This window comes from Vagococcus sp. 211, assembly GCF_056322705.1.
On record NZ_CM150475.1, the window covers coordinates 980,413 to 1,038,083 of the forward strand.

General features: G+C 37.2%; 53 protein-coding genes and 1 riboswitch (2 of these 54 only partly in view). Of the genes, 42 read left to right on the forward strand and 11 right to left on the reverse strand.

The window, feature by feature from the left end; genetic code table 11:
• From ACVWM0_RS04885 to ACVWM0_RS04900, 4 genes are all read left to right on the forward strand, one after another.
• A protein-coding gene (locus ACVWM0_RS04885) for a peptidoglycan amidohydrolase family protein (protein WP_476473501.1) crosses the window boundary here: on the forward strand, nt 1-53 show its 3' end. The gene continues 610 nt to the left of window position 1, outside the view; only the last 53 of its 663 coding nucleotides appear in the window; the start codon falls outside the window, past its left edge; the stop codon is at nt 51-53.
• Nucleotides 54-746: 693 nt separating this feature from the next.
• Nucleotides 747-1,016 carry a 30S ribosomal protein S14 gene (rpsN, locus tag ACVWM0_RS04890; protein WP_476473502.1) on the forward strand — a complete coding sequence of 90 codons (270 nt, stop codon included), beginning with the start codon at nt 747-749 and terminating at the stop codon, nt 1,014-1,016.
• Between the two features lie 19 nt (nt 1,017-1,035).
• On the forward strand, nt 1,036-1,158 hold the full coding sequence (locus tag ACVWM0_RS04895) for a putative metal homeostasis protein (protein WP_476473503.1): 123 nt from the start codon (nt 1,036-1,038) through the stop codon (nt 1,156-1,158).
• A gap of 19 nt (nt 1,159-1,177) precedes the next feature.
• Nucleotides 1,178-2,713 (forward strand): metal ABC transporter solute-binding protein, Zn/Mn family, encoded by a 1,536-nt coding sequence (locus ACVWM0_RS04900; RefSeq protein WP_476473504.1) that lies wholly within the window; start codon nt 1,178-1,180, stop codon nt 2,711-2,713.
• A 53-nt stretch (nt 2,714-2,766) separates the two neighbouring features.
• Here the strand turns inward: ACVWM0_RS04900 and ACVWM0_RS04905 are convergent, their stop codons facing one another.
• The gene (locus tag ACVWM0_RS04905) at nt 2,767-3,216 is read right to left on the reverse strand and encodes a hypothetical protein (RefSeq protein WP_476473505.1); all 450 of its coding nucleotides are present in this window, start codon (nt 3,214-3,216) and stop codon (nt 2,767-2,769) included.
• 129 nt (nt 3,217-3,345) lie between these two features.
• Between ACVWM0_RS04905 and ACVWM0_RS04910 the strand changes: the two genes are divergently transcribed.
• Nucleotides 3,346-3,555, forward strand: a complete 210-nt coding sequence (locus ACVWM0_RS04910) for a hypothetical protein (RefSeq protein ID WP_476473506.1) — start codon at nt 3,346-3,348, stop codon at nt 3,553-3,555.
• Nucleotides 3,556-3,569: 14 nt separating this feature from the next.
• Here the strand turns inward: ACVWM0_RS04910 and ACVWM0_RS04915 are convergent, their stop codons facing one another.
• Complete coding sequence (locus ACVWM0_RS04915; RefSeq protein ID WP_476473507.1) at nt 3,570-3,923, reverse strand: YxeA family protein; 354 nt, start codon at nt 3,921-3,923, stop codon at nt 3,570-3,572.
• Nucleotides 3,924-4,183: 260 nt separating this feature from the next.
• Here ACVWM0_RS04915 and ACVWM0_RS04920 point away from each other — a divergent pair, with 260 nt between their 5' ends.
• Together ACVWM0_RS04920 and nagE are read left to right on the forward strand one after the other, a co-directional pair.
• Nucleotides 4,184-5,044, forward strand: a complete 861-nt coding sequence (locus ACVWM0_RS04920; RefSeq protein ID WP_476473508.1) for a PRD domain-containing protein — start codon at nt 4,184-4,186, stop codon at nt 5,042-5,044.
• Nucleotides 5,041-6,981: an N-acetylglucosamine-specific PTS transporter subunit IIBC gene (nagE, locus tag ACVWM0_RS04925; RefSeq protein WP_476473509.1), complete on the forward strand. Its 1,941-nt coding sequence runs from the start codon at nt 5,041-5,043 to the stop codon at nt 6,979-6,981. The genes ACVWM0_RS04920 and nagE overlap by 4 nt, the downstream gene beginning before the upstream one ends.
• Before the next feature lie 50 nt (nt 6,982-7,031).
• On the opposite strand, the gene ACVWM0_RS04930 is transcribed toward nagE, so the two are convergent.
• The 3 genes from ACVWM0_RS04930 to ACVWM0_RS04940 form a co-directional block, all read right to left on the reverse strand.
• Nucleotides 7,032-7,895, reverse strand: a complete 864-nt coding sequence (locus tag ACVWM0_RS04930) for a VOC family protein (protein WP_476473510.1) — start codon at nt 7,893-7,895, stop codon at nt 7,032-7,034.
• A 94-nt stretch (nt 7,896-7,989) separates the two neighbouring features.
• On the reverse strand, nt 7,990-8,607 hold the full coding sequence (locus ACVWM0_RS04935; protein ID WP_476473511.1) for a hypothetical protein: 618 nt from the start codon (nt 8,605-8,607) through the stop codon (nt 7,990-7,992).
• Between the two features lie 64 nt (nt 8,608-8,671).
• Entirely contained in the window at nt 8,672-9,874 is a 1,203-nt protein-coding gene (locus ACVWM0_RS04940; protein WP_476473512.1) for an FtsW/RodA/SpoVE family cell cycle protein, read from the reverse strand.
• 225 nt (nt 9,875-10,099) lie between these two features.
• On the opposite strand from ACVWM0_RS04940, the gene ACVWM0_RS04945 reads away from it, so the two are divergent.
• Nucleotides 10,100-11,257: an MFS transporter gene (locus ACVWM0_RS04945; protein WP_476473513.1), complete on the forward strand. Its 1,158-nt coding sequence runs from the start codon at nt 10,100-10,102 to the stop codon at nt 11,255-11,257.
• Between the two features lie 20 nt (nt 11,258-11,277).
• Here ACVWM0_RS04945 and ACVWM0_RS04950 read toward each other — a convergent pair whose 3' ends face one another.
• From ACVWM0_RS04950 to ACVWM0_RS04965, 4 genes are read right to left on the reverse strand one after another with little or no spacing between them, the layout of a single operon-like run.
• Nucleotides 11,278-12,006, reverse strand: a complete 729-nt coding sequence (locus ACVWM0_RS04950; protein WP_476473514.1) for a TatD family hydrolase — start codon at nt 12,004-12,006, stop codon at nt 11,278-11,280.
• Between the two features lie 3 nt (nt 12,007-12,009).
• Nucleotides 12,010-12,741: an ABC transporter ATP-binding protein gene (locus ACVWM0_RS04955; protein ID WP_476473515.1), complete on the reverse strand. Its 732-nt coding sequence runs from the start codon at nt 12,739-12,741 to the stop codon at nt 12,010-12,012.
• 1 nt (nt 12,742) lies between these two features.
• Nucleotides 12,743-13,750, reverse strand: coding sequence for an ABC transporter substrate-binding protein (locus ACVWM0_RS04960; protein ID WP_476473516.1), 1,008 nt, complete (start codon nt 13,748-13,750; stop codon nt 12,743-12,745).
• Nucleotides 13,737-14,495, reverse strand: a complete 759-nt coding sequence (locus ACVWM0_RS04965) for an ABC transporter permease (RefSeq protein WP_476473517.1) — start codon at nt 14,493-14,495, stop codon at nt 13,737-13,739. Before ACVWM0_RS04965 ends, ACVWM0_RS04960 begins: the two co-directional genes overlap by 14 nt.
• Before the next feature lie 56 nt (nt 14,496-14,551).
• Nucleotides 14,552-14,656, reverse strand: a riboswitch (TPP riboswitch).
• Between the two features lie 73 nt (nt 14,657-14,729).
• On the opposite strand from ACVWM0_RS04965, the gene ACVWM0_RS04970 reads away from it, so the two are divergent.
• The 27 genes from ACVWM0_RS04970 to ACVWM0_RS05100 all read left to right on the forward strand — a co-directional run bounded on the left by ACVWM0_RS04970 (nt 14,730) and on the right by ACVWM0_RS05100 (nt 45,653).
• On the forward strand, nt 14,730-17,060 hold the full coding sequence (locus tag ACVWM0_RS04970; protein WP_476473518.1) for a helix-turn-helix domain-containing protein: 2,331 nt from the start codon (nt 14,730-14,732) through the stop codon (nt 17,058-17,060).
• Nucleotides 17,061-17,203: 143 nt separating this feature from the next.
• Nucleotides 17,204-18,169, forward strand: coding sequence for an asparaginase (locus ACVWM0_RS04975; protein ID WP_476473519.1), 966 nt, complete (start codon nt 17,204-17,206; stop codon nt 18,167-18,169).
• Between the two features lie 20 nt (nt 18,170-18,189).
• Nucleotides 18,190-19,557 carry an aspartate ammonia-lyase gene (locus ACVWM0_RS04980; protein ID WP_476473520.1) on the forward strand — a complete coding sequence of 456 codons (1,368 nt, stop codon included), beginning with the start codon at nt 18,190-18,192 and terminating at the stop codon, nt 19,555-19,557.
• A gap of 15 nt (nt 19,558-19,572) precedes the next feature.
• Nucleotides 19,573-20,751, forward strand: coding sequence for an NAD(P)-dependent malic enzyme (locus ACVWM0_RS04985; RefSeq protein ID WP_476473521.1), 1,179 nt, complete (start codon nt 19,573-19,575; stop codon nt 20,749-20,751).
• An 18-nt stretch (nt 20,752-20,769) separates the two neighbouring features.
• A complete protein-coding gene (gene fumC, locus ACVWM0_RS04990; protein WP_476473522.1) occupies nt 20,770-22,128 on the forward strand; it encodes a class II fumarate hydratase in 1,359 nt (452 codons plus the stop codon).
• Nucleotides 22,129-22,374: 246 nt separating this feature from the next.
• Nucleotides 22,375-23,340: a sensor histidine kinase gene (locus tag ACVWM0_RS04995; protein WP_476473523.1), complete on the forward strand. Its 966-nt coding sequence runs from the start codon at nt 22,375-22,377 to the stop codon at nt 23,338-23,340.
• Between the two features lie 135 nt (nt 23,341-23,475).
• Nucleotides 23,476-24,543, forward strand: coding sequence for a dual-specificity RNA methyltransferase RlmN (rlmN, locus tag ACVWM0_RS05000; protein WP_476473524.1), 1,068 nt, complete (start codon nt 23,476-23,478; stop codon nt 24,541-24,543).
• 110 nt (nt 24,544-24,653) lie between these two features.
• Complete coding sequence (locus ACVWM0_RS05005; protein WP_476473525.1) at nt 24,654-25,370, forward strand: gamma-glutamyl-gamma-aminobutyrate hydrolase family protein; 717 nt, start codon at nt 24,654-24,656, stop codon at nt 25,368-25,370.
• A gap of 214 nt (nt 25,371-25,584) precedes the next feature.
• Complete coding sequence (locus ACVWM0_RS05010) at nt 25,585-26,940, forward strand: MFS transporter (protein WP_476473526.1); 1,356 nt, start codon at nt 25,585-25,587, stop codon at nt 26,938-26,940.
• Nucleotides 26,941-27,068: 128 nt separating this feature from the next.
• Complete coding sequence (gene gcvT, locus ACVWM0_RS05015; RefSeq protein ID WP_476473527.1) at nt 27,069-28,148, forward strand: glycine cleavage system aminomethyltransferase GcvT; 1,080 nt, start codon at nt 27,069-27,071, stop codon at nt 28,146-28,148.
• A 21-nt stretch (nt 28,149-28,169) separates the two neighbouring features.
• Nucleotides 28,170-28,550 (forward strand): glycine cleavage system protein GcvH, encoded by a 381-nt coding sequence (gcvH, locus tag ACVWM0_RS05020; RefSeq protein ID WP_476473528.1) that lies wholly within the window; start codon nt 28,170-28,172, stop codon nt 28,548-28,550.
• A 3-nt stretch (nt 28,551-28,553) separates the two neighbouring features.
• Nucleotides 28,554-29,867: an aminomethyl-transferring glycine dehydrogenase subunit GcvPA gene (gene gcvPA, locus ACVWM0_RS05025; RefSeq protein ID WP_476473529.1), complete on the forward strand. Its 1,314-nt coding sequence runs from the start codon at nt 28,554-28,556 to the stop codon at nt 29,865-29,867.
• A complete protein-coding gene (gene gcvPB, locus ACVWM0_RS05030; protein WP_476473530.1) occupies nt 29,864-31,294 on the forward strand; it encodes an aminomethyl-transferring glycine dehydrogenase subunit GcvPB in 1,431 nt (476 codons plus the stop codon). Before gcvPA ends, gcvPB begins: the two co-directional genes overlap by 4 nt.
• 172 nt (nt 31,295-31,466) lie before the next feature.
• Nucleotides 31,467-32,138 carry a DUF969 domain-containing protein gene (locus tag ACVWM0_RS05035; protein WP_476473531.1) on the forward strand — a complete coding sequence of 224 codons (672 nt, stop codon included), beginning with the start codon at nt 31,467-31,469 and terminating at the stop codon, nt 32,136-32,138.
• A gap of 14 nt (nt 32,139-32,152) precedes the next feature.
• Complete coding sequence (locus ACVWM0_RS05040; RefSeq protein ID WP_476473532.1) at nt 32,153-33,076, forward strand: DUF979 domain-containing protein; 924 nt, start codon at nt 32,153-32,155, stop codon at nt 33,074-33,076.
• A gap of 27 nt (nt 33,077-33,103) precedes the next feature.
• The gene (gene pcp / locus ACVWM0_RS05045; protein WP_476473533.1) at nt 33,104-33,751 is read left to right on the forward strand and encodes a pyroglutamyl-peptidase I; all 648 of its coding nucleotides are present in this window, start codon (nt 33,104-33,106) and stop codon (nt 33,749-33,751) included.
• 238 nt (nt 33,752-33,989) lie between these two features.
• Entirely contained in the window at nt 33,990-34,877 is an 888-nt protein-coding gene (gene aroE, locus ACVWM0_RS05050) for a shikimate dehydrogenase (protein ID WP_476473534.1), read from the forward strand.
• A 4-nt stretch (nt 34,878-34,881) separates the two neighbouring features.
• A complete protein-coding gene (gene aroF, locus ACVWM0_RS05055) occupies nt 34,882-35,922 on the forward strand; it encodes a 3-deoxy-7-phosphoheptulonate synthase (RefSeq protein WP_476473535.1) in 1,041 nt (346 codons plus the stop codon).
• 5 nt (nt 35,923-35,927) lie between these two features.
• Nucleotides 35,928-37,004 (forward strand): 3-dehydroquinate synthase, encoded by a 1,077-nt coding sequence (gene aroB / locus ACVWM0_RS05060; RefSeq protein ID WP_476473536.1) that lies wholly within the window; start codon nt 35,928-35,930, stop codon nt 37,002-37,004.
• On the forward strand, nt 37,001-38,167 hold the full coding sequence (gene aroC, locus ACVWM0_RS05065) for a chorismate synthase (protein WP_476473537.1): 1,167 nt from the start codon (nt 37,001-37,003) through the stop codon (nt 38,165-38,167). The genes aroB and aroC overlap by 4 nt, the downstream gene beginning before the upstream one ends.
• A gap of 11 nt (nt 38,168-38,178) precedes the next feature.
• Nucleotides 38,179-39,468, forward strand: a complete 1,290-nt coding sequence (gene aroA, locus ACVWM0_RS05070) for a 3-phosphoshikimate 1-carboxyvinyltransferase (RefSeq protein WP_476473538.1) — start codon at nt 38,179-38,181, stop codon at nt 39,466-39,468.
• Nucleotides 39,469-39,471: 3 nt separating this feature from the next.
• Entirely contained in the window at nt 39,472-39,969 is a 498-nt protein-coding gene (locus tag ACVWM0_RS05075) for a shikimate kinase (protein WP_476473539.1), read from the forward strand.
• A 99-nt stretch (nt 39,970-40,068) separates the two neighbouring features.
• Entirely contained in the window at nt 40,069-41,091 is a 1,023-nt protein-coding gene (locus ACVWM0_RS05080) for an LCP family protein (RefSeq protein ID WP_476473540.1), read from the forward strand.
• An 88-nt stretch (nt 41,092-41,179) separates the two neighbouring features.
• Entirely contained in the window at nt 41,180-42,031 is an 852-nt protein-coding gene (locus ACVWM0_RS05085; protein ID WP_476473665.1) for a DegV family protein, read from the forward strand.
• Between the two features lie 149 nt (nt 42,032-42,180).
• Complete coding sequence (alr, locus tag ACVWM0_RS05090) at nt 42,181-43,311, forward strand: alanine racemase (protein ID WP_476473541.1); 1,131 nt, start codon at nt 42,181-42,183, stop codon at nt 43,309-43,311.
• Complete coding sequence (locus ACVWM0_RS05095) at nt 43,308-44,249, forward strand: AEC family transporter (protein ID WP_476473542.1); 942 nt, start codon at nt 43,308-43,310, stop codon at nt 44,247-44,249. The genes alr and ACVWM0_RS05095 overlap by 4 nt, the downstream gene beginning before the upstream one ends.
• A 57-nt stretch (nt 44,250-44,306) precedes the next feature.
• Nucleotides 44,307-45,653, forward strand: a complete 1,347-nt coding sequence (locus ACVWM0_RS05100; protein ID WP_476473543.1) for a DEAD/DEAH box helicase — start codon at nt 44,307-44,309, stop codon at nt 45,651-45,653.
• A gap of 64 nt (nt 45,654-45,717) precedes the next feature.
• On the opposite strand, the gene ACVWM0_RS05105 is transcribed toward ACVWM0_RS05100, so the two are convergent.
• Nucleotides 45,718-46,941: a GNAT family N-acetyltransferase gene (locus ACVWM0_RS05105; RefSeq protein ID WP_476473544.1), complete on the reverse strand. Its 1,224-nt coding sequence runs from the start codon at nt 46,939-46,941 to the stop codon at nt 45,718-45,720.
• A 125-nt stretch (nt 46,942-47,066) separates the two neighbouring features.
• Here ACVWM0_RS05105 and lepA point away from each other — a divergent pair, with 125 nt between their 5' ends.
• On the forward strand, nt 47,067-48,905 hold the full coding sequence (lepA, locus tag ACVWM0_RS05110; protein ID WP_476473545.1) for a translation elongation factor 4: 1,839 nt from the start codon (nt 47,067-47,069) through the stop codon (nt 48,903-48,905).
• A 348-nt stretch (nt 48,906-49,253) separates the two neighbouring features.
• Here lepA and ACVWM0_RS05115 read toward each other — a convergent pair whose 3' ends face one another.
• Complete coding sequence (locus ACVWM0_RS05115) at nt 49,254-50,894, reverse strand: helix-turn-helix domain-containing protein (RefSeq protein ID WP_476473546.1); 1,641 nt, start codon at nt 50,892-50,894, stop codon at nt 49,254-49,256.
• Nucleotides 50,895-51,018: 124 nt separating this feature from the next.
• Between ACVWM0_RS05115 and argF the strand changes: the two genes are divergently transcribed.
• The 6 genes from argF to arcC form a co-directional block, all read left to right on the forward strand.
• Nucleotides 51,019-51,957: an ornithine carbamoyltransferase gene (argF, locus tag ACVWM0_RS05120; RefSeq protein WP_476473547.1), complete on the forward strand. Its 939-nt coding sequence runs from the start codon at nt 51,019-51,021 to the stop codon at nt 51,955-51,957.
• A 59-nt stretch (nt 51,958-52,016) separates the two neighbouring features.
• Nucleotides 52,017-53,525 carry a YfcC family protein gene (locus ACVWM0_RS05125; protein WP_476473548.1) on the forward strand — a complete coding sequence of 503 codons (1,509 nt, stop codon included), beginning with the start codon at nt 52,017-52,019 and terminating at the stop codon, nt 53,523-53,525.
• Between the two features lie 21 nt (nt 53,526-53,546).
• Entirely contained in the window at nt 53,547-54,416 is an 870-nt protein-coding gene (locus ACVWM0_RS05130; protein WP_476473549.1) for a dimethylarginine dimethylaminohydrolase family protein, read from the forward strand.
• Nucleotides 54,413-55,420, forward strand: coding sequence for an NAD(P)-dependent oxidoreductase (locus tag ACVWM0_RS05135; protein WP_476473550.1), 1,008 nt, complete (start codon nt 54,413-54,415; stop codon nt 55,418-55,420). Before ACVWM0_RS05130 ends, ACVWM0_RS05135 begins: the two co-directional genes overlap by 4 nt.
• Before the next feature lie 69 nt (nt 55,421-55,489).
• Complete coding sequence (locus tag ACVWM0_RS05140) at nt 55,490-56,899, forward strand: YfcC family protein (protein WP_476473551.1); 1,410 nt, start codon at nt 55,490-55,492, stop codon at nt 56,897-56,899.
• A gap of 35 nt (nt 56,900-56,934) precedes the next feature.
• Nucleotides 56,935-57,671 carry the 5' portion of a carbamate kinase gene (gene arcC, locus ACVWM0_RS05145; RefSeq protein ID WP_476473666.1) on the forward strand. Its footprint extends 208 nt past the window's final position, so only the first 737 of its 945 coding nucleotides appear in the window; its start codon is at nt 56,935-56,937; the stop codon falls past the right edge of the window.

Genomic DNA, 57,671 nt, shown 5'->3' on the forward strand with positions numbered 1-57,671 from the left:
TAGGTAAATCAAATGGAAAAACTAAAACTGGATCTTGGGGACCTTGTTATTAAATATGAAAGCCTATCTCGTTAAATTGAGATAGGCTTTTTTGTTTATGTAGGTGTCTGTTCTTTTATTATATTGTTAGGGACAAGTTTTATTGGTATCATAGAATAATGATATAAGATTTGATTTAGTTGAATAGCTTACTAAGACTAAGTAAATTGAAATGTGTTATTTTATTCTTTATCCGAACTTTATAAAAAGTGTTTTTTGTGGTTTGGTACGCAAAAAAGCTCAATTAATATAACAAAAGTTGAATAATAAAAGAAATATAAAATAGTGTTTTAACGTTGATTTAAAGGCGTTTGGTTACGTTGTGAAGAATGATAAAAATAACAAAATTGGTAAGTGCATTGCATGGTAAAGCAGCTAGAATTAAAGAAATCCGTTGTTAATAATTCGTTATTAATGAATAAAGGACCCTTGGATTCCAAGGGTTCTTTTTTTATGTTCTGTTATTCAATTGATGCTTATTACGTCAAGTAATTAAATAGAGAGTCAGATGTATATAATGATAGCCTATTAAGAACAAAAAAAGTTCTTAATAGGCTATTTTTTTAGTGAAATAAGATTAGATTAAACAAATATGAATAAAATTTCATGTTATTTTTTATTGACAAGCCTTTTTTTGAATGGTAAATTAACTATGCTAAAACATAAAGCGTAACAATTACGATTTAGAAAATGGAAGGATGTTGGATATGGCGACAAAAGCCAAAATAGCTAAAGCAAAAAAACAAGAAGTTTTAATTGAGCAATATAGAGAAACAAGAGAGGAACTTAAAAAAAGGAAAGATTATGCTGCGTTAGCTAAGCTACCTAAGAATTCAAACCCTATTAGATATAGAAAGAGAGATGAAACAGATGGACGTCCAAGAGGTTACATGGGTAAATTCGGATTGTCTAGAGTGACCTTTAGAGAGCTTGCTCACCAAGGTCTAATCCCTGGTGTAAAAAAAGCAAGTTGGTAAAAATGATTGGAGGATAACAATGGAAAAACAAGATATATCAAGTGCTAGACGCCGGTTATTGAGTCCAAACATTAAGACTCGAAAAAGAGCTCTCGCTTTAATTAAAAAAAAGAAACAGGAAAATAAGTTAAAAAATAGATAATTAGAAGGAGTCCATTAAAATGACACGGAAAATCAAAGTAATAATAGCAAGCATGTTAGCTACTGGTTTATTTATAGGATGCAGTAAAGGCATAGAAGAAAAGAGTCATCAAAAGAAAGGAGACTTAGACATTGTAACAACCTTTTATCCTGTCTATGAATTCACTAAACAGATTGTAGGACAAGAAGGAAATGTCTCTCTGTTAGTTCCGGCTGGATCGGAACCTCATGATTATGAACCTTCCGCGAAGGACATGGCTCATATCCAAGATGCGGATGTTTTTGTTTATCACGATGAAAATATGGAAATGTGGGTGCCAAAAGCACAGAAAAGTTGGAAAGAAGGAAGTCCTAATGTGATACAAGGGACTAAGAATATGATACTCCTCCCAGGTGATGATAGCCATGACCATGACCATGATCACGATCATGAGAAGGAGGAACATCATCACGAATTAGATCCCCACACTTGGTTGGCTCCATCCCTTGCAATCAAAGAGGTAGAATCAATTAGGGATCAATTGATTCAAGAGTATCCTGAAAAAAAACAGGCATTCAATTCTAATGCACAAGCCTATTTAACAGAATTGAAACAATTAGATAAGCGCTACAAGGATCGTTTAGGTCAGGCCAAAGAAAGGACTTTTGTAACACAACACGCAGCATTTGGCTATCTAGCATTAGAATACAACTTAGTACAAGAACCAATTGCTGGACTATCCCCAGAGAAAGAACCAACTGCAGCTAAGTTGGCAGAATTAAAAGATTTTATTGAGGAACATGACATAAGCCACATTTACTTTGAAGAGAATGTGAATGCTAAGATTGCTAAAACATTAGCAGATGAAACGAAAGTAGCATTAGCGGTATTGAACCCTTTAGAAAGTTTATCACAGGAAAAGATAGAAAACGGGGAAAACTATGTATCTGTTATGGAGGATAATTTAGTATCCTTAGAAAAAACAACACAAAGAGAAAGTAGGAAAAAAGAAAACAAGGCAACAGAAACATTACATAAGACTGTCTCAAATGGGTATTTTGAGGATAATGAGGTAAAGGATCGCTCACTGGATGATTATGAAGGTAACTGGCAATCTGTCTATCCGTTATTGCAAAAAGGTGCGTTAGATCAAGTGTTTGAGTATAAAGCAAAAATGACTAAAGACATGACTGCTGAGGAATATAAGGATTACTATACCAAAGGTTATCAAACAGACGTTGATAAGGTAGTAATATCAGGGGATACAATGGATTTTATTGTCAATGGTGAACATCATTCTTACACTTACACCTATAAAGGACATGAAATTCTTACATACAAGAAAGGGAATAGAGGCGTTCGATTTATTTTTGAGACGGATGATGAGGAAGCTGGACGATTCAAATATGTGCAATTTAGTGACCATGGCATCGCTCCAAAGAAAGCAGAGCATTTCCATATCTATTTTGGTGGAGAAAGCCAAGAAGCATTGTTTAAAGAAGTCACCCATTGGCCAACGTATTACCCAGAAGAATTGAGTCAACATGACGTCGCGCAAGAAATGATCGCTCATTAGGCAAAAAAATAAGCCACAGGGTCTTCTTTATAAGAAAGACCTGTGGCTTTGCGTTAGTCTAATTGATTAAATTTGGACTCAATAATAGCTGAAAATAGGCCAACAAGTAAGGCGCTGGCAATAATAGAGAAGGGGCTAAATCCCCATTCTGAAATAGCATTTAATAGGCCAGACTCGTATTTATAATTGTAAATATAACCGTAGACAATGGGAAACATCAGTGCGATGACGGTTACTAAAGTGTGAGATACAAACACAATAATGACAGGCCAGTTATGGTGACGTCGTATCAAAGATAAAATCAGTGTTGAAATAAAAAAGGTAATAATGACAGGGAAAAAATAGCCTAATAAGTGCCAAATAACAGACGATGCAAACCCCATTAAATGAGAAATAATCCCATGATTAGGTGTCATTATCATGTCATAAATTCCTTGTATGACAGCATAAGCCGCTGTTCCTAAAATAAAAGCAAGCATACTTTTGTAAATATGATGTAACATATCTTTCACTCCTTTCTTTAAATATAACGGATATTAAAGGCGGATACCTCCTACTAGAGACTTATTTTTAATAGGGTAACCAAAAATAAGTAAAAAAGCGTAGCTTACTAAAGTAAGGAGGCGATAATAATGACAGCAGAAGAAATTCCTAATTATCTCACGACTTTAAGGAAAGAGTTGAAAGAAAACTTACTAGTGTTCGATATGGAAAGATTCAATCAAGCTTATATGGAATCTCTAGATACGGTGATAGAAGGCAATACTCCTAGTTTAGAACTAATAGGTGAATGCCATTATTTCAAAGATTTATTAAAAAAAGAACACACCATTTTGATTTAAAATGGTGTGTTTATTTAATCTAAAACGGCTAGAATATCTTCAGTTAACTCACTTTTTTGTATTTCTTCCCAGCCCATTACCCCTTTTTTCTTGTTAACGTGTACCTTTAAATAGGCATTTTCTCTCAAAGGACGATCTTCAAAGGAATAAAAATTAATATTCTTTTGTTCTTGTTTTTTATTCACGCTATTTAAGTGATAGTCGTAACGATAAGTAGGTTCTCCTTCGATGTCACCACTATTGACTCTTTCGCCTTGTTGATTAATTTTGGTATAGTAAGGTGTTGTTCCATAATTATCTTGGTAGAGATAAAAGCCAATTCCTAGAAAAACAACTAGTAAAATCCCTATTAAACTCATTTTTTTCATCTTTTATCGCTCCTTTCATTATTATTATAAAATAGTCTGTTTTATAATAATAGGGTCCGTAGTTTTAAAAAGGTCTAGGTCTTAAGGTTGACAAAAAATGAAATATTGTCTATATTAGAATCAATAATACTGTTTCATGTGACTAGATCGTACTAGGCATGGAAAATTTTAGCGTCTTTAGACTTCTGAGGATCGTTAGGATTTTCTGTGCTTTTTTTAGTGATTGTGTCACAGGAAACACTTCTGCAGAAGGGACTATTATGAAAATAAAAAAAGTGTTAAACCAAAATGCTGTACTTGTTCTTGACGAAGAAGAAGAAAAAATAGCAGTTGGTAAAGGAATTGGCTTTGGTAAGAAAAAAAATGATTTAGTGTATCATCGTGACATAGAACGATTGTTTGCTATGGAAGCAGAAGGCCAACGGAAATTACAAAGTCTAATGGCTCAAATCGACGAACGCTTCTTTTTCGCTGCTGAAAAAATTATCGATTATGCCGAAACCGTGTTGATGGAAAAGTTGAACAGTCATTTGTTGATTTCTTTGTCGGATCATTTGTCTTTTTCCGCGGAAAATTTGTCCAATGGTATTTTTATCCGAAACAAATTATTGAAAGAAATTGAAGCGTTGTATAGTGAAGAATTTGCTGTTGCTCAGTGGTCCGTAAGTTTCTTAACAAAAGAACTTGGTATCCCTTACACTTACGATGAAGCAGGTTATATTGCGATTCATATACACAGTGCCCGAGCCGGTGAAGTTAATAATAATCGAAGCATCCGTGAAGTATCCATTGTCTCTGATATTATATTACTTATTGAAAAAGAACTTCAGACGGATATTCACTCAGAAGAGATGTCTTTGAATTATTCAAGATTAGCAAATCACTTACGACTCTTACTCCAACGTTTCAATCAAAATCAATATGCTGTATTGGATCAAGATATTTTGGCATTAGTCAAAATAAAATACCCAGAAAGCTATGATGTGGCACGTAAAATTAGGGTTCTATTGATGAAACACTATCAAATTTCAATTACTGGAGAGGAATTGGGCTATTTAGCAATCCATATTGAACGATTGCGACTAGCCACAACTAATATGAAAAGAGGAGAAATAGAATGAAAGCGTACATGCAAAAAATGGGACGTTCGCTGATGTTGCCCGTTGCGACATTACCTGTTGCTGCGTTGTTTATGGGAATTGGTTATTGGATTGACCCGAGTGGTTGGGGAGGTAACAACTTACTAGCAGCCTTCTTAATTAAAGCAGGGGCAACGATCTTAGATAACTTAGGAATTATCTTTGCGGTAGGTTTATCGTTTGGTATGGCTAAAGATAGAGACGGATCATCAGCTCTGGCAGGACTGATAGCCTTCTTAGTTCCAATGCAGTTACTTGCACCTGGGACGATTGCCATGTTTAAAGGAATTGAACTAGAGGACGTTAACATTGCCTTTCAAGCGATTAATAACAAAAACGTCTTTATTGGTATTTTAGCAGGGTTAATTGCTAGTGCGATGTATAACCGTTTTAATGAAACAACCTTACCAATGGCCTTGTCTTTCTTTAGTGGGAAACGCTCCGTGCCAATTGTGACATCTTTAGTGATGTTGGTTGTATCAGCATTGCTTATCTTCATTTGGCCACCTGTTTATGGCGGTCTGGTAACCTTTGGTGAAGGAATTTCAAGCTTAGGGCCTGTTGGAGCAGGGTTGTATGGATTCTTCAACCGTTTATTAATTCCAACTGGATTGCATCATGCTTTAAACAATGTGTTCTGGTTTAATATTGCAGGAATTGATGATATCGGTAAATTCTGGAGTAGTGAAGGCGTTAAAGGTGTGACAGGTATGTATCAAGCAGGGTTCTTCCCAGTAATGATGTTTGGTCTACCAGCAGGTGCCTTTGCGATGTATCAATGTGCTCGTGAAGAAAATAAAAAAACGACGGCATCATTAATGATGGCAGCTGCTTTTGCTTCTTTCTTTACAGGGGTAACAGAGCCCTTAGAGTTTTCATTCATGTTCGTAGCATGGCCATTATATGTTGTTCATGCTGTACTGACAGGTTTATCTCTATTTGTTGCTGCAACGTTCCAATGGACAGCAGGCTTTAACTTTAGTGCTGGGTTCATCGATTTTATTCTAAGTTTACGTGTACCAATTGCTAACAAACCTTACATGTTACTGGTTCAAGGGTTGGTTATGGCAGTGATTTATTACTTTACGTTTATGTTCGTTATTAAGAAATTTAACTTAATGACACCAGGACGTGAAAAAGTAATTATTGAAGATAATAGAGAACTAGCTTCAGCTGTTGGTAATGAACGATTTGTAGTCCTAGCTAGTCAAATATTTGATGGATTAGGTGGTAATAACAACATTAAGTCCATTGACAACTGTACGACTCGATTAAGGTTAGAACTAGAGGACACAGGAAGAGTGGACACAGAGGCGATTAAAGCGACAGGGGTACCTGGCGTTAAAATTATCGATGCTAAGAATCTACAAGTCATTGTTGGAACAGAGGTACAATTTGTGGCAGATGCTCTGAGCCGGATTCACCAAGCAGGTGGATTAGGGGTTGGATCAAAAGAAGAAAAGAGTACTAATCTGTATGCTGTGACTACAGGGCAATTGGTTCCTTTATCTTCAGTAGCAGATGATGTCTTTTCAACTAAAATGATGGGTGATGGCTTTGCGATTAAGCCTACTGCTCGTAATATTTATTCTCCAGTATCAGGTGTTGTGACGAGTGTTTTCCCGACAAAACATGCGTACGGGATAAAAACAAACAACGGTATCGAAGTTTTAGTTCATGTTGGATTAGATACGGTAGAACTGAAAGGTGACCCTTTTGATGTTAAAGTAGAAGAAGGGCAAGCGGTTGAAAAAGGAAGCTTATTGGCAATGGTTGATTTTGATAGTATTGCAAAAGCTGGTAAAGGAACAGATGTTATAGTCGTCTTTACTAATACAGATGATATAGCTGAGGTTACAATGAACTCGCAAGAAACCGTGAGAGAAAATGATTTAATTGGTCAAGTGAGTATCAAATAAAAGTAATGAGGTCATAAAAAAGAGTTAGCACTTTCAAGTGCTAACTCTTTTTATTTTAGTATCATATGAATCGTAATCCCATTAGGATCGATGGTTGTAAACTGTGTGTCAGTAAGAGGCTTCACTGGGAACTTATTCATTAACAACTGTTCCTGAATCTTATTAAAAGAGCCTTCTTCTGTCCATATCATTTCATAACTATGAATACCTAAATCATCAGTTTCTCGTTTAGCTAGGCCTCTCCCTTGCCAAATATTAGCAGCAATGTGATGGTGATAGCCATCTTTCGCATAAAATCTAGCACTTCCACCTAGGTTATCTGTTAGTTGTAATCCTAAAATATCCTGATAAAAGCTATCATTAGCAGATAAGTCAGAGACACTTAAGTGAATATGTCCCATCATCGTTCCTGCAGGCATTTTTGCTAGTGGTAGAGGTGCTTCCTCAAGCATACTTCTAGCATCCATTTCAATGGAAATTCCTTTTATATCACCATTGTCACGCACATCCCAATGGCTGGTCTCTTTATCAGTATAAATTTCAATGCCATTTCCTTCAGGGTCTTCTAAATAGATAGCTTCACTGTAACCATGGTCAGCAGCGCCAATTAGAGGTGATTTTGTCATGATTAAATGCCTTAAAATCCCTCCTAATGCCACCCGTGACGGAAGTAAAAAAGCCAAATGGTATAAGCCAGTTTGTTGTTTCTTAGGCGCTGAAGGATGGAGCTGATGTAATTGAACCAAAGGTAAATTCGTCTCTTTAATGCCAAGTGTGACAGTTCCTGACTTTTCTTCTAAAGTTGATAAACCAATGATGTCCTCATAAAAATGATGCAATTCTTTTAAATTGTTAACGTTTAATATCACTAGACCTAAGTCTAAACTGTGTTGTTGTTGTAATTGTTGTCTCATATTAACCACCTCTTACTTTTTGTTAGTATAAGTATATAACTTATTTAAAGTAAGTCAAAATGATATGCATCAAAAAAAGACCTAATAAAAGGTCTTAGGTAAAAGAGATAGAGAGTTGTACGACTTGTTCATTTTGTTTGAGGGTGTCTTGATTGGCCTTATCCTCTGTGAGAGTTACTTGTGATGGGTCATAAGCCCATTGTTGTAAGATAACCGTTTGTGTTGATTTAATCGATTCATTTAATGTTTTATTGGTCATTGACCCCATTGATAACTGTTCCGAATCTTGTTGGATAATGTCTGATAATTTGAAGCTTGCTGTTGAGTTAGCACCATTGGCATCAAGTTTTAGTCTAATTTCTTGTGCCTCATCGTTAAAGAGTTCTGCCCAAGATAGCTCACCTTCAAAGTTAGTGCTGTCAGTAAATCCTAATGATACCAAGGTTTCCTCAGTTTCTAGAATACCCTTAACATAGTAATGATACTTAACAGTCACAGTATGACTTGTGGTATGAAAGAGCACTTTATTATAATCTTTCAGAAGTAGATTTGTTTGTTGAGGTTCTACGTGTTCATAACGAATTTGATTTTTTGAAGCGAGTCTTATCTGTTTCAGGTTAATATTAAAATAATTTAGCAAATATAACACGCCTAGGCTTAAAACAGCGATTAATACGAATATTTTTAAGGGATTTTTATTATTTGATAGCATGATTATCATCTCCTTCTGTTTTATTATACCCTATTATAATGAAAAAAAGCTATGATTCATTGAATCATAGCAATAGTTGTTTACTTGTAGTCTCATAGGGTTCAGGTAGATTTAATGCTTCTTCTTGCCATTTTTTTTCATTGGCACTAATATTTAACACTAAACCAACAAGGATTGACAAGGTCAATAAGTTGGATCCACCATAGCTCATAAACGGAAAGGGAACACCAGTCATAGGAATAACCCCTAAAATTCCACCTAAGTTGACAAAGACTTGGATAAGAATTGCTGACCCAACACCGATACAAACAAGTGAATTGAACGCTGATTTTGCTTGAATACCAACGGCAAAAATACGTAAGATCAAGAAGAACAGTAAGGCTAAAATAAATAAAGATTTAATTAAGCCAAGTTCTTCCATCACGATTGAAAAGATAAAATCCGTTTCTGCGACAGGTAAAAAGCCTTTTTTCTGAATACTTTGACCCAAGCCTCGACCGAACCAACCCCCATTATAGATGGCATAATAAGAGTTAATAAGCTGGAAGCCGTTGGTTAGTTGATCTTCAAAAGGATTCTTCATGACTGAGAATCGTTTGTAGATGTAATGGTATTTGCCAGGAAGTAGCATTCCGTCTTTGAACATCACCAGTTGCGTCATCACAAAAGCAAAGACAGCAGTAAAGGTAAAACCATAAACCAAGTAAAGGTAGGCAATTCCGCTTGAGGCAACTAACACTAAAAAAATCAGAGTAAGTATGGTTGCACCACCAACGTTTGGTTGGATAAAAACGAATAAAATCAGACTGCCAATAACAATAAGGGAGGCTTTGATAGAGGACTTAAAGTCTTCTTGAATACTCTCTTGCCGCTTAGCTAAAATATAGGATGTATAGATAATGGTAGTAATCATAACAAACTCAGAAGGTTGTAGACTAATAAAACCAAGATTAATCCATCTCTGAGCCCCTCCCGCAGCGAATCCCATAATCATGGTAACGCCTAACATAGCAAATGAAATAGCGATCATTATTTTTTGGAAAATGTCCGTTTGATAGATACTTAGTTTGGTTCGATAAATAATGGTAATCAGTATTAACGATATCACTAGAAACAGTGATTGTTTCGTAGCAAATGCCATGGAACTTTTACCCGATTGGACTAGTTTATAGGAACTGGCACTGAAAATCATTATAATTCCTATAAAATTCATGACCAAGTAGGGTATAAGTATTTTGAAATCAATGTACTTAAATTTGTTTTTCATATTAAAATCATATCCCCTTTGACTCATAGCTAGTTGTTCTAGCAATCACTGTTAATCATACGCAATTTCACACCGTAAATCTAGGAAAAAAGTAGTTTTTATAAAAATAATTCATCTTTTTCTTATAATTGGGAAGAAGAGACAAAATAATATAGAAAAAACTTAACTTTTGAAGGAGAAACAGGTAAAGTGGAGAGAGAAAACGAAAAAGAGAGTAGTGATAGGATGTCAGTGCAGAAAAATAAAGTGACTCCATTAGCCGTATTAGGGGTGTCTTTTCTTTTAACCACGGGAATGTCAATTAGTGGGACATTGCCTTTAATTAAAGAACAACTGGATTTAACTCAGACTCAAAGTGAGTTAATAGGAACAGTACCAAGTTTAGCGGTATTTATTTTTGTGTTATTATCAGATAGTATTTCTACAAAAATCGGGATGAAACAAACCGTATTATTAGGCCTCTTATTTGTAACAATTGGAGGAACCACCCCCTTATGGTTACCACAAACATTTACGAGTATTTTAATCGGTCGTTTAATTTTAGGTATGGGGTTTGGTTTATATAATTCATTGTCGGTGGGTTATATTAATGCCTTGTATCAAGGTAAAATGCGAGCTAAATTACTAGGATTTAGGAATTCATTTGAAGCGGTAGGGCAGATGGCTTTAACTTTTCTAGCCGGTTATTTATTACTGTTCGGGTGGGAATATGCTTATGCTATTTACTTCTTTGCTCTAATTATTGGCGCGTTCTTTTACTTTAATGTCCCTCAAGTTGAAAAAGTGACCCATGAGTCAAGTGTTAAGACAAGATTAACCCCGTTGATCATTGGGACGATTGTAGTGGCAGCAATGAACGTGATGGTGAGTATCGCCATCGCTGTGAGATACCCGACATTAGCCATTGATCTAAAAGGGGCTGGTTATAATACGAGCCAATATTTAGCTATCATGCCAATTTTAGGCATCGCTGCGGGTTTTTGTTTTGAATGGTTACAAAGAACACTTAGCCATCGCATTCTATATTTAGCTGTTATAGTAAATGTTATGTCGTGTTTATTGATTGGTTTATCTAGTCATTCTTTTGTCTTACTCGTTGTGGGATTATTAATATCAAGTATCCCTGTAGCTTGGGTGTTACCTTATATCTTTAATCACATAGATACCGTATCAGTTAACTCTAATCCCTACATGGTGACCTCGTTTATATTTGTTGGGTGTAATATTGGAGTCTTCTTATCTCCTGTGATACTTAGAGGTTTAGAACTAGTAACAGGTGTAGATAGCCTTAGATTACCTTTTGTTATCTTAAGTGGTATTTTCGCTTTAATGCTAGTCGCTTTAATGACCTATTTTAATCAAAAGAAAAAGAAGAGTGCCTAAGGCATTCTTCTTTTTTGTCTCTATCTACTTCCTTGTAACCACTGATTAAAATTAGCTTGTAATTGATAACCGATGTCTTCAGGTGATTGGTGGAAGACGTTTCCCATAATGTGTAACATGTTTTCTTGTTCTGTGATGTAGTCAACAGAAGGAGAAGCATGCACCCATTTCAGGGCTTCTAGACCGTCAGATTCCATTAATAAGCGTTCAAAAGGGACACGGGTCATTAATTCTACCAAGTAAGGCTCATTTTTGAGGCTAGGTCCAATGGTGAAGTAACAACCAAGAGCAATGTAGTCATCGAGGTAATCAAGTGTACCGTACCAATGAACAAGATATTGGTTAGGATAGTGTTGGATAGTATCTAACACTTCTTTTTCTCTCTTTTTAGTATGGAGAATGACAGGTTTTTTAGTCTGAGAGGCGTACTCTAATTGTTTTTTAAACGTCACCATTTGTGTTTCTAAAGGAACCTTGGTCCATAAATTATCTAAACCAATTTCTCCGATGAATGAGGCCTCATCTAAGGTATTTAGACACTCTTCAAAGGATAATTTGTCTGTATCCCAAGGATGAATCCCAAAGCTTAGCCTTAGGAAAGGGACATTTTTGATGAGAGCTTGATTTTCTTCCCACTCTTTTGGTGTCTGGCAATTAATCATGGCAGGAATATGATGATTCAGTAACAAGGTTAAAAGTTCTTTATTCTTGGATAGATGACAATGAGCATCAATTAAGGGTAAAGTCATTGGTCAGTCCTCCTCAACTTTGGCCAAATGTTGGTAGATAGAATACCTTAAAGGACCCTGATCCGCAAGCCACTCTCTTGTCTGTTGCGTCCCATCAAAGGATAATTCTGAGACAAAAGTACTTGGTTGATGGCCCATAATCAAGATTCTATCAGAAAGATATAAGGCTTCATCAATATCGTGAGTGACTAAAATAATGGTCTTATTTAACTGATGGCTAATAGTTTTTAACCAATCTTGTAGTTGTTGTCTTGTAAAGATATCTAGGGCCCCAAAAGGTTCATCTAGTAATAAGATGTCTCGATCAACTAAAACCGTTCTTAAAAAAGCAACACGTTGTCTCATCCCGCCTGACAGAGTAGTAGGAAGAGCGTATTTCACCTCAGTTAAGCCGAAAATAGCGAGATACTCATCGATTACTTTGGTATCAATGGGAAGGTGATGCAACGTTTGATAAAGGGTGATATTCTCATAAACGGTTTTCCAATCAAAAAGCAAATCTTCTTGAGGCATATAGGAAAAGTGATTGTTTAATCCTGTCACTATCTCTCCATCCACCGAAAAGCGGCCACCACTTGGGGTGAGGGTTCCGGATAAAATGTTGAGTAAGCTAGATTTACCACAACCGCTTGGGCCCAGTATGGAAACAAATTCTTTTTCTTTAATTGTTGTTGTCAGTTCATGAAAAATGAGACGATCTTCGTAAGTTAGTGCCAGTTGATCTAAGTGAATCACATTACTCATCCTTTGTAATAAATTGATTAGTATAAAGCGTGCTAGCAGGAATTTTTTCGCTGATTAATTCATTATCAAACATAAATTCCGTGTAGCTATTCCAAACGTCGTCTGTCATAACGCCCCATTTACTTGGTGTTGTTGCATAATGTTTAGACACGAATTCTTGGGATTTCTTTAAAAACTCTAGGTCATGGTCTGGTGCTGATTTGAATAAAATATCGGCCCCTTTGTCAGGTTCAGCTATTGCAAATTCATAGCCTTTTTTTGTTGCATCCACAAAGTCTTGGATGAGCTCGGGGTCTGTGTCGATTAATTGATCTGTTGTTAAGATAATCGGTGTATAGTAATCTAATCGACTATCAAGGGATGTTAATGGCATAAAATTCAATTCATAACCATCCATCAAAGCTTTAGTGTAATCCCATCCTTCATAAAACCATTTAATGTCAATGTTTTTACCTAAATCAGAAGCACCCACAGCAGGGTTACCAACCATTTTTAACTTTGAAACATCGGCTTTATCATTGAGCATAACAGCTTTCAATGTGGCTTCCTCACTTGCAGATTGCCAGCCAGCATACGTCTTTCCTTCGAAATCTTTAGGAGTCGTAATGTTAGCTTCTTTTAAACTCGCGAAGCCTGATGTGTTGTGTTCTAACACCGTGGCAATGGCTTTAACAGGAATTGGGTCTTTAGACGCTGCAGAGTAGGTCAAGTCTTCTTGGTAACTTAAAGCAAATTCTCCTTTATTAGCTCCTAAAAGAGCCAGGCTGGTACTATCTTGTCCTGGTTCAATAATCGTTAAATCAATGCCTTTTTCTTTATAGTAGCCTTTTTCTTTCGCTACATAGATACCTGTGTGGTTCGTATTAGGTAAATAATCAAGAATAAGGGTGACTTCTTTCAAATCTTTGTCTGTGGTTTCTTTCTTTTCATTGTTTGTGGCACAAGCCCCCAATGTTAATAAAGCCATACTACTGATAACCAACCATTTAATTTTTTTCATTTGGAATCATCCTTTTCTTAATTAGTATATAATGAATAAGTGAAACGCTTGCATTTAGAAGCAAGCTTAATGTCATAATCATAATAATTGACGCAAACACGTTGTCTAGTAGATACCCGTTTTTGGCACGAATCATATAGTACCCAAGCCCCGCTGATGCGCTGAGCCATTCTCCAACAATAGCACCACCAATACAGTAAGTAGCAGATATTTTTAAGCCAGATAGAAAGGCAGGGAAGGCTTCAGGTATTTTAACCCGTTGATAGATTTGTTTTGTTGATGCCCCGTATGTTTTTAGTAAGGTAATCTTCTTTTGATTCACATTTTTTAGGCCATCAGTAAAAGCAACTGAAATAGGAAAGAAGCACATCAGGACGACCATTAAAATTTTTGGGGTCATACCGAAACCAAACCAAATAGAAAAAATAGGTCCTAACACTAAAATAGGAATCGTTTGAGAAATAACTAAGTGGGGGTAGATGGTCCACTTAACAGGTTGAAACGCATCCATCGCAATCCCGATAACAAGAGCAAGTATGGCCGCAAGTATCAAGCCAATCAATGCTTCAGTGAGTGTCACAAGACTGTGGGTTAATAAGACATTAAATTCGGTGATTAATGATTGAAAAATCTGTGTTGGGACAGGTAAGATGTAAGCAGGGACTTTTAATAGTCTGCCAAGTAATTCCCATATGCCAACAAAAATAATTAAACTACTGGTTGGATAGATCCAACGTTTTTTCACATAGAGTCAACTCCTTAACAATAAAAAAAGACCAGGGGAGCCCTCGTCGAATGGTTGTGGTATACACAAAGTCTCCCTACGACGGTATTAACCGACAGGTTCTAAGGGTCAAAGTTATTACTTACTCTCAGGCTAACACGTAGCCTCCCCTGATCTATTCATTTATAGGTGAAGTGTAACATTAAAAAAAATGGGGGTCAATTTATTTTAACATTTAGTGAGGAGGAAGCAGTTATGACAAAGAAACATCTGTACGATATAGAGCTGATAACCATAAAGAATAACAAGAGAATTAACAACAATCGTCATTCTTTTTCACTAATTTATTCTCTCCATGGCTCGTTTGAATTAGATAAAGAAGGCACACTAGATTATCTTAATGAGGATAATTTTTATTTAATGAATCATTCTGATTCGTTAATGATTAAGAATAATAATCAGCACAATCATTTGCTTCACGTCCGTTTTTATTTTTCTGAGATAGAAAAAATCATTGCTGATGATTGGCGTCCCTTTTTTAACGATGTAAAACTTGTTTATATGGCAGAAGAAGAACGAGTGATTTTCAAAGAAAAATTTTTTCGTTTTATCTTAGATGCTTTCGAGGTAAAAGAAGCGGTACAGCCCTTTATTAGCACGAGTTATTTACTAAGTTTTTTACAATACATGAATAAAACAGCTTTGGTAGTGAATCATACTAAAGCTTACAACCTAGATATAGATAGCGGTCATCCTAAGATTCAATCCATGATAGCTCATATTGAAAAACATTACGCCAATCGCTTATCCTTAACTGATTTCGCTAAAAATGATTATGTTTCAGAGGCCTATCTGTCTCGTCTTTTTAAGGAAGAAACAGGTATTACGTTTTCACGTTTTGTGGACCAAGTTAGGTTACAACATGCGACAGCGGATTTAAGACAAACAAGTTTACCAGTAATCACAATCGCACTAAATAATGGCTTTCCTAGTGCTAAGCGTCTGACAGAAGTGTTTAAGAAAAAATACCATGTCACTCCTAATGATTACCGGAAAAAAGAAAGTGCTAAAATAAGAGGGAAACAAGAACCATTGGTAGAAGAGGAAAGTTATCATATTATCCCTCAAGAAGAAGCGGTTCAATTCATCGCTCAGTATATGTTGTCTCAAAATATCAAACAAACGGGAGCAGTCACTTCGAAGAAACATACGATTTCGGTGGAACAGGAGCAGTCAGGTTCTTTCAATAAGCCACAAAGAGTGATAAACATTGGGCTAGCTGAAAATGGGTTATCAGAAGATGTCCGTCAACAAATACGTATTCTACAAGAAAAAATTCCTTTTGATTACATTCGTTTTTTTGGCTTGTGTGAAGAAGTTGACCATCAGCATTATGTCATCACAGATAAACACGTTAACAATTACCGATTATTCTCCTTTATCAATGAGATGAGACTGCAGCCGATGATTGTCTTAACGGTAACGGAGCAAACAACCCTTGAAGCATGGCAAGAGCAGCTCTGTTATATTCGTCAGATTATTCAGGGATACGTTCATTTTGAGGCAAGCTTTAGGCTTGGGTGGTACATAGAAATTAATGTAGCAGAACATGATGTATCTAGCAGTGTCCTTCGAAAATTATACGATATGACCTATGATTTTTTACATGAGAATTTCACCACGGGTCATGTGTCTCTTAATATTAACCACCGTGAGCTTTCTGTGTTTAAAGAAGTCATCGCTCCTTTAATAATCGCGCAACGGGTACCAGATATTCTCTCGATTAGTTACCGTGATTATGCCCTTAAAAGTGACAGGTCACAAGGGAGCCATGTTCTTTTTTTAGAAGAATTGGATGCGTTATTGGCATTATCAAAAGGAGCATACAATGATAATCCACCTAAGCTATTTGTGACAGAGTGGAACATATTAGCTAGTGACAATCATATTCTTAGTGGTACTTTTTTTAGGTCTGGGATTGTTCTTAAGGCAATGGTGGAATTATCACATAGAGTGGACGGTGTTGGTTTTTGGTTGAACCTTGAAAGTGAAGCGACGGTTACTAAAAAGAGCAAAGATTCCAATTTATCTGTATTCCTTCATGGCCCATTGAAACGCCCTTTATATTTTGTCTTAACTCTGTTGGACCGAATTGGAGAAGACATTATTTATCAATCGGAACGGTATCTTGTGACCAAAAAATTTAATTCTTACTATTTGTTGTATTATAACTATTATTTTTTAAACCCAACAGATACAGCCTACGAAAATTTATGGAAAACCAGCCAAAAAGAAGAAGTGTTTCAGTTTGTTGACTTGCCAAAGGGGCGCTATTTAGTTAAGGAGTTTTTGTTAGATAGTCAACATGGTGGCATTTATCATCAGTGGTTAAAAGCGGGCGGATTTACAGAGATGGATACAGATGTTCAGGAATATTTATTGCAATCAGTGGTTCCTGATTTTAATATGAAAGAGATCGTCGTAGATGATGGGACCATTGAGGAACAAATTACCTTAGAAATGAATGCTTGTTATCTTTTGATTATGAATAGAGTCGAATCATTGGAAGAAAAATTAAGAAAGTAAGAAAAAGACCGTCTTATTATTACTTTCTTTTGTATCATGATAAAATGAAAAAAAATAACCCCTGATAAGGTTAGATATGAACACGACAAGAGTCTGTCAAAGAATTAAAATAAAAATGTGGAAACGTTTGAGTGAGGTGCAGTATGAAAAAAGTTTTAGTATTACATACCGGAGGAACGATATCAATGGTGCAAGAAGAGGGAGGTTCTGTGGGGTTATCTCAGAGTCATCCCTTAGCTGAGACCATGAGTTTACTTCCTAAAGATATAAAAGTGCAGGTAGAAGAAATTTTTAATCTACCTTCCCCACATATCACGGTGACAGAGATGCTGAAATTAAAGGAGAGAATCGTCAAAGCGCAAGAAGAGGCTTTCGATGGTGTGGTTATCACACATGGGACAGATACATTAGAAGAAACAGCTTATTTCTTAGACATTAGTTTTGATAAAAAAATAGCGGTTGTCTTAACGGGTGCCATGAGATCAAGTAATGAAATAGGCTCAGATGGCTTATACAATTACATGAAGGCCATTGTTACAGCCGCAGATGATAAATCAAAGAACCAAGGGGTACTGGTAGTGATGAACGATGAGATTCATGCGGCTCGGTTTGTGACTAAAACCCACACAACCAGCGTAGATACCTTTAGAACACCAACCTTTGGACCGATTGGTATCATTTCGAAAAATCAGATTATGTTTGTTAAAGAGGTTGTGGAAGCTTATACCTATGACATCTCAACGGTTGAAGGAAGAATTCCTTTAGTCAAAGCTTATGCAGGAATGGATGGGTTTATTTTTGAAAGTCTGTTAGAGGCAGATATTGATGGATTGGTTATTGAAGCTTTAGGTGCTGGTAATTTACCACCAGGCGTCTTGCCTTTCATCCAAAAAATAATAGACAAACAGATTCCTATTGCCTTAGTCTCACGCTGTTCAAACGGCATTGCCCAAGACATATACGATTACGAGGGTGGCGGTATTCCATTGAAAAAAATGGGAGTCATGTTTGTAAGTGGTCTGACAGGACCAAAAGCTCGAATCCATATGTTAGTTGGTCTCAATGCGCAATTATCCCACGATGAATTTCGTCAATTTATGACAGAATAAATTTAAAGGAGATAACCGTCATGTTTAGGATAGAAAGAGATAGTATTGGAGAATTGCAGGTGCCGATGGAAAGTTATTATGGGGTTCATTCAATGAGAGCCCAAATTAATTTTCCTATTACGCATCAAAGAATGGACACAGATTTTATTGTCAGTTTGGCTCAAGTAAAAAAATCTGTGGCGTTGGCAAACCACACGCTGGGGTTATTACCAGAAACAAAAGCGAAAGTGATTATCCAAGCGTGTGATGATGTGATTGCCGGACGTTTTCATGATCAAATGATTGTGGATCCCGTTCAAGGAGGTGCTGGCACAAGTAGTAATATGAATATTAATGAGATTATTACAAACCGTGCCATTGAATTATTAGGTGGACAAAAGGGCGATTTCTCCGTCATTCATCCTAACGATGACGTGAATAAAGGGCAATCGACGAATGATGTTTACCCAACAGCGGGTAAATTAACCATGTTGAAAAAAATACCCTTATTAATGAATGAACTGCAACGATTGAGTGATGTGCTGGAACAAAAAGCACAAGACTTTAAACATGTAATGAAACTGGGACGTACTCAATTGAGCGATGCGGTACCCATCAGCTTGGGAGAAGAATTCCACGCGTATCATTCTGTAACTAAGCGTGGGATGAAACGTCTCGAACATGTGAAACAAGAAATGGAAGCGGTTAACTTAGGTGGGACAGCTATCGGAACAGGTATTACAGCGCATCCTGAGTTAGCAGAAACGGTGATTCCTTATCTTAATGCGATTACTAAGGAACACCTGACGACTGCGGATGATTTAGTAGATGGGACCCAACATATCGAACAATATGTTGTGTTATCAGATACATTGAAGGCTATTGGAATTAGTTTATCTAAAATTGCGAATGACATTAGACTACTGTCTTCTGGACCTAATTCAGGGATTGGGGAAATATCCATCCCAGCCAGACAAAATGGGTCTTCCATTATGCCTGGAAAAATTAATCCAGTGATCCCTGAGGTAGTCAGTCAGTGTGCCTTTATTGTTATGGGCAACAATACCATTATTGGTACAGCTGCTGAAGCGGGACAATTGGAATTAAATGCTTTTGAACCCGTAGTGTTTTACAAATTAATAGAATCCTTTCAAGTCTTGACTAATGGTATTAGCACGTTTACAGATCACTGTGTGGTAGGAATTGAAGCCAACGAGGCTCGCTGCTTTGATAATCTGGAACGCAGTACCTATCTTGCTACCGTTTTGTCTGAGACTATTGGCTACACACGTGCTGCTGATTTAGCAGATGAGAGTTTACGAACTGGTAAAACGATCAGAGAAGTGGCTATGGCTCAAGGGATTGATGTGGAAGCAAACATTGACTTACTGAAAAAAATCCAAGTTTAGAAAGAGGTCTGACAGGTGAATAAAGTAGAAGAGGCATTAAAAGTACACGAAGAACATAAAGGGAAAATAGAGATAACAAGTAAGTTACGTGTGACAACGAATGACGAATTAGCTTTGGCTTATACTCCAGGCGTGGCAGAACCATGTAAAAAAATTGCAGAAAATCCAGAAGACAGTTATAAGTATACGTCTCGGGGGAATTTAGTGGCTGTGATTTCTGATGGGACAGCCGTGTTAGGATTAGGAGATATTGGTCCTTTAGCTGCGATGCCAGTAATGGAAGGTAAGGCTATTTTGTTCAAAGAATTTGCAAACATTGATTCGATTCCTTTAGTCTTAGATGAAACAAACCCAGATAAATTAATTGATATTATCACAGCTTTAGGGCCTAGTTTTGGTGGGATTAATTTAGAAGATATTTCGGCGCCTCGTTGTTTTGAGATTGAAACAGCATTAAAAAAACGTCTAGGTATTCCTGTGTTTCACGATGACCAACATGGGACAGCCATCGTTGTGGCAGCGGCTTTAATTAATAGTTTAAAATTAGTCGATAAAAGGATGTCTGAAATTAAAGTTGTATTAAATGGTCCAGGAGCAGCTGGGACAGCCATTATTAAACTTTTACAAGCCTTAGGTGTGACTAATGTTATTGCGTGTGATAGTCAAGGGATTTTATCCAAGGAACGCTTGAATTCTGTGACAGCTTACAAACAGGCCCTTATCGAGACAACGAATCCTGAACAAATAACAGGTGGTTTAAGTGAGGCACTTATTGGAGCTGATGTGTTTGTAGGTGTGTCCGTAGCTGGGGCGTTGACCACAGACATGATCAAAACCATGACCCCAGATCCTATTGTTTTTGCTTTAGCTAATCCTGTCCCTGAAATAATGTATGAGGAAGCCATAGAGGCAGGGGTTGCTGTTATGGGCACAGGGCGTTCTGATTTTCCAAACCAGATAAATAATGTTTTAGCATTTCCTGGTATTTTTAGAGGGGCTCTGGACGTTAGGGCAACAGAAATTAACGAAGAGATGAAAGTGGCAGCGGCTTATGGGATTGCTTCTCTGGTTGAAGCAAGTGAGCTGCGTCCTGATTATGTGATACCTAATGCTTTTGATAGACGTGTGGTTGACTGTGTGGCGACTGCGGTTGCTGAGGCGGGGATTAGAACGGGTGTTGCTAAGAGAGAATAAAAGGAGTGTGTACGGACAGTGACTGATAGAATAGAAACAGATTCTTTAGGCGATGTAAAAGTACCTAAAGAAGCAATGTGGGGCGCTCAAACAGAGAGAAGTCGTCAAAATTTTAAGATAGGTCAAGATATCATGCCTTTAAGTGTTATTTATGGCTTAGTTGAAATTAAACGGGGGGCAGCGATTGTCAACGAAACGTTTGGAATCCTCTCCACAGAGAAAAAGGAGGCCATTGTTTCGGCTTGTGATGAGATATTAAGGGGAGAATGGAATGAGGCATTTCCGCTAAAGGTTTATCAAACAGGTAGTGGTACGCAGACTAACATGAACTGTAATGAAGTGATTGCACGGATTTGTCAGCTGAAAGGTGTAGACATTCATCCAAACGACCATGTCAACATGTCTCAGAGCTCTAATGATACCTTTCCCACTGCCATGCACATAGCAGCTTATAAGGAGTTGACAACCCGCTTAATCCCAGAATTGGATGAGTGGATTCGTGTGTTGGCTCAATTAGAAAAAGACAATGCTACGGTTATAAAAATCGGGCGTACTCATTTACAAGATGCCACCCCTTTAACTTTTGGCCAAGAAATTAGTGGTTGGAAAACCATGATTGAAAAAGGCAGACATTTTTTAGTATCAAACATGAAAGAAATCGCGTATTTAACAATTGGCGGTACGGCTGTTGGTACAGGATTAAATGCTCCCAAAGGATTTGATCGAGTGATCACTCAAGAAATAAGGGAACATACAGGTTGTCCTTTTGAATCTGAACCAAATAAATTTTATGGTTTAACCAGTCATTCAGAGCTTGGGATGGTTCATGGTATTATTCGTTCTTTAGCAGGAGATGTCATGAAAATAGCCAATGATATACGGTGGTTAGCGAGTGGGCCTCGTGCTGGATTAGGGGAAATCAACATTCCAGAAAATGAGCCAGGAAGTTCCATTATGCCAGGGAAAGTGAACCCTACTCAGGCAGAAGCGTTAACAATGGTTGTGTGTCAAGTGATGGGAAATGATACAACCATTCAAGTAGCTAGTAGCCAAGGGAACTTTGAATTAAATGTGTATAAACCTGTGATTATTAATAATTTTTTAGAGTCTGTACAATTAATGACAGAAGGCATGATTTCCTTTAGAATTCACTGTTTGGAAGGAATTGTTCCAAATATGCCAGAAATGGAACGTAAGATGACTCAGTCTTTGATGTTAGTCACTGCTTTAAGCCCCCATATTGGTTATGAACAAAGTGCGAAGGCTGCAAAATACGCACATGCTCATGAGTTAGAATTAAAAGAAGCAGTCTTACAACTAGGATTAGCAACAGAAATGGAATACAACGAATGGGTGGTTCCTGAAGAGATGGTTTAAAAGAGTTTAGTTAACTAAACTCTTTTTGACTTTCTTTTTTTAACAGGTATCATAGACTTGTAATAAGGAACAGTGTTAGGTGTCTATTATTAGAAAGTCATTGACATAATAGGGATATGGGTTGTTACTGAGTTTCCGATTCCTTTGATTTTGATGGACATTACCAAACCAATGTAGGATGACCTAACAAATCGTCAGAGTACGAGGAGTCGGTTATCAATTAATGATGAAAGAGGACAGGATAAAATGAAGGTGTTTTTGAAAGAGCATACTAGGTATATTATCACTTTTTATAGTGGCTATGCTCTGTTACTATTGGTTATTTGGTTGGATGGTTACCGTGATTTGAGGCTTTATTTCTATGGCTTTATGATGAGTACTTTATTAATCATGTTATTTTTGGCGTCGCAATATAGTCGTCAAAAACGGCTATATGCCTTTATTTTATCAGATAAGGAGAATTATCATTCGATCAAAGGAGACCCTTCGATGATGTCTCATCTTGTTTACCGGAGCATGGATAGAATGGGTCAACAGTATGATCAAGATACAAAAAAAGTCACCCATCGACTGGAAGAACAGCAGCAATTTATGCAGCAATGGGTGCATCAGATGAAGATACCTCTGGCTAAGTTACAACGGTCAATGGAAGAAACAAAGATTGACCGATATAGTGTGGATGAAGAGTTAGATAAGATGGCAGAAGGGCTAGATTTAGCTTTGTCTATGGCCAGATTAGATGCGTTTAAACAAGATTTTGTGATTGCACCAATTTCTTTAGAAAAATTAGTCACATCCTCTATTACTCATGCTAAAAAAGCCTTTACTAGACAAGGGATTCAGCCTGTTGTGACAATAGAAAAGGGACTGATTATTCATTCCGATGTTAAATGGCTATCCTTTTGTTTATCTCAAATCATTAGTAATAGTTTGAAGTACACTGAAGGGGAGGAGAAGCATCTTTTTATTACAGGAAAACAAGTATCTAATGATCGGGTCTGCCTTACGATTGAAGACGAGGGCATAGGGATTGTCTCATCGGATTTACCTAAAGTAAGCCAACCTTTTTTTACAGGTCAAATGGGTCAGCAACAGCAAAAAACGACTGGTATGGGGCTATACTTAACCTGTGATATTCTAGGGAAATTACATCATGCTATGGAAATTCAGTCAGTTGAAGGCAAAGGAACCACGGTAACCCTCTTTTTTTAAGTCACTTTGTTCATAAAAAAACGTTGTAAGAAAGCATTAAGAATCATTAGAAACAAGAGAAAATGACTGGGAAAACGTTGCATAAATTAATTTTTTCACTTATATTAAAGAAATGGATATTAAAAAAAGTGAGGAATGAACATGCCATCAATTTATGGATTTACTCAAGAGCAACTAGCGGATTGGTTAGTTGAACATCAGGAAAAAAAATTTAGAACCGCTCAAATTTGGCATTGGTTATATGAAAAACGAGTGCGTCATTTTTCAGACATGACCAATTTATCCAAAGCCTTAATCAAAAAATTAGAAGAGAACTTTATTATTTCGCCTTTGAATCAAGTAGTGGTACAAGAGTCCAAAGATGGAACAGTGAAATATTTATTCGAATTGCAAGACAAACACATGATTGAAACAGTTTTAATGAAACAAGCTTACGGGATGTCTGTGTGTGTCACGACTCAGATTGGTTGTAATATTGGTTGTACTTTTTGTGCCAGCGGGTTGTTAAAGAAACAACGAAACTTAACCTCTGGAGAGATTGTGGCTCAAATTATGGAAGTTCAACATTACTTTGATGCTAAAGGTGAAGGAGAGAGAGTCAGTCATATTGTTGTGATGGGCATTGGTGAACCCTTTGATAATTATGATAATGTGATGGATTTCTTACATATTATGAATGATCCAAATGGATTATCCATTGGTGCACGTCACATGACCGTTTCAACCAGTGGTTTAGTACCTAAGATTAGAGCATTTGCTAACAATGGCTTGCAAGTGAATTTAGCGATTTCTCTTCATGCTCCAAATAACGAGGTACGAACGTCGATTATGCAAATTAATAAAGCGTACCCCTTAGAGCGCTTAATGGATGCGGTTGATTATTATATAGAGCAAACAAATCGTCGCATTACTTTTGAATACATCATGTTATCTAAAGTGAATGATTTACCAGAGCATGCTCAGGAGTTGGCTGACTTATTGAAAGATAAGCGTAAATTAACTTACGTCAACTTAATCCCTTATAATCCAGTGGATGAGCACGATAATTATCAACGAAGCACTAAGGAAGACATTATTGCTTTCCATAAAGTATTGGAAAAAAACAAAATCAATAGCGTGATTCGCCAAGAATTTGGGACAGATATTGATGCAGCATGTGGTCAGCTTAGAAGTAAACAAATGAAAAAAGATAAGAAAAAATAAAAGGTATCAAGAAGACAATTTAAGGAAGGTCTTCTTGATACTTTTTTGTTTACCTTTCAAATAGAGATTGCTATTATGTCATATAAGCTATTTTGAAAGGAATGAAGGCAATGAGTAAACCTATAATTGGCATTTCAGCCAATCATACAACAGATTCGGGAAAGAAAATGGAACATTTAACATTAAGTTATATTCCAGATGGCTACGTACGAGGCGTGGATAGAGCAGGGGGCGTTCCTTTGTTGTTACCTGTCAATTCACCAGAGCATGCCAAAGTATACGTGTCAATGATTGATAAATTGATTTTAACGGGAGGTCAAAATGTAGATCCTGCTTATTATAAGGAAGATATCACCTTTGACCCTTCTTTAATGCATCAAGAAAGAGATGCTTTTGAACTAGCTTTGTTTGAAGAAGCTAGGGCTCAAAATAAACCTGTTTTCGGCGTGTGTCGAGGCATGCAACTGATTAATGTGGCGCTTGGGGGAAGTTTGAATCAAGACATTAGCTTGCGACAACCCGAGCCTGTCAAGCACTTACAAGACCCAATACCTGTTGAAGTACCGACGCATTCAGTGACGACTGAAGAAGGCAGTGTTTTAAGACAAGTATACGGGGAACAGACAGAGGTTAACTCATTCCATCGTCAGAGTTTAAAAGACATTGCCCCTGGATTGAAAGTGACTGCGATAAGTCCTGACAACATTGTAGAAGGCGTAGAAAGCGAGTCTGAACCAATTATGGCCGTTCAATGGCATCCTGATTTTGCTTACGACGCTTTAGAGCAAGAAATGAGAATGTTCAGGTATGTGGTACATGAATTATAGGTAAAAGTAACCTGGGTATGATGCAAAAATTAAATTTAGGTGAAAAATACTTTTATTAAGGGTTTCTCCCTTGACTTTTTCTTGATATGTTTATAAAATGATGTCGGATTAAGTCGTACAGATAGCACAGAAACCCTTCTGTGCCGAGACAGAGGCGAAATTTATCTACGGATAAATTGTCGTCTTTTTTTAATGAAGAAATGGAGTGAGTCAAATGGAAACGAAAAAATTTCATGTTAATTTAGCCGTTTTAGCAACAGGGATGATGGCATTCGCAGGGGTATTAATTGAAACCGCGATGAATGTTACTTTTCCCACGTTAATGAAAGAGTTTGATATTAGTATTTCTCAGGTACAATGGGTTACCACGATTTATTTACTGATGATTTCAATTGTTGTGCCGTTGTCCTCGTATTTAATTAAGAATTATAGCAAGAGAACGTTATTTTTAAGCTCAAGTGTTTTCTTCTTTGCAGGAGTTCTTATTAATGCCTTTTCTTTCACTTTTAGTCTGTTACTTTTTGGTCGTTTACTTCAAGGTGTCGCAACGGGAATTGCTTTACCTTTGATGTTTAATATTATTTTAACTAAAGTTCCTTTAGAAAAACGAGGAATGATGATCGGCATTGGGAATTTGACCACGTCGATTGCTCCAGCAATGGGACCAACTTATGGAGGATTGTTAACAACACAATTAGACTGGACGTATATCTATAAGTTTCTATTACCTGTTTTAGTCATCTCCACAGTGATCGGACTGGTTGCTATACCTAAAGAAACTGTCGTGAAAAGCGATAGTATCAATAGTTCTGCTGTGGTATATCTATCCTTTATGTTTACAGGATTACTGTTCTTCTTCAGCTACTTAGGGACACCTTTAAGTTGGGTTGCTCTAGTGGTAGGAATAATCAGTGCGATTTTCTTCTACCGCAGTAATGAGAAAAAACAATTGCTTAATTTAGGCGTCTTTAAAAATAAATTGTTCTCTATTTATTTAACATCTTTCTTAGTTTATCAAGTGTTGCTCTTAGGGGTTTCTTTTGTATTACCTAACTTTATTCAGATTGTTCAAGGGGTGCCAGCATCTAAAGCGGGAATGATGATGTTCCCTGGTGCTTTAGTAGGAGCGTTATTCGCACCCATATCAGGGAAAATACTGGATAAGATGGGGTTCAAAAAACCAATTGGTTTAGGTATTATCTTTGCTATTATTGGTTGGCTTGGTTTGGTTCTGTTCATCCAAACAGGAATTGTACCAGTGATTATTACTTGTCATGTCATCTTTATGATAGGTGTCGGGTTATCCTATAGTAATGTGATGACCGTTGGTTTGACAGCAATTGGTGAGTCATTACAAGACGATGGTAATGCGGTGTTTAGTACGCTACAACAATTCATGGGGGCGATTTCTACTTCTTTTGTAGCGATTGTTGTGGGGCTATTCCAAACAAAACCAGGTCTTGATTTTGTGACAGGAACCAGTTTAGGATCAAAAGTAGCTCTCATCTGTTTACTTATCTTACTCGTAATTAGTGGATTATCTGTCTTTAAAACATTTAAAAAGGCATAATGTCAAGAGAAAGCATAAAAGTATATAACTTTTATGCTTTTTTTGTCTTGTTATATAACAAAAAGGGATAAGTATGTTATCATAAAATTGTAAAAACGCTTTCAGATTAAAAGGAAGAGGTGGTCAATATGGACAAAAAAACCCCACTTTATGATACGCACACTGAATTACAAGGAAAGATGGTATCATTCGGTGGCTTTTCAATGCCCGTTCAGTACAAAAGTGGTTTGGTTGCAGAGCATTTAGCTGTAAGAAATGCCGTGGGGATATTTGATGTGTCTCACATGGGTGAGATTGTGATGGAAGGTCCTCGTGCTCTTGATTTTATTCAACACATTTTTTCCAATGATTTCCAAAAGATGAAAGAAGGACAAATTAGATACACATTAATGTGTAACGAAGAAGGTGGTATTATAGATGATTTAATTCTATATAAATACCACGATCAAAAATTTATGGCGGTGGTGAATGCCAGCAATAAGGAGAAAGACCTTGCTCATATGGAAGAGCAGGTGTTTGACGGGGTGACAGTGAGTGATGCATCGGATCAGATGGCCTTGATTGCTGTTCAAGGACCTAAAGCGACATCCCTATTAAAACAGTGTGTTTCTCAAAATGCGTTACCTGAAAAGTACTATACTTTTAAAGATAATCTTGATTTTAAGGGGAAAAAAGTACTTATATCTCAAACAGGTTATACAGGAGAAGAAGGGTATGAAATCTATTGTCGACCTGAAGATGTTGTCTTTATTTGGCAAGAAATAATGAGGATCGGTGAAGACTTTGATTTGTTACCTTGCGGGCTGGGTGCACGAGATACGTTACGATTAGAAGCAGGAATGCCGCTTTACGGACATGAGATGACAGAAAGTATTAGCCCTTATCAAGTGGGTCTAGATTTTGCGGTAAAGGATCAAAAGGATGATTTTATAGGGAAAAAAGCTCTCGTAAAAGACACCCCATTAATTAGAGTAGGCTTTGAGGTGACCTCAAAAGGGATTGCTAGAGAAGGTGCTTTGGTTTACGTGGGGGGAGAGGAAGTAGGAGTCGTCACATCTGGGACGTATTCTCCTTATTCAGAAACAGCCATCGGAATGGCTTTTGTTCCTCGGGAGTATGCTAGTCTAGGAACAGAGCTTGAACTATTAGTCCGTAAGAAAAAAGTAACAGCTAAAGTAGTATCGTTACCATTTTATCAAAAAAAATAACATATTAGGGGGATTTTTTCAATGACACGACCAACAGACAGACAGTATTTAGCAACACATGAGTGGGTTCAGTTTATTGATGACACAACAGCAAGAATCGGTATTACTGATTTTGCTCAAGAGCAACTTGGCGACATTGTTTTTGTGGAATTACCTGAAGTGGAACAAGACGTATCAAAAGGAGAACAAGTAGCAGAGGTTGAATCGGTAAAAACCGTTTCAGATATCTATACCCCTTTTAGTGGCACTATTTCTCGTATTAATGACGCCCTTGAGGATGAGCCAGAATTAGTGAATGAGGCTCCTTTTGACGCTTGGTTATTTGAAGTATCTGGTATTACAGACAAAGAGGAACTCTTAACCTTAGAGGCCTATACTCAAGTGGTAGAAGAGGAGGCTTAAGACATGCATTACATTCCATCTTCTCTTAAAGAACAACAGCAGCTATTAGATAGTCTGGGTATAAAAGATGTAGATGCGTTGTACGAAGGAATACCTGATGAGTTAAAAATATCCGAATTAATGCTTCCAAAAGGCAAGTCTGAGTTAGAAGTCCGTAAACATATGACCGCTTTAGCCAATCAAAATCAGGTGTTTTCTCAGGTGTATCGTGGAGCAGGTGCTTACCATCATTACATTCCTTCAATCGTTAAACAAATAACAAGTAAAGAAGAATTTCTAACAGCCTACACACCGTATCAAGCTGAAATCAGCCAAGGTATTTTGCAATCTATCTTTGAGTTTCAGACACTTGTAACTGAATTAACTGGACTGCCTGTAGCTAATGCGTCTGTATATGATGGAGCTAGCGCTGCGGCAGAAGCGGTGAACATGACGTTAACAAAAAAGAAAAAGAAAGTCCTTGTGGCAAGCACCGCCCATCCTATGACTATTCAAACTATCCAAACGTATTCTCATGGTATGGGAACAGAAGTCGTATTAGTTCCTGAAAAAAATGGAACAGTGGATAAGGAGGCTTTAACGGATTTACTTGATACAGAGGTGGCTAGTGTGTTTGTACAACACCCTAATTATTATGGGAATTTAGAGGAATGTGATGACTTAGGTCGATTGATTCATGAGCATAACGCGTTATTTATTATGGGAATCAATCCGATTGCTTCAGGAATCTTAAAATCGCCAGGTGAACATGGCGCAGATATTGCGACTGGTGAAGGACAACCTCTAGGAATTCCAATGGGATTTGGTGGTCCTTATCTAGGGTTCATGGCAACTACAGAAAAATTAACACGAAAATTACCAGGACGAATTGTGGGACAAACCACAGATGTTGATGGTAAAAGAGCGTTTGTCTTAACCCTTCAAGCGAGAGAACAACACATAAGAAGAGAAAAAGCTTCTTCCAACATTTGTTCTAATCAAGCTCACTGCGCACTAACAGCAAGTGTCTACTTAAGTGCGATGGGACCTGTGGGTATGCGTGAAGTCGGAACACAGTGCTACAGTAAAGCACATTATCTACAACAAGAACTAACACAATTAGCCGGATTTAAAATAAAGAATGAGACAGCGTTTTTCCATGAATTCGTGACGACTTGTCCAATATCTCCGATCACTTTAGAAACAGAATTAGCTAAGAGAGGTATTCTAAGTGGGTTACCAATAGGAGAAGACCTATTATGGTGTGTGACAGAGATGAACACTAAAGAAGACATGGATCATTTGGTATCAGCTATTAAGGAGGTTTGTGATGTATGAAAGTGATATTTGAAAGAAGTCAACCAGGAAGACACAATCAATTTTTACCTCCCCTAGATGTACCAGAAGTGAGTCTTCCAAACAACATGGAAAGGCAGGCAGCTTTTCGTTTGCCAGAGGTTTCTCAAGTTGATCTCAGCCGTCATTACACAGAACTTGCTGATAATAGTTTTGGTGTCAATAACGGTTTTTATCCCTTAGGTTCATGTACGATGAAGTACAATCCTAAAATAAATGATGAGATGGCAAGTTTACCAGGATTTAGTCAATTGCACCCTCTTCAACCGATTGATACGGTACAAGGGGCAATGGCAGTGTTACACGAGGCAGAACAGTTACTCTCTGAAATTACAGGAATGGATGGGATGACGTTTCAACCTGCTGCTGGGGCTCAAGGTGAATTGACGGGTATTATGCTAATTAAGGCATACCATGAAGCACGCAAAGATACCAAACGTAATAAAATTATTGTGCCAGATTCTGCACATGGGACAAATCCTGCTACTGCTTCTATGGTAGATTATGAAACCATTAATATACCATCAAAAGCAGATGGACGTGTGGATTTAGACAAATTAAAAGAAGTGGTCGGTGATGACACAGCGGGCCTTATGTTAACCAACCCAAGCACTGTGGGGCTATTTGAGTATGATATTGTCGAAATTACGCAGGTAATTCATGATGCTGGTGGTCTGTGTTATTATGACGGGGCTAATTTAAATGCGATTATGGGAACGGTTCGACCAGGTGATATGGGCTTTGATGTCGTTCATTTGAACATTCATAAGACCTTCTCAACCCCACACGGCGGTGGAGGACCAGGTTCTGGACCAATCGGTTGTAAAGACTTTTTAATGCCGTATTTACCAATGAACCATGTGATTGAAACGGATAATGGCTTTACTTTTGAAACACCTGAGCACTCTATTGGTTCAGTGAAAAGTTTTTACGGTCATTTCTTAGTAGTGGTTCGAGCATTGACCTATATTTTAGCTTTAGGTCAAGAAGGTATTCCCCAGGCTTCTAAGACGGCAGTGCTTAATGCCAATTACATGAAGCAGCAATTGAAGGATGATTTTGATATGGGGTACGAAGGCGTGTGCATGCATGAATTTGTTATGTCATTATCTAACCTAAAGAAAGAAACAGACATCAGTGCTTTAGATTTTGCGAAAGGGTTACTTGATCACGGTATTCATCCTCCTACGATGTATTTCCCTGATGTGATTAAAGAAGCGTTAATGATTGAACCAACTGAAACAGAAAGCAAAGAAACATTAGATCATGTGATTTCGATATTTAAACAAGTGAAGGAACAAGCCTATAAAGACAGTCAGGTCATTAAAGAGGCACCGCAAACAAGGTACATCAAACGTGTGGATGAAACGACAGCCGCAAGGCATCCTATTTTGACCTTTCAATTTTAAGGACACCTGATTTTTGAAAGAGACTCTTGAGAGTCTCTTTTTTATTACTATTGGTTGTTATTCTATGTATAAAAATTAACCTTTTTTTGTATAAAATTAGAATAAACCTACTTTATACACATTGTTTGTAGTAAAATATACTTTAATATTGTAATTTAAGGGAGGAAAAATAATGGAGTGGATTAAACTTATTGGTATTTTAATTATCGTATTAGGTTTTTTATTTAAATTTGATACGATTGCAGTTGTTATTGTTGCTGGTCTTGCCACAGCGCTAGTATCAGGTATTTCCGTAGAACAATTTTTACAAGAATTAGGAAAGGCTTTCGTTGATCAACGGATCATTACGATTTTCTTTTTAACCTTACCACTGATTGGATTGGCTGAGTCACACGGTTTGAAAGAACAAGCGGTTAATTTAATTAAGAAGGTGAAGGGCCTTACTACAGGAACGTTCTTGAGTATTTATTTAATTATTCGAGAATTAGCAGGTCTGTTTTCTATTCGTTTAGGAGGACATCCACAATTTGTTCGTCCGTTAGTTCATCCTATGGCAGAAGCTTCTGCTGAAGCGAAATATGGTGAGTTGACAGAAGAAGACAAAGAAAAAATCAAAGCAAAATCTGCAGCAATGGAAAATTATGGTAACTTCTTTGGGCAAAACACGTTCCTTGGAGCGGGTGGCGTTCTTTTAATTGTTGGGACATTTGAAGGGTTAGGGTATGATGTGACGGGGTTACAAATCGCAAAAGCGTCTATCCCAATTGCCTTAATTATGATTGTTTTAGGTATTGTTATGAACTTCATTTTTGATAAAAATATGGACCGAAAATATAAAAAATAGGAAGGAGAACCAGTATGCAATTATTTTTTGATCGTCTATTAGAAACGTTTTATGTCTTAATTGGCTTACAGTTATTTTATACAGGTTACAAGGTATTACAAGACAAGGATAATACTAAACGCATTGGAACAGCTATTTTTTGGGCTGATTTAGGGGTTCTTTTTGCTTTAGGGAAAGTGTTACCGGACCTTGTGAATGGTATATTAGTCGTGTTGCTAGGTGTGATTACCTTATTCAAACAATTTGAGGTAGGTAGTTTCAAACAATTAGCGCCAGAAGCCTTAGAAAGCTTAGCTGATAAATATGGAAACAAAATATTTATACCTGTTTTATCTTTAGCAGTTGTGTCTTTAACTTTGGCTATGTTTATTCCAGAATCTAGCAAGTCAGCGATTGGTGTAGCGGCTATTTTTGGTATTATTTTAGCCATGTCAATTTTCCGTTCAGGACCTAAAGAAACCATGTCTGAAAGCAATCGGATGGTTCAATCGATGGGAACGTCAGGTATTTTGCCTCAATTACTAGGAGCTCTAGGAGCTATCTTTGCTAGTGCTGGTGTGGGTGAAGTTATTTCTCAAATGATTGGTGGCGTTGTACCAGATGGTAACCGTTTAGCTGGAGCGACAGCGTATGTCCTTGGTATGGTTATCTTTACTATTATTATGGGGAATGGTTTTGCGGCGTTCACGGTTATTACTGCAGGAGTGGGGATGCCTTTTGTTATCTTACAAGGAGGAGACCCTGCTATTGCTGGAGCTTTGGCTCTAACCGCCGGATATTGTGGGACATTGTTAACACCTATGGCTGCGAATTTTAACGTTCTTCCAGCCAGTTTACTAGAAATGAAAAATCAATACGGTGTCATTAAAGAGCAAGTGGTGGTATCATTTATTATGATTATTGTTCATATTGCTTTGATGTATTTCTGGGCATTTTAAAAAGTAAAAGATAAAGGAGACGACAACATGAATATTTTAGTAACAGGGTTTGACCCATTTGGAAACGATACAATGAATCCCGCTATTGAAGCGGTAAAATGTTTACCTGAGACGATTGAAGGGGCTAATATTATTAAATTAGAAATCCCAACCGTCTTTAATAAAAGTGCTGAGGTCGTAGAACAGGCATTAGAAGGGCAAGAAATTGATTATATTTTAAACATCGGTCAAGCGGGTGGACGTTTTGATTTAACGCCAGAACGAGTAGCGATTAACTTAGACGATGCACGTATTCCAGATAATGAGGGCAATCAACCTATTGATATAGCAATCAAAGAGGATGGTGCGCCTGCGTACTTCTCGCAACATCCTGTCAAAGCGATGGTGGCTAACATTAAAGCAAAAGGGTTACCTGCCTCTGTATCTAATTCAGCAGGTACTTTTGTGTGTAATCACATTATGTATCAGTGTCTGTACTTAACCCACACAAAATATCCCAAAGCTAAAGCAGGCTTTATGCATGTCCCATTCTTGCCAGAACAAGTGGTAGAGCGTCCTAATATGCCTGCTATGAGTTTAGAAGATATTACTAAAGGAATCGAAGCAGCTATCGCAGCGATTGTTACCTTTGACGGACAAGCAGATTTAAATGTGATTGGTGGGCAAACTCACTAATAGAAAGAGGTCTATGGACCTCTTTTTTTTGTCCTCTGAAATAACATTGACAAGAATATTCTTTATCGGTATACTGTGTTCGATTATTACAATATAAGGTAATTATAAATGACAAGGGATACCGTGCTTGTCATACAAGACAAGGTATGAAGGCGAAAGGTCTTGTTTGATAACCTCAGATTAAACCAAACGATAATCTCGCATTATCGTTTTTTTATTTAAAAGGAGTGTAGGAAGGATGAAACGAGAAATTAATAGTAATACGCGTTTATCAGGTGTGATTGCTAACCCTATCAAGCATAGTTTATCTCCTATTATTCATAATACAGGTTTCGCAGAATATGAGATTAACAGCATTTATTTAGCCTTGGAAACGAAGGCAGAAGAGATTGATGGGGTGATTCAGTCCATTAAACATCTAAACATGCTAGGAGCCAATGTGTCGATGCCTTACAAGAACAGGGCCTTTAAGCAAATGGATAAGCTCACACCGATGGCTCGTTTAACAGAATCAGTTAATACGATTAAGCTTGAAGAGGGACTATTAATTGGAGACAATACAGATGGCATAGGGTTTGTTCGAAGTTTAAAAGAAGAAGGCGTATATATTGCTCATAAAAAGGTAGCTGTATTAGGTGCTGGAGGTGCTTCTAAAGCGATTATCTGTCAAATGGCATTAGAGGGTGTGGGTAGTGTACATGTCTTTAAACGACACAATCAGACGTTTCAGGGAGTAGTCACTTATTTTGACCGAATTAGTCGAGAATTGCAGGTCCCAATTTTTGTCCATCCTTATGAAGAGCAGGAAACCATGAACCAAATTATCTCAACTTGTGATATATTGGTCAATGGTACTCACATTGGTATGGGACAGGATTCTAAAGACACGCCGATCCCTGTACTAAGTCTTCCGTTAACAAAAGAGCATGTGTTAGTTGATCTAATCTACCATCCTTCTGAAACACTCTTTTTAAAACAAGGAAAACAAAAGGGATGCCACAGTATAAATGGCTTAGGTATGTTGATCTATCAAGCGTCTGCTGCGTTTCATTGGTGGACTGGCTATGACTTACCCATAGAGCACGTCAAACGAGCAATAGAAGAAGAGATGATAAAGAGGGGTTAAACACATGATTGTTGTAATGAAACGAGAAGCCACAGAAAAACAAATAGAACACGTGGTGGCAAGAGGGAAAGAAGAAAAATTAGAAGTTTACATTAATCAAAACCAAGATCAGGTCATTATCGGATTAGTAGGTAATAAAGAAACCTTAATGGGTATTCCTTTCATGAGCTATGATGGGGTTTTAAATGTTATGAACGTCACAAGTTCTTATAAATTAACAAGCCGAGAGTTTCATCCTCAAGATACCATTGTTGATATTGATGGAGTGAAGATTGGTGGTAAGGAAGGATTTGTTACAATGGCAGGCCCTTGCTCCATCGAGAGTAAAGAACAAATGATGGCTTGTGCTCGCATCGCTAAAAAAGGCGGGGCTAAAATACTACGAGGCGGAGCTTATAAGCCGAGAACTTCCCCTTATGCTTTTCAAGGGTTAGAAGAAGAAGGGCTTATTTACATGCGAGAAGCAGCGGATGCTTATGGCCTTAAAATGATTACTGAAGTGATGAATGAAGGTCATTTAGAAACAGTGGCTAGGTATACTGATATTATACAAATTGGGGCTCGCAACATGCAGAACTTCAAATTACTCGAAGCAGTTGGGAAAACAGGATTGCCGATTGCGTTAAAACGAGGGATTTCGGGAACCATTGATGAGTGGCTAAATGCGGCTGAATACATTGCTGTTCAAGGGAATAATCGCATTATTTTTGTGGAACGAGGCATAAGAACCTACGAAACAGCGACACGTAACACCTTGGATTTAAGTGCTGTTCCAGTAGTCCAAAAGCTGAGTCATTTTCCAATTATTGTAGATCCTAGTCATGGAGTAGGTTTATGGGATTTAGTCACACCGATGGCCGTGGCAGGTGTGGCATCAGGCGCATCAGGCATGATTGTAGAAATTCATCCTGAACCCAATAAAGCTTGGTCTGATGGGCAACAAAGTCTAAATGAAAAACATTACCTCTCAATGATGAAGCAAGTCAACATCATTGAAAAAGCAATGATAGATGTTAATAAGATTAAAGAACAGATGGGAGAGTGACTGTCATGAAATTAACAGTATCCCTACCCTACACGAGTTATGATGTCACGATTGAGCCAGGAGGCTTAACTCGTGTGGGATCCTGGGTTGCTTCATTATGGACGCCTTGCAAAATTGCTGTGATAACGGATGATACCGTTTCAGCACTGTACGGGGAAGGAGTGACCACTTCTCTTACCTCAGCAGGTTTTGAGGTTGTCTTACTAAGTGTCTCACCTGGGGAAAACAGTAAAACATTAGATACCGCAAGTCAATTATATGACAGGCTTGGAGAAAATGAGATGAGTCGTTCTGACGGTATTATTAGTTTAGGTGGCGGCGTAATAGGTGATCTGTCGGGGTTTGTCGCCTCTACTTATATGAGAGGACTTAAAAGTTTACAAATCCCTACTACTTTATTAGCTCAAGTGGATAGTAGCATTGGTGGTAAAACAGGTGTAAACACAGAAAAAGCAAAGAATATGGTAGGCACTTTTCATCAACCAGACGGAGTCTTAATTGACTCTGACGTGCTACAAAGCTTAGATAAAAGGCAAATTCGTTCAGGCCTAGCTGAAATCATTAAAACCGCAGCCATTGGGGATATTACTTTGTGGGAGTTACTTGATAGCTGTGAGGATGAACAAGCATGTTTGGCTAGGGTGGATACTTTAATTTATCATAGTTGTCAGGTGAAACGTCGGCTGGTGGAAGAAGATGAGCGAGACAATGGTCAACGCTTGCTGTTGAATTTTGGTCACACCGTGGGTCATGCTATTGAGAGAAGTGTTGGCTATGGACAAGTGACTCATGGTGAAGCCGTGGCAATCGGCATGGTAAAAATATTAGAATTAGAGGTGGGGTCTGGTAACGTAGATCCTGAACTATTACCTAAAGTGAGTCAGATGCTAGAAAAATTTGGTTTACCAACGACGCTAGATAATCTGGATGGGCATCTCTTGTATCAAGGCATGTCTCACGACAAAAAAATGAGAGGAAAAAGGCTCTCTATTGTAACACTGGCAGGTATTGGTGAAGGAAGGATTCGTTCCATCTCTTTAGAAGACATGGCTTTATGGTTAAAAGAAGGAGAGATCGTATGAGATTTTTAACAGCAGGAGAATCCCACGGACCAGAGCTTACAGGAATTATAGAAGGTTTACCTGCAGGGTTACCTTTATCTCTACAAGATATAAACATTGAATTAGAACGCAGACAAAAAGGGTATGGTCGTGGTGGAAGGATGTTGATTGAAGCAGACGAAGTTGTAATATCATCTGGCGTTAGGCATGGCTTGACGTTAGGTTCACCCATCACATTGACCGTTCGTAATCGAGACAATAAAAACTGGGCTTCTGTGATGGGCATCTCAGAAGTTTCAGAGAAAGAAAAAATGAAGCGTCGTGTAACAAAACCAAGACCTGGGCATGCTGATTTAGTGGGTGGCATGAAGTATGGTCATCGAGATTTACGTAATGTCCTAGAACGTTCATCTGCAAGGGAAACAACCATGCGTGTGGCTATTGGGGCTATTTGTAAAAAACTACTATTAGAACTTGGTATCACCTTAACGGGTCATGTTACCATGATTGGTGGCATAGAAGCGCTGGTCCCAGACACCTTAACAAGCAAACAAATCAAAGAACAAGCAGAAGCGTCATCCGTTAGATGTGTGGATAGTGCCGCTGAAGAACAAATGAAGGCCCTTATTGATCAAACCAAAGAGCAAGGAGATACCATTGGCGGCATTGTGGAAGTAATGGTTGACGGTGTCCCCCCAGGTATCGGAAGTTACGCTCAATGGGACACGAAATTAGACGGAAAGATAGCTCAAGCTTTAATTAGTATTAATGCCTTCAAAGGTGTAGAGTTTGGCGTTGGGTTTGATAGTGCTAAACGACCAGGAAGTCAAGTTATGGATGGTATTATTTGGTCTAAAGACACGGGGTATAGTCGCTCTACTAATCATTTAGGCGGGTTTGAAGGGGGCATGACAAATGGTATGCCTTTAATCATTCGGGGTGTGATGAAACCAATCCCTACGTTATACAAACCCCTACCTTCTGTGGATATTGAATCAAAAGAAGTCTTTAAAGCGAGCATTGAGCGTTCAGATAGTTGTGCTGTTCCAGCGGCCTGTGTGATTGCTGAGGCTATGGTAGCCATTGAATTGACAAAAGCGATGTTAGATCAGTTTTCAAGGGATTCTTTTGACCGTTTAGTATCAGACGTTGAGCGATACAGAGAAGAAATAATAAGCTATTAAGGAGAACGTTTATGGAACTATCAATCAATAGCCAAGGATTAAAGGGAGAGTTAGCAGTCCCTGGAGACAAATCTATCTCTCATAGAAGTATCATGTTTGGTGCTATTAGTCAGGGGATAACGAGAGTGACGCATTTTTTACAAAGCGATGATTGTCAGAGTACGATGCAATTATTTCAGCAATTAGGCGTAAAGATTTTTGAAGAAGAGGGGGATCTTTTAATTGAAGGGCAAGGCGGTTATCAGTTTTCACCTTGTCAATCACCTTTAGACGTTGGGAATTCAGGGACAACGATTCGGTTAGTTATGGGAATATTGGCTCAAAGTCAGACTCCCTATACTTTAACAGGTGACGCTTCTATAAAGAAACGCCCTATGAACCGAGTGATGGCTCCGTTAACATTGATGGGAGCAGACATTAAAGCTCTTGGGAAAACCGGATGTGCGCCATTAACGATTAATCCCGTTCCTAGCTTGACACCCATCAACTATAAAATCCCCATAGCAAGTGCTCAAGTGAAATCGGCGTTGTTATTTGCGGCATTACAAGGGACAGGGACCACACGATTAATTGAAAAAGAAAAGACACGTGATCACACTGAGGCAATGATCCGTCAATTTGGTGGACAGATTGATGTAAAGGGGAAAGAAATCACTCTCACAGGCCCTCAGACTCTAAGAGCGGCTCATGTCATCGTTCCAGGTGATATATCTTCAGCAGCCTTCTTTATAGCAGGTGCTTTATTAGTGCCAGGTAGCGATATTGTGTTAACAAACGTTGGATTAAGTCCAACTAGGACAGGTATGCTTGACGTGGTTAGAGAAATGGGTGGTCACGTGACGTTGGTTAAAGAAGATACCTTGAATCAATCTGGGGATATTCGTATTAAAAGCAGTGAGTTAAGAGGGTGTGTGGTTGAAGGGGAGATGATTCCTCGGCTAATTGATGAACTGCCTTTAATTGCATTGCTCGCTACCCAAGCAAAGGGCACAACGGTTATTAGAGATGCTGAAGAGCTGAGGGTGAAGGAAACCGATAGAATTAGTGCCGTGGCAACTGAGTTAACTAAAATGGGGGCAGACATTAAAGAAAAACCAGATGGGTTAATCATTCAAGGAGGGACGCCTCTTCACGGCGCTTGTGTGACAAGTTTTGGCGATCATCGTATTGGAATGATGCTCCAAATAGCAGGGCTCATCGTCTCAACCGGGTCCCTTATTCTTGAGAAAAGTGACGCTATCTCTATTTCTTATCCTCATTTTTTTACAGATTTAGCTTCGCTTGACATAAAGGAGAATTAAAGAATGGATAACATGATAATTGTTGGTTTTATGGGGGCAGGAAAAACAACAGTGAGTCACAAAATAGGGCATTTATTGTCACGTGAGATCCTTGATTTAGATACCCTGTTGGAACAAGAACTAGCCGAGTCAATTGGAACTATTTTTAAGACTAAAGGAGAAGCTTACTTTAGAGAACAAGAATATCAATTACTTAAACAGTATCACTGCAAACCGAGTGTTATTTCTACTGGTGGCGGTATTGTTACCTATGAACCAAGTTTTGACCTATTAAAAGAATGTAAAAATGTTGTGTATCTAGAAGCGTCATTTGAGACCTTGTATAACCGATTGCTATTAGATGGCAGGCAACATCGACCATTAGTCATAGGACAATCCAAAGAAAAGGTGAAAGACTTATTTGATTCCAGACAAGAAAAATACCGTCAAGTCGCAACGTGCACTGTTGTAACAGATGACTTATCCATTGATGAGATTGCGAATTTTTTAATAGAAGTGTAAGGATTTTATAAAATTACTCAAAGCTTCGTCTAATTAACTTGTTATCACCTATGGAAATAGTCTATTCTGAAAGTATATTGAAAAATAGAGGTGTAAAGAATGACAAAAATGACGAGAATGGACCGTCATAAACCTGTTGAAGAACCCATAAAGGAGCCTATTAGCCCACAACAGGAACCAAAAAAAAGCAAAAAAGAGATGAAACAAAAGAATAAGCGTCCCAAAAAAAGAAAAAAACGATGGTTAAAATGGCTCATATTAGGTTTATTAGTTATTTTAGTAGGTGGTTATCTAAAAGGAATAGCCTCTGCTAAATTTGATAAGAACAATGGGGCTAATCAAGACATTGTGTTTAACGGAGAGTCTAGTGGCCGTGGTTCGTATAATGTGTTACTCCTTGGTAGTGATTCAAGAGGAGAAGACCAAGGACGGTCTGATTCAATCATGATCGCTCATTACAGTAAAAAGAATAAACAGCCAAAACTTGTCTCTATTATGAGAGATACTTATGTGGCCATCCCAACAGCTGAAGGGATTGAATACAATAAGATTAATGCTGCGTATTCCTACGGTGGACCAGAATTAGTCAGGAAAACCATTAAACAAACCTTTGGTATTCCCATTGATTATTATGCTGTTGTTAACTTTGATTCCTTCCCTAAAATCATTGATACACTCGCTCCTGGTGGCTTGAAAATCGATGCTGAAAAGGACTTAGAAGTGGAAGGCACAGTTATTAAACAAGGGCCACAAAAAATGAGCGGAGAAGAAGCCCTACAATATGCTCGGTTTAGAAAAGATGAAGAAGGCGATTTTGGTCGGGTAAGACGTCAGCAACAAGTTATGACTTCTTTGATGAAGCAAGGGTTGAATCCGCTAAACGCCTGGAGGTTACCTGAAGCTGTTGGAAACGTACAAGGTTACACACAAACGGATTTACCTTTTAATTTTTACGGCTCTGTGGGGACGAGTTACTTGTTTAGTCGTCATAAACCATTGGACATTTTAACGGTTCCAGTGGAAGGCTCTTGGAGTGATGGTTATTATGAGCATGCGGGAAGTGTCCTCGAAATTGACGAACAAATGAATGCCCAAGGGATTTCAAGGTTTTTTAATCAATAAAAATGAAACAACCTTTACATTAGAGCCATTCAATTCTATAATGTATTCTAGGCATTATTTATAGAGATGAAAGAATTGAGGAATGACAATGAAAATTGCGATTGTCACGGATAGTACCGTTTTTTTAAAAGAAGACTATAGAAACGCAGAAGACTTATTTGTCTTACCTGTTCCTTTAATCATTGATGATACCATTTATAAAGAAGGAATCGACATTCATCCTGATGGGTTCTATGACTTGTTAAAAGGATCGAAAGAATTCCCTAAAACATCTCAACCGTCCATCGGTGAGATTTATGAATTATATGATAATATTAAGGAACAAGGCTATGAGGCTATTATTAGTATTCAAATGTCTTCTGGTATTTCAGGGTTAGTCAATACGTTAGAATCTGTGGCGCAAGAGATGGACACTATCAAAGTCTATCCGTTTGATTCGTTATTAACGAGCGGTCCCATGGGGAAACTTGTTGAAGTCGCACTGGATATGACGCGAGAAGGCAAGACACCAGAAGAGATAGTGGCAACACTAACAAGAATTCGTTCTGGTTTAGAAGGCTATATTGTAGTAGATGATTTGAATCATCTTGTAAGAGGTGGCCGTTTAAAAAATGGAGCAGCTTTGATTGGTACGCTATTGAAAATAAAACCGATATTGTGTTTTAAAAAAGGGGATATTATTCTGAGTGAAAAAATCAGATCTCAGAAGAAAGCTCTTCATCGTGTAGAAGATATCGTGTTAAAAGAAATCAGTAGTAAACCTGAAAACAGCTCTTTTTATGTGATTCACTGTAATAATTTGGAAATAGCTCAGCAGGTTGAAACGGATTTGTTAAACAGCTATCCTAATTTAGATGTTACCATTTGTGATTTTGGGCCAGTAATTGGCACACATCTTGGTGAAAAATCAGTAGCAATCGGTGTAGCACCTAACAGATAAAGAGGGATTGATTTGATAACTGATTGGGTATTGTCCCTCAGCCTATTCAAGTCAATGCTTCTTTTTTTGTGGCATAATTCATTAAAATAGGCCACGAACTATGCTAAACTAAGTAAGAATAATTCAAGACGCAGTAAAGGGTGATAACAGTGGTAGAAAGTATTCATAGACCTAGTAAGGTCAAAGTTAATTTATCAGCAATTACGTATAACATTGAACAAGAAATGAAAAGAAGACAAGACGGCCAAGATATCTATGCTGTTGTAAAAGCCAATGCCTATGGGCACGGAGCGATTGAAGTCGCCAAAACGGCGATGAATGCGGGAGCAACAGGTTTATGCGTGTCTAATTTAGATGAGGCTCTAGAATTAAGACATGCAGGTATTTTAGCGCCTATTTTAGTGTTAAGTCATGTTTCGGCTGATTATTTCACGTTAGCCTTGGAACAACACATCACTCTAACCATTCCTAGCATAGATTGGTTACAAGAACTATGTCACTTTTTAGAAGAACATCCAGATAAAACAGCCGTCGTTCATTTGAAGGTCGACAGCGGTATGGGTCGTATTGGTCTTAGAACAACTGAAGAATTTAATCAGTGCACTAAGCTTGTCACAACGCATCCTAATTTAACATTGGAAGGGATTTTCACACATTTCGCTACAGCAGATAGTGTTTCAACAGAGCATTTTGAAGAACAACAACAGCGATTTGTGACTGCCTTAGAACATTTACCAACAGAGGTTAGGTACATTCATACGGCCAATTCAGCAACCGCTCTTTGGCACAATGCTTGGAAAAGCAACCTTGTTCGTTTTGGGGATGCTATGTATGGCATGAATCCTTCTGGCCATGAATTAAGATTGCCTTATGATATAAAACAAGCCTTGTCATTAGAAACAGAACTGATTCATGTGAAAGAAGTTGAACCGGGTGAAAAAATAGGCTACGGGGCAACCTATGAAAGCGATAGCCAAGAATGGATTGGCACACTACCAATTGGCTATGCCGATGGGTTATTGAGGCGTTTTCAAGGGTATCATGTTATCATTGAAGGGATAAAAGTACCTATTGTTGGTAGGGTATGTATGGATCAATGCATGGTACGTTTACCTAGACGATTCAAACCTGGGACAAAAGTGACGATCTTTGGAGAAAATAACGGTGCGTTTAACAGTGTTCAGTCGGGGGCCGATTATATTGAGACAATTAATTATGAAGTGACCTGTGCTTTATCCAGTCGGTTAGCTAGAACTTATGTTTATGATGGTGACCAATGATAGCAGCGTATCTTAATATTTTAGTGGTATTTGCTATTATGCTTTTGGGATATGTGTTAACGTGGAAGCAGTGGTTTGATAACCGTATTGCCGATGTTTTCTCTAAACTCATACTCAATGTGACCCTACCGTTAAGCATGTTTTTAAATATGACGCAAAAATTCACAAAATCAGAATTTTTAGAGTTATTCAAAGGAATATTATTACCCTTTTGTTCCATCATTATTACGTTTGGTATTAGTATTCTTTACGCTAGGCTAACAAAGGTACCAAAAACGAGGCGAGGGTCATTTCAAACAATGTTTACAGCGGCTAACACTATTTTTATGGGATTGCCTGTCAACATGGCCATTTTTGGAGAAAAGGCTATTCCTTATGCGTTACTGTATTATATTTGTAATACTACCTTTTTCTTTACCATAGGCATTATGATGATTGCCAGTGACAACCCAGATATGTCTGCTGAAAACAGTGCTTTTAGTTGGAAGAAATTACTTAAACAATTGTTATCTCCCGCTTTATTAGGATTTATTGTAGGGATATTATGGCTACTTACAGGTGTAGCTGTTCCAAAACCAATCGTCGATTTTTCAACGTATGTTGGTGGAATGACCACAGCGTTGTCTTTATTTGTTATTGGGATTATTATTTATAATACAGGGATTAAAAATCTATCCTTAGACAAGGATATTATCGGTGTCATTATTGGAAGGTATCTCGTATCACCTTTAGTGGTATATGGATTGTCGTTTATCATACCGGTGCCACCATTGATGTTACACGTCTTTATTTTACAATCGGCGATGCCCGTTCAAAACGCGATGCCGATACTTGCAAGAGGGTACGGAGCAGATGAAAAATTTGCGACAGCCTCTTTAACTTATTCAATATTAAGTTACTTTGTCTTTATTTTGATTATTTTAAACTTATTTTTCTAAAATATGTGATATAATGCCAAAGGACTGAATTTAACAGAAAGAAGGAAGGTGAGTAAGATGACTCAATTTAAAAATTTTAATTTTCAACCGTTCATTAATGATGCTCTAGAAGCCATTAACTTTAAGGAACCAACAGAAGTACAAACAAAATTAATACCGATTATCAAACGTGGTAAGAGTGTGGTTGGTCAATCACAAACAGGCTCAGGAAAAACTCATACATTTTTATTACCTCTAATGGACAAAGTAGATCCAACAAAAGATGAGGTTCAAATCGTAGTGACGACTCCTAGTCGTGAGTTAGCAGAACAAATTTATCAAGCCGCTAGCCAAATCGCAGAATTTTCAGAAGTGGAAATGCGTGTAGCGAATTATGTTGGAGGTACGGATAAAAAACGCCAAATAGCTAAACTGCAAAATCAACAACCTCACATTGTTATTGGAACGCCAGGTCGTATCTTAGATTTAATTGAAAATCAAGCTCTGAAAACATACACATCGAAGTATTTTGTTATTGATGAAGCGGATATGACATTAGATATGGGATTCTTAGAAGATGTGGACAAGATTGCTGCCACACTACCTAATAATTTACAAATGTTAATCTTCTCTGCAACAATTCCAGAGAAATTAAAACCATTCTTGAAAAAATACATGGAAAACCCTGTCATTGAACACATTCAACCTGCGTCAATTATTTCTGATAGCATTGATAACTGGGTTATTTCTACTAAAGGACAAGATAACAACAAAGTTATCTTTGACTTACTAACAGTAGGACATCCTTACCTAGCTATGGTATTTGCTAATACCAAACAACGGGTTAATGAAATTTCTAGCTATTTAAAAGAACAAGGGCTTAAAGTAGCGACGATTCATGGAGATATTCCACCACGTGAACGTAAACGTGTGATGAAACAAGTACAGAATTTAGATTTCCAATACGTTGTAGCAACGGATTTAGCTGCTCGTGGGATTGATATCGAAGGAGTATCTCACGTTATTAATGCGGAGATTCCTAATGATTTAGAGTTCTTTATTCATCGCGTGGGTCGTACAGGACGTAATGGATTAGATGGTACTGCCATCACATTATATGAACCAAGTAATGAAGAACAAATTAGCCAATTAGAAAAACTAGGCATTGAGTTCCAACCTAAAGTGATTCGTGGTGGCGAAATTATTGATTCTTATGACCGTAACCGTCGTACGCAACGTAACAAAACACAAAAACAACTGGATACTAAGATGGTTGGGTTAGTGAAGAAGAAAAAGAAAAAAGTCAAACCGGCATACAAGAAAAAAATTCAGTATGCTATTGCAGAAAATGATAAACAAAAACGTAAAGTGGAACGTCGCCAAACAGACCGCTCTAAACGTAAAGCAAGAAAACAAGATTATTAATAAATCTAAACACAATAAAAAAGGTGTACCAAGAGCTGATTGCTTTTGGCACACCTTTTTTTATTTAGAAATAATCACTAAAGTAAGCTTCTTGATCTGGAATAATTCGTTCCAGAGTACGTAACGTTTCTTTATCCGTTTTCAAGCGTTCAATGCGGTATAGATAAGAAGGTCGTTTGTAGTTCATCAACAAACAAGTAAGGGTTTGGATGTCCAGATAAACGGGATTACCAATAGGTTCATCACTCACTGTTAAGGCATCATTCTCATCCCAAACAAGACTAAAGGCTCGATTATTCCACTCAGCTAAAGGATCTTCAATGACAAAGTGGAAAGGTTTTCCTGTTGTTGTAAAGGGGTATTCTTTTATGAATTCTTCCACATCTACGATTCGCGCCATAAAATAAGGCTCGATGGTTTCTTTGATTTCACTGTCTTCGAACAAGAATGCGATGGGTTCGTTTTTGTACGTATCACCTTGAATTACATCAACCATAGAGAAATGGGCAGACACGAAATTCCATAGGCCTAAACGTGCTTCTTGGTTTAAATACACCATCTCTTTGATGTGGAACACTTCTTCAGCGATCCAGTAAAAACAAAAACCTTGAGGAATGCCTTCAGCATTATAATAAATCGCTGCAATCCGTTCTTCTTCGTTTTCCCAGCGCCAGTATTCTTCCCAGTTTAAATCTTGGCGAATCATAGCGCCGTGATTTTGGAGAGCAAAGGCGTTGTAAACCGACAAGACGTCCTCATGATCGATGTTCGCACGTTCCACATAACCTGGAACAGAAGCAGGTTTAGGTAGTTGGGTGTCTTTAATCTCAAAAGAAATCTTATCAGACATGATTTCCCATCCTTTACGCCTGTAATAAGGAATGCTGTAAGGGTAAAGATAAGAAATCCACTGCTTATTGTCACGCATTTTTTTTAAGCCTAAGGTGATTAAATCACTCATCAAACCCAGACTCGCATATTCAGGGTAGGTACCAACACCTGTCAGGCCTGCCATGTTGTAAACTTTGTCGTGAATATTAACCTCACAGGGGTAAATAGCCAGCTGTGAGACAAGTTGGTCGTTTTCAGTGAACCAACCATAAACATCTGCTTCTCGTAGCACAGGGCGCTTAGCACGAATGATTTCTGACTCGTCCTCATAACCCCCTTCTTCTAAATCTGAATCTGTCACTTGGAACACATAACGCAACAACTCATTGAATTGTTTTAAATGTTTTAATTCTACTTTTTTTAAGTGTAATTGTGCTTTTACTTCCTTGGAATCCATTGTTTTAACTCCTATACATTATATACTTCCCTAATTATAACAAACTCTATTTGAAAATACTTTAAAAAGCGTTCCAAACTTGGTATAATTAGAATCGCTGATTGAAAAGAAAGTAGGAGACAACTATGAATTTTGATGAAATGAAAAAAAGACAAGAATCTATTCGTAATTTCTCCATCATTGCACATATTGACCATGGCAAGTCAACACTGGCAGACCGCATCTTACAGAAGACAGATACTGTCTCTGATCGTGAAATGCAAGCCCAGTTATTAGACTCAATGGATTTGGAAAGAGAACGAGGCATTACAATTAAATTAAATGCTGTCGAACTGACGTATAATGCGAAAGATGGAAATGAGTATATTTTTCACCTGATTGATACCCCAGGACACGTGGATTTCACGTACGAGGTATCACGAAGTTTAGCGGCTTGTGAAGGGGCAGTGCTTGTTGTAGATGCTGCTCAAGGAATTGAAGCCCAAACACTAGCGAACGTTTATCTAGCAGTAGATAACGAATTAGAGATTATCCCAGTTATTAATAAAATTGACTTACCGGCTGCAGACCCAGAACGCGTTAGAACAGAAATTGAAGACGTGATTGGGATTGATGCAAGCGATGCTGTCCTAGCAAGCGCTAAAGCGGGCATCGGTATTGAAGATATTTTAGAACAAATTGTTGACCTTGTCCCAGCACCAACAGGAGACTTAAAAGCGCCATTAAAAGCGTTGATATTTGACTCAGTGTATGATGCATACCGCGGAGTTGTTCTTAACATTCGTGTGATGGATGGGGTTGTCAGACCAGGTGACATCATTCAATTGATGAACAACGGGAAAGAATACGAAGTAGCAGAAGTAGGGATCTTTTCACCAAAAGCAGTCCAACGCGACATGCTAATGGTAGGGGATGTTGGATATATCACAGCAAGTATTAAAAACATTCAAGATACCCAAGTAGGGGACACAGTCACTTTAGCTAACAATCCAGCTAAGGAAGCTTTAGCTGGTTACCGTCGTATGAACCCAATGGTATATTGTGGGTTGTATCCAATTGATACGTCTAAATACAATGACCTACGCGAAGCGTTAGAGAGATTACAGTTAAATGACTCTGCTTTAGAATTTGAAGCGGAGACGTCACAAGCGTTAGGCTTTGGTTTCCGTTGTGGGTTCTTAGGACTTCTACATATGGACGTTATTCAAGAACGTTTAGAGCGTGAGTTTAACTTAGAATTAATCACTACAGCTCCGTCGGTTATCTACCGAGTGAACAAAACAGATGGCACACAAATTACCGTTGATAACCCAGCTGAGTTCCCAGAACCAAGCTCAATTGATAATGTTGAAGAGCCGTATGTTAAAGCACAAATCATGGTACCTAACGAATACGTTGGAGCAGTTATGGAGATTTCTCAGCGTAAACGTGGGGAATTTGTGACCATGGATTACCTAGATGATTACCGTGTGAACGTGGTTTATAATATCCCTCTATCAGAGATTGTCTATGACTTCTTTGATAAACTAAAATCAGGAACAAAAGGTTATGCCTCTCTTGATTATGAATTAACAGGCTACCGTCCAAGTAACCTTGTTAAGATGGATATCTTATTAAATGCGGAAAACGTAGATGCGTTAAGCTTTATCGTTCATAAAGATTTCTCTTACGAACGTGGTAAAGCCATCGTAGACAAATTGCGTAAATTAATCCCAAGACAACAATTTGAAGTGCCTATCCAAGCAGCCATTGGGACAAAAATTGTTGCTCGTACTGATATCAAAGCCTTACGTAAAAACGTATTGGCTAAATGTTACGGTGGGGACATTTCACGTAAACGTAAATTACTTGAAAAACAAAAAGATGGTAAGAAACGTATGAAACAAATCGGTTCCGTTGAAGTTCCTCAAGAAGCCTTCATGGCCGTTCTTAAGATGGACGAGGACGAAGGTAAGAAGAAATAAGGGTTTGTGAGAACCGAATTTAAGTGAATAATAGTATTTTCCAACATTCTACTGACATTTTTAAAAATGTCAGTAGAATGTTGGAATTTTTTATGCTTCATTTCTCAATATATTCTCAAATATATCAACAGTTTCTTTCTTCATTTTTTAGTAACATGAGCATATGTATCCATAGTAATGACTAACTTTGAATGACCTAAACTCACTTGTATCTATTTTCGTTTTACTCCTGATTCAATAAGCATGGTGGCATGAGTATGTCTAAATGAAATGTTTTTCTTATATCTAAAATTCTTAAGCTTAAATTGTAGATCACCGTTGTCTTCTGGAAGTTCGAATAGTGGATACTTAAGGAAAAGAGATATCAGACTGAAAAATGCGAATAGCTGTATACAAATTAAATTTATCATCTGTATTATTGATATCAATATGAATTAATTTTTCAATATTTTCTATACGGGATCTGAGAGAGTTTACATGTAAGTATAGTTGATTACTTGTTTCTTTATAAGAGCAATTCATAGAAAAGAAAATGATAATCGTGTTTAGTAACTCTGTTTTATTTTTTTCGTCGTAAGCTTCAATTGGTTTAATATATCTGTTGAGCATTTCTTTGCATAGTGGACGATTTAACTGCCCTTGATTATTAATAAAAATATTTAAAATACCTAACTCTTGATACTTTTTAATACTTTTATTTGAATTAGTATTGAAAAGGAAATACAAAGAATCTTTTGCTTCATGCCAACTTCTATAAGTATCTTTTAATGGGTGTGCGTTGCTGACTCCTATTTTAATGGTGTCAAGGTTAAAGTACATCATGACATTATTTTTTATATAATCAATCATATAATCTAACGAATTAACATTTTTTTCAATTAAAAAAGCTAATACATCATCTTTTGTGAAAAAATGGATAGATTTTGAAAAATGATTATGTTCTTTAAAATATGCATAAAAATCTATCTTTATTTGAATGTTTTCAACAGCATCTTTTAAAGTAGACTCGGATGGACTTGAGCAAATAATTAAGTAGAATTCTGAGTCAGAACGGCATTCTAACATATCTATTAGGGAATTTTTTTTTTCAAGATCTACTTCTGCACTTATGAGTTCTTGAAAAGTGAGATTGTTCGCATAAAATGTAGATTTTATATTTTGACGCAGGAAGGAATTCCTTAAGCAATAAATCGAAATGACAGTGTTTATCTTTTCAAGTGTACGGGGATCAATCTGTTTAAAATAGTCTGGTGTTAGAATCAGCAGGTATTGCTGACTGTTATTCGCACTCATGAAAGGAAATATAAATATTTTGAGATTGTCTTGAGCTAGAGAAGTATTGGAATGGATATATCCAAAAAAAGCGTTATCATTTGAAAATTTACCAATTAATTGTTTATTTGAAGGCTCAAAATTTTTAAAATACTTTTTCCACTCAACATTTTCAGAATAATCAATAAAAGAGTAATCCTGGTTTAAAATAGCTAAAGATAAATCGGCTACAAAATAAATAGTATTACATAGATTATTTGAATAGTAATCATTATTAATGGAATTTATGACAGCTTGATAAAAATCATGATTTTCCTTTAAGCACGTTAATTGTATTGTTGTGATGAGTTCCAAAATTGGAGTCTGTATATTGGTCCAACTATAGTGATCTTCACAAATAATCAAAGCTATATTATAGTAATCACATGCCTCAAAAACATCATCAGTAATATATGATTCAAACTTTCTTTTGGTAATAATAGCTGCTAGTTTTTTTTCTGATAATTTTTGAATAAAAGAAGGGGTAATAAATCCTTTTTTAAAATAATTACCGATAATTAATATTTCATAATCATTAAGCCATAATACAATTTCACGTGTATCCATAATTGTAATGCTGTTAAAAGAATTATATAGAGAGGTCTGATTGGTTACGAGCTTACTATTTAAAAATAACGGCAAATTAGTTAATGATTTCACAATGTTTTGGTTGTGCATTGTACCACTCCTTATGTATATAAGTATGATGAAAGCGCTTTATAATAGTATGTTACCACTATTTATTTATTGAAACAAGTTGGTTAATATTTAAGTATCAAATAAATAAAGGAAGTGTTGAACAATGAGACAAAATTTACGAGGTAAAGATTTTTTAGCATTTAAAGATATGAATCGCGAGGAAATAGAATTCTTGACCGATTTAAGTCTGAGTTTGAAACAGAAATGGGTATCCCGTGAACCACACGAATATTTTAAAGGACAGGTTTGGGCCGCGTTATTTGAAAAAAATAGCACGAGAACTCGTAACGCTTTTGAAAGAGCAGCAGCTGACTTGGGTATCAAAGTTGTTTACTTACGTCCTGATGAAATGCAGATGACACGTGGTGAACCGTTGAAAGATACAGCTCGTATTTTGGATCGTTATTTTGATGGACTTTTTATCCGTACTTTTGGTCATGAGATTGTGGAAGAATGCTCTGATTGGATGAGAGTACCAGTTATTAACGGCTTAACAGCTCTTGCACATCCTACACAAGGTATTGCGGATTTAATGACGATTAAAGAGAAGAAAGGACGCTTAACTGACCTGAAAATTTGTTATGTGGGTAATCTGTATAACGTTGCATATACTACAATGATTTTTGCAGCAACATTTGGCATGGACATGAGCATTGTTGTGCCAGAAGGATTAAAAGCAGATCCTGAAATTTTAGCTGAAACAGAACGACGAGCTAAAATAAGCGGGGCACATATTGAATTTACGCAAGATTTTGATAAAGGTTTGAAAGATGCAGATATCGTTTATGGCATGTCGCAGTACAGTATGGGACAAAGTGATGAAGAAGTTGCAGCATTGAAGGAAGCCTTTAAACCATACTTAATTGACGCGGAGGCTATGAGTAAAGCTAAACCTGATGCTATTTTCATGCATTGTTTACCAGCTTATCGTGATTTAGAAGTCACAAATGAAGTAATGGAATCAGATCAATCTGTTATTTTTGACCAGGGTGAGAATAGGATGCATTCAATCAAAGCAATCATTGCAGCATACGCAAATTAACAAGGTCCCTCACTCAGCTGTGAGGGTTCCCTATTATATAAAATGGAAGGTGATAATCGATGGCATCAGAACCCGTTAAAGCTAAGAAATTTAAAATGCCTAATACATATGTCATTTTATTCTTTATTCTCATTTTAGTCGCCATTTTAACATGGTTTATACCTAGTGGAAAATATTTAGTAGATGAAGCAGGTCGTACAATTTCAGGAACTTACAAGCCAGTTCCATCCAATCCTCAAGGAATTTGGAATGTGATTATTGCACCAATCATTGGGATGGTTGGTAGTGATACCATTTCTGGAGCGATTACAATTTCTTTAAATGTTATGTTGTTCGGCAGTTTCTTAGAATTAATGGATGAAACAGGCGCGATTAATGCAGGTTTGAAGAAAATAGCAATTGCGAATAAAGACAATATTAATTTATTAATAACTATTCTCGTTTTTATTATGGGTGTGTTTGGAACTGTTCAAGGAGCATACGAAGAAGGATTCGTTTATGTGATGATGTTTATGCCTATAATGTTGTCATTAGGACTAGATAGTATTACAGTATTAATGATTGTTATTTTTGGAACTCAAGCAGGTTGTATCTCATCCATAGTAAATCCATTTTCTACAGGAATTGCGGCTGGTATTGCTGGTGTTAGTCCAGGTGAAGGTATTATTTTAAGAGCTATCTTTTTTGTAGTATTACAAGCAACTGTTTCATATGTCATTTGTCTTTATGCAAAAAAAGTCAAAGCGGATCCCAAAAATTCTTATCAGTATGCACGGCGTGCAGAAGAAATGGCAGAATTTGTTCAAGCAGATTCTGAAGAACAAGAGTTAACTAAAAAACAACGCATAGCGTTTATACTATTTATTTTAACGTTTGTAATCATGATTATTGCATTGGTTCCTTGGACATCGCTCAATGAAAATTGGACGTTTTTCATTACATTTACTCAATGGATGGAAAATTTACCTGTGATTGGCCAATTAATTGGATCTAATTTGGTGCCATTTGGTGAATGGTATTTCAATGAAATAAATGTTCTTTTGATTATTATGACGTTTGTAACAGGATATATATCTGGTTATAGCACAAATAAAATTATTGATATATTCATTAAAGGGGCAGCGAGTTTAGTTTCAACGGCTTTTATTATTCCATTAGCAAGAGGTATTCAAGTATTAATGACAGATGCTAATATAACGGATACCATTTTAAACTCTAGTGAAGGATTCTTATCTGGTTTCTCACCTATTACTTATATGTTCTTAGCATTGCTTATTTATATTATTTTCGCTTCATTCATCCCTAGCTCAACAGGTTTAGCAGCAGCAACTATGGCTATCATGGCGCCGTTAGGGTTGATTGCAGGAATAGGTGAGGCAACAACTATCATGATCTATAACGTAGCTTTAGGTTTAGTTAAGATGGTAATGCCAACATCGATTATTGTTATGACCACAATTTCTTTAGTAAAGGTAGACTACGTAACTTGGTTAAAAGCATCGAGAAAACCATTAGCTGTTTTTTCTGTTGTGAGTGTTGGCTTTATATTATTAAGTATTTGGATATAAAAATAAGAGAGGAAGATCAGTATGTCAAAAAAAAATTATGTTAGTAATGCAACAAATCCATTAGAAAAAGTTGTCGTTTGTTCACCAAAATATTATGTGTTTAATGCAATTAATGAAATCACTAAAAGTTGGATGGAAAAAGGTGAAACAGAAGAAAATGATTTGATGGTTAAAGAATGGGAAACAATGATCCAAGCTTATAAAGACAATGGCGTCGAGGTAGTTGAAGTGGAAGCAAATCCAGAATATGAAGTTATGACGTTTGCACGTGACTTTGGTGCGATGGTGAAAGAAGGGGCAATTATAGGTAAGTTCCGTCATCCAGCTCGTCAAGTTGAAACTGAATTATATGAAGCTAAATTAAAAGAATTAGGTGTTCCAATTGTAGCACGTTGTAATGCCGGGTGCTTTGAAGGTGGCGACTTCTTTATGATTGATGAACATACCTTAGCCTTTGGCTTAGTTGACCGTACTGACCGTGCTGGAGTAGACAATTTAAGAGAACAACTTATGAAATTTGGCTACACTGTAGTAGGTGTTCCCTTAGCTCCTGAATACTTACATTTAGATATGGCGTTTAATATTGTCTCAGATAAAGTATGTATTGCAGCAACAGAAGTGTTACCATTCTGGTTTATAAATATGTTAAAACGACGCGACTTTACAATTATCGATGTACCAAAAGAGCTGATCTTTAAACATGGTTGTAACGTACAAGCATTAGGAAACAATAAAGTGTTAGGTATTAAAAATAATGAAACTGTTAATAAAGACATGCGTGAAGTTGGTTTAGAAGTTATAGAATTACCACTGGAACAAATATTAAAAGGTGGTGGGGGACCACACTGTATGACATATCCTATTAGAAGAAGTACGGTTAAAGAAAGATGAATAAACGATACAAAGTTCTGATTGCGGACTATCCTGACTCAATGATGCCCTCACATGATTATGAGCAGGAGGTACTTGTAAAGGGACTAAAAAATTGCGAGATTCAGATTCATGAATATTCGGATAAAAAATTGCCGGATTTTTATGAGGCGATTGCCGATGCAGATGCTTTATTAACAGGGTTTATTCCGATGGATGAAGAGGCACTTAATCATGCCCCACAGTTGAAAATAATTTCAATGAATGCAACAGGTTACGACAATGTTGATTTAGAAGAAGCGAATCAACGTAAGATTGGCGTGTGTCCAGTAGGTGAATACTGTTCTGAAGATGTGGCAGAGTTTACAATTGCGACAATGGCGATGTTGGTTAAAAATTTGAAAACGCATACGTACAATGTTGAGCATGATTATATTTGGGAATATGCTTCTGCTGGTGAGAATCCACGTATTGAAGAAATGACATTAGGCATTGTTGGTTTTGGGAAAATTGGAAAACAAGTGGCGAAAAGAGCTCAAGCTTTAGGAATGCGGGTCCTCGCTCATGATCCTTTTATCAACGATCAAATTTTTGTACAACAAGGTATCAAACAAGTGTCTAAAGAAGAACTAGTCATGACTTCTGATGTGATTTGTAATCATATGAACTTAAATGAAACCAATTACAATTATTTTGATTATTCATTATTTGCTCATTCTAAAAAGAATCCATATTTTATTAATATGGGAAGAGGTGCGAGTGTGGTTGAAGAAGATTTAGTGAAAGCGTTAGATGAAAAATTGCTCAAAGGTGCTGCTGTAGATGTTTTAAGTGATGAAACACCCGACTTAAAACATCATCCTTTAGTGGGACGTTCTAATGTGATTATTACCCCACACGCCGCTTTTTATACCTCTACTTCAGTAGCTAAATTGCAACAGGTATCATGTGAAAATATCGTTCATTTTTTAAATAAGGAATACGTTAATGTCAATAAATTAGTCAATAAAGAGATTTTTGAATAAGAGATAACCCTTTTAATACGTAAAAATGAAGCGCTGATAGCGGAACAAAATGGTTTAAGGTGGATGATTATGAAAACAAAAGAAAAAGGAAGCAACTTCTCAATGAAGACGATCAATACATTGGTCCTTCTTGTTTCGATTATGTCAATAATGGCCCTATTATCATGGATTATACCAGCGGGTATGTTTGAAAGAGAACTAGTAAATGGGAGGACAATGATTGTACCTGATTCCTTTCATTTTGTTGACAAATCTCCAGTTGGCCCATTTAGATTTTTAAGATCTTTTTTTACAGCGTTTGCAGATGTTCAAGAGATTGTTTTTTTTATATTAATTGCGGGTGGGTCTTTTACCATCATTAATGAAACAGGTATGCTAGAAGCTGGGATTAAGCGATTAGCAGATTTGTTTGAAGGAAAAGAATATTTAACGATTCCTATTGTGATGTTGATTTTAAGTATTACGGGTTCCACTATTGGTTTAAACGAAGAAACCATTGTGTTACTGATTTTAGGAATGTCGCTTGCACGCCAACTAGGCTATGATGGTCTAGTTGGTATGGCGATGATCCAATTAGGGGCTGCTGCGGGTTTTAACGCTGGTGTGATGAACCCTTTTACAGTTGGAATATCACAAGAAATTGCTGAGCTACCTTTATTTTCAGGAGCATGGCTACGCTTGATTATATTTTTTGTGTATTGGAGTGTTACCTCTTGGATGGTAGTGAGATATGCGAATCGAATAAAAAAAGATCCAGAAAAAAGTTATATTTATGAGTTAGAATTGAAAGAAAAAGAAGAACAAGTAAATGAAATTGAAGAGATTATTTTTACAAAACAACATGGTTATGTCACGTTAGTTTTTATAGCTAGTTTTGTCTTGCTATCGATTGGTGTTTTTAAATGGCAATGGTTTATTCCAGAGTTAGGAGCTGTCTTTTTAGGAATGGGAATCGTCAGTGGTATGGTAGGTAGAGTTCCTTTTGGGAAAATAGCTGATTTGTTTGTCGAAGGAGCAAAAGAAATGCTCTTTGCGGCGTTGACAATCGTCGTAGCTAGAGGCGTTTTAGTAGTGATGACAGAAGGTATTATATTAGATACTATTATTTATTACTTAACAAGTGTTATCACAATTTTTCCGGGAGCGTTAGCTGGGGTTGGGATGTATTTCATTCAGATCATCATTAATTTCTTGATTCCTTCTGGAAGTGGTCAAGCAGCAGCAACAATGCCTATTATGGTACCTTTAGCTGATGCTGCAGGTGTCACACGACAAACGGCAGTTTTAGCGTATCAATTTGGAGCAGGATTAATGGATTCAGTTATTCCGACATCAGGTATTTTAATGGCGCAATTATCAATATCTAAAATACCTTATCAAAAGTGGTTGAAATTTGTGATGCCAATCATTACAGTATGGATGATTTTAGGGATAGTCTTTCTATTAATTGCTTACTTTATTGGTTATGGACCATTTTAAGAGATAAATAATAATTAGAATGTACAGTGGAGGAAATTATGAGTAAAAAAGTAGTAGTAGCGCTAGGTGGAAATGCTATTTTGACTGATGATCCGACTGCTCAGGGGCAAATGGAAGCATTACGTCAAACAAGTAAGCATTTAGTTGAACTAATTAAACAAGGATTTCAATTAATTATCAGTCATGGAAATGGGCCACAAGTTGGTAATTTACTTTTGCAACAAGCCGCGAGTGACTCTATAGGGAATCCAGCTTTACCGTTGGATACTTGCGTAGCAATGACCCAAGGGAGTATTGGTTATTGGTTACAGAAAGAATTGAAAAATGCTTTAGTTGATGCAGGATTAGAAAAAAATGTTGTGTCGGTAATCACACAAGTCGTTGTCAATCACGATGATCCCGCTTTTAAAAATCCAACAAAACCGATAGGCCCATTCTTAACAGAAGAAGAGGCAAAGGAAAAAGCCGCAACTAGTACAGAACATTATATCGAAGATGCTGGACGTGGTTATCGTAAAGTTGTACCTTCTCCTAAACCAATCAGTATTGTTGAACATCAGATAATTAAAAAGCTCGTTTCTCAAGATGTTATTACAGTATCTTCAGGAGGCGGAGGTATTCCAGTTGTTCAGAATGAGCAAGGATTACAAGGTGTTGAGGCGGTTATTGATAAAGATTTTGCCTCTGCTAAATTAGCAGAATTAGTAGAAGCTGATTATCTATTAATCTTAACTGGCGTGGATCATGTCTATATCAACTATAATCTTTCGAA

Coding starts and splice junctions, on each gene's coding strand:
- rpsN (WP_476473502.1), top strand. CDS start 747: ATGGCGACAAAAGCCAAAATAGCTAAAGCAAAAAAACAAGAAGTTTTA.
- ACVWM0_RS04895 (WP_476473503.1), top strand. CDS start 1,036: ATGGAAAAACAAGATATATCAAGTGCTAGACGCCGGTTATTGAGTCCA.
- ACVWM0_RS04900 (WP_476473504.1), top strand. CDS start 1,178: ATGACACGGAAAATCAAAGTAATAATAGCAAGCATGTTAGCTACTGGT.
- ACVWM0_RS04905 (WP_476473505.1), bottom strand. CDS start 3,216: ATGTTACATCATATTTACAAAAGTATGCTTGCTTTTATTTTAGGAACA.
- ACVWM0_RS04910 (WP_476473506.1), top strand. CDS start 3,346: ATGACAGCAGAAGAAATTCCTAATTATCTCACGACTTTAAGGAAAGAG.
- ACVWM0_RS04915 (WP_476473507.1), bottom strand. CDS start 3,923: ATGAAAAAAATGAGTTTAATAGGGATTTTACTAGTTGTTTTTCTAGGA.
- ACVWM0_RS04920 (WP_476473508.1), top strand. CDS start 4,184: ATGAAAATAAAAAAAGTGTTAAACCAAAATGCTGTACTTGTTCTTGAC.
- nagE (WP_476473509.1), top strand. CDS start 5,041: ATGAAAGCGTACATGCAAAAAATGGGACGTTCGCTGATGTTGCCCGTT.
- ACVWM0_RS04930 (WP_476473510.1), bottom strand. CDS start 7,895: ATGAGACAACAATTACAACAACAACACAGTTTAGACTTAGGTCTAGTG.
- ACVWM0_RS04935 (WP_476473511.1), bottom strand. CDS start 8,607: ATGCTATCAAATAATAAAAATCCCTTAAAAATATTCGTATTAATCGCT.
- ACVWM0_RS04940 (WP_476473512.1), bottom strand. CDS start 9,874: ATGAAAAACAAATTTAAGTACATTGATTTCAAAATACTTATACCCTAC.
- ACVWM0_RS04945 (WP_476473513.1), top strand. CDS start 10,100: ATGTCAGTGCAGAAAAATAAAGTGACTCCATTAGCCGTATTAGGGGTG.
- ACVWM0_RS04950 (WP_476473514.1), bottom strand. CDS start 12,006: ATGACTTTACCCTTAATTGATGCTCATTGTCATCTATCCAAGAATAAA.
- ACVWM0_RS04960 (WP_476473516.1), bottom strand. CDS start 13,750: ATGAAAAAAATTAAATGGTTGGTTATCAGTAGTATGGCTTTATTAACA.
- ACVWM0_RS04970 (WP_476473518.1), top strand. CDS start 14,730: ATGACAAAGAAACATCTGTACGATATAGAGCTGATAACCATAAAGAAT.
- ACVWM0_RS04975 (WP_476473519.1), top strand. CDS start 17,204: ATGAAAAAAGTTTTAGTATTACATACCGGAGGAACGATATCAATGGTG.
- ACVWM0_RS04980 (WP_476473520.1), top strand. CDS start 18,190: ATGTTTAGGATAGAAAGAGATAGTATTGGAGAATTGCAGGTGCCGATG.
- ACVWM0_RS04995 (WP_476473523.1), top strand. CDS start 22,375: ATGAAGGTGTTTTTGAAAGAGCATACTAGGTATATTATCACTTTTTAT.
- rlmN (WP_476473524.1), top strand. CDS start 23,476: ATGAACATGCCATCAATTTATGGATTTACTCAAGAGCAACTAGCGGAT.
- ACVWM0_RS05005 (WP_476473525.1), top strand. CDS start 24,654: ATGAGTAAACCTATAATTGGCATTTCAGCCAATCATACAACAGATTCG.
- ACVWM0_RS05010 (WP_476473526.1), top strand. CDS start 25,585: ATGGAAACGAAAAAATTTCATGTTAATTTAGCCGTTTTAGCAACAGGG.
- gcvT (WP_476473527.1), top strand. CDS start 27,069: ATGGACAAAAAAACCCCACTTTATGATACGCACACTGAATTACAAGGA.
- gcvH (WP_476473528.1), top strand. CDS start 28,170: ATGACACGACCAACAGACAGACAGTATTTAGCAACACATGAGTGGGTT.
- gcvPA (WP_476473529.1), top strand. CDS start 28,554: ATGCATTACATTCCATCTTCTCTTAAAGAACAACAGCAGCTATTAGAT.
- gcvPB (WP_476473530.1), top strand. CDS start 29,864: ATGAAAGTGATATTTGAAAGAAGTCAACCAGGAAGACACAATCAATTT.
- ACVWM0_RS05035 (WP_476473531.1), top strand. CDS start 31,467: ATGGAGTGGATTAAACTTATTGGTATTTTAATTATCGTATTAGGTTTT.
- ACVWM0_RS05040 (WP_476473532.1), top strand. CDS start 32,153: ATGCAATTATTTTTTGATCGTCTATTAGAAACGTTTTATGTCTTAATT.
- pcp (WP_476473533.1), top strand. CDS start 33,104: ATGAATATTTTAGTAACAGGGTTTGACCCATTTGGAAACGATACAATG.
- aroE (WP_476473534.1), top strand. CDS start 33,990: ATGAAACGAGAAATTAATAGTAATACGCGTTTATCAGGTGTGATTGCT.
- aroF (WP_476473535.1), top strand. CDS start 34,882: ATGATTGTTGTAATGAAACGAGAAGCCACAGAAAAACAAATAGAACAC.
- aroB (WP_476473536.1), top strand. CDS start 35,928: ATGAAATTAACAGTATCCCTACCCTACACGAGTTATGATGTCACGATT.
- aroC (WP_476473537.1), top strand. CDS start 37,001: ATGAGATTTTTAACAGCAGGAGAATCCCACGGACCAGAGCTTACAGGA.
- aroA (WP_476473538.1), top strand. CDS start 38,179: ATGGAACTATCAATCAATAGCCAAGGATTAAAGGGAGAGTTAGCAGTC.
- ACVWM0_RS05075 (WP_476473539.1), top strand. CDS start 39,472: ATGGATAACATGATAATTGTTGGTTTTATGGGGGCAGGAAAAACAACA.
- ACVWM0_RS05080 (WP_476473540.1), top strand. CDS start 40,069: ATGACAAAAATGACGAGAATGGACCGTCATAAACCTGTTGAAGAACCC.
- ACVWM0_RS05085 (WP_476473665.1), top strand. CDS start 41,180: ATGAAAATTGCGATTGTCACGGATAGTACCGTTTTTTTAAAAGAAGAC.
- ACVWM0_RS05095 (WP_476473542.1), top strand. CDS start 43,308: ATGATAGCAGCGTATCTTAATATTTTAGTGGTATTTGCTATTATGCTT.
- ACVWM0_RS05100 (WP_476473543.1), top strand. CDS start 44,307: ATGACTCAATTTAAAAATTTTAATTTTCAACCGTTCATTAATGATGCT.
- ACVWM0_RS05105 (WP_476473544.1), bottom strand. CDS start 46,941: ATGGATTCCAAGGAAGTAAAAGCACAATTACACTTAAAAAAAGTAGAA.
- lepA (WP_476473545.1), top strand. CDS start 47,067: ATGAATTTTGATGAAATGAAAAAAAGACAAGAATCTATTCGTAATTTC.
- ACVWM0_RS05115 (WP_476473546.1), bottom strand. CDS start 50,894: ATGCACAACCAAAACATTGTGAAATCATTAACTAATTTGCCGTTATTT.
- argF (WP_476473547.1), top strand. CDS start 51,019: ATGAGACAAAATTTACGAGGTAAAGATTTTTTAGCATTTAAAGATATG.
- ACVWM0_RS05125 (WP_476473548.1), top strand. CDS start 52,017: ATGGCATCAGAACCCGTTAAAGCTAAGAAATTTAAAATGCCTAATACA.
- ACVWM0_RS05130 (WP_476473549.1), top strand. CDS start 53,547: ATGTCAAAAAAAAATTATGTTAGTAATGCAACAAATCCATTAGAAAAA.
- ACVWM0_RS05135 (WP_476473550.1), top strand. CDS start 54,413: ATGAATAAACGATACAAAGTTCTGATTGCGGACTATCCTGACTCAATG.
- ACVWM0_RS05140 (WP_476473551.1), top strand. CDS start 55,490: ATGAAAACAAAAGAAAAAGGAAGCAACTTCTCAATGAAGACGATCAAT.